40 protein-coding genes and 1 tRNA gene (2 of these 41 running past the window's edge) are annotated in these 57,671 nt (G+C 61.7%); 28 read left to right on the top strand and 13 right to left on the bottom strand.

The genetic code is table 11. From position 1 onward, the window contains the following. The 8 genes from HMPREF3055_RS07755 to HMPREF3055_RS07720 form a co-directional block, all read left to right on the top strand. A protein-coding gene (locus HMPREF3055_RS07755; RefSeq protein ID WP_070738787.1) for a plasmid partitioning protein crosses the window boundary here: on the top strand, positions 1-567 show its 3' portion. Its footprint begins 480 nt before the window's first position; 567 of the gene's 1,047 nt are visible here — the last part of the coding sequence; its start codon lies beyond the left edge, outside the window; its stop codon occupies positions 565-567. Positions 568-728: 161 nt separating this feature from the next. Then, positions 729-1,778 carry a FecCD family ABC transporter permease gene (locus tag HMPREF3055_RS07750; RefSeq protein WP_246826923.1) on the top strand — a complete coding sequence of 350 codons (1,050 nt, stop codon included), beginning with the start codon at positions 729-731 and terminating at the stop codon, positions 1,776-1,778. Beyond that, the gene (locus tag HMPREF3055_RS07745) at positions 1,778-2,884 is read left to right on the top strand and encodes a FecCD family ABC transporter permease (RefSeq protein WP_070738785.1); all 1,107 of its coding nucleotides are present in this window, start codon (positions 1,778-1,780) and stop codon (positions 2,882-2,884) included. The genes HMPREF3055_RS07750 and HMPREF3055_RS07745 overlap by 1 nt, the downstream gene beginning before the upstream one ends. Then, positions 2,884-3,726 carry an ABC transporter ATP-binding protein gene (locus HMPREF3055_RS07740; RefSeq protein WP_070738784.1) on the top strand — a complete coding sequence of 281 codons (843 nt, stop codon included), beginning with the start codon at positions 2,884-2,886 and terminating at the stop codon, positions 3,724-3,726. Before HMPREF3055_RS07745 ends, HMPREF3055_RS07740 begins: the two co-directional genes overlap by 1 nt. Before the next feature lie 549 nt (positions 3,727-4,275). Beyond that, a complete protein-coding gene (locus tag HMPREF3055_RS07735; protein WP_141758483.1) occupies positions 4,276-5,679 on the top strand; it encodes an enterochelin esterase domain-containing protein in 1,404 nt (467 codons plus the stop codon). Between the two features lie 267 nt (positions 5,680-5,946). Continuing rightward, on the top strand, positions 5,947-7,647 hold the full coding sequence (locus HMPREF3055_RS07730; protein ID WP_070738783.1) for a (2,3-dihydroxybenzoyl)adenylate synthase: 1,701 nt from the start codon (positions 5,947-5,949) through the stop codon (positions 7,645-7,647). Positions 7,648-7,713: 66 nt separating this feature from the next. After that, positions 7,714-7,941, top strand: a complete 228-nt coding sequence (locus HMPREF3055_RS07725; RefSeq protein ID WP_005507422.1) for a phosphopantetheine-binding protein — start codon at positions 7,714-7,716, stop codon at positions 7,939-7,941. Positions 7,942-8,197: 256 nt separating this feature from the next. Then, a complete protein-coding gene (locus tag HMPREF3055_RS07720) occupies positions 8,198-12,577 on the top strand; it encodes a non-ribosomal peptide synthetase (RefSeq protein WP_210399387.1) in 4,380 nt (1,459 codons plus the stop codon). A 74-nt stretch (positions 12,578-12,651) separates the two neighbouring features. Here the strand turns inward: HMPREF3055_RS07720 and HMPREF3055_RS07715 are convergent, their stop codons facing one another. Then, on the bottom strand, positions 12,652-13,521 hold the full coding sequence (locus HMPREF3055_RS07715) for a hypothetical protein (protein WP_070690513.1): 870 nt from the start codon (positions 13,519-13,521) through the stop codon (positions 12,652-12,654). Positions 13,522-14,136: 615 nt separating this feature from the next. Beyond that, positions 14,137-16,869, bottom strand: coding sequence for a pyruvate dehydrogenase (acetyl-transferring), homodimeric type (aceE, locus tag HMPREF3055_RS07710; protein WP_070690516.1), 2,733 nt, complete (start codon positions 16,867-16,869; stop codon positions 14,137-14,139). 479 nt (positions 16,870-17,348) lie between these two features. Here aceE and HMPREF3055_RS07705 point away from each other — a divergent pair. Together HMPREF3055_RS07705 and gndA are read left to right on the top strand one after the other, a co-directional pair. Next, positions 17,349-17,421, top strand: a tRNA-Val gene (locus HMPREF3055_RS07705). Between the two features lie 217 nt (positions 17,422-17,638). Further along, positions 17,639-19,111 (top strand): NADP-dependent phosphogluconate dehydrogenase, encoded by a 1,473-nt coding sequence (gene gndA / locus HMPREF3055_RS07700; RefSeq protein WP_005505596.1) that lies wholly within the window; start codon positions 17,639-17,641, stop codon positions 19,109-19,111. Between the two features lie 226 nt (positions 19,112-19,337). On the opposite strand, the gene epsC is transcribed toward gndA, so the two are convergent. From epsC to HMPREF3055_RS07665, 7 genes are all read right to left on the bottom strand, one after another. Next, positions 19,338-19,922, bottom strand: a complete 585-nt coding sequence (gene epsC, locus HMPREF3055_RS07695; protein WP_005505599.1) for a serine O-acetyltransferase EpsC — start codon at positions 19,920-19,922, stop codon at positions 19,338-19,340. A gap of 298 nt (positions 19,923-20,220) precedes the next feature. Beyond that, the gene (gene cysK / locus HMPREF3055_RS07690) at positions 20,221-21,156 is read right to left on the bottom strand and encodes a cysteine synthase A (RefSeq protein WP_005505601.1); all 936 of its coding nucleotides are present in this window, start codon (positions 21,154-21,156) and stop codon (positions 20,221-20,223) included. Positions 21,157-21,558: 402 nt separating this feature from the next. Then, positions 21,559-22,335: a DUF6318 family protein gene (locus HMPREF3055_RS07685; RefSeq protein WP_012903318.1), complete on the bottom strand. Its 777-nt coding sequence runs from the start codon at positions 22,333-22,335 to the stop codon at positions 21,559-21,561. A 117-nt stretch (positions 22,336-22,452) separates the two neighbouring features. Continuing rightward, on the bottom strand, positions 22,453-23,433 hold the full coding sequence (locus HMPREF3055_RS07680) for a DUF6318 family protein (RefSeq protein WP_070688460.1): 981 nt from the start codon (positions 23,431-23,433) through the stop codon (positions 22,453-22,455). Between the two features lie 107 nt (positions 23,434-23,540). Continuing rightward, on the bottom strand, positions 23,541-24,383 hold the full coding sequence (locus tag HMPREF3055_RS07675) for a DUF6318 family protein (protein WP_049360362.1): 843 nt from the start codon (positions 24,381-24,383) through the stop codon (positions 23,541-23,543). 271 nt (positions 24,384-24,654) lie between these two features. Then, entirely contained in the window at positions 24,655-25,866 is a 1,212-nt protein-coding gene (locus HMPREF3055_RS07670) for a DUF6318 family protein (protein ID WP_070738782.1), read from the bottom strand. A gap of 268 nt (positions 25,867-26,134) precedes the next feature. Continuing rightward, positions 26,135-26,956, bottom strand: coding sequence for a DUF6318 family protein (locus HMPREF3055_RS07665; RefSeq protein ID WP_246826922.1), 822 nt, complete (start codon positions 26,954-26,956; stop codon positions 26,135-26,137). A 646-nt stretch (positions 26,957-27,602) separates the two neighbouring features. Between HMPREF3055_RS07665 and HMPREF3055_RS07660 the strand changes: the two genes are divergently transcribed. Then, positions 27,603-29,576, top strand: a complete 1,974-nt coding sequence (locus HMPREF3055_RS07660) for a dynamin family protein (RefSeq protein ID WP_070738780.1) — start codon at positions 27,603-27,605, stop codon at positions 29,574-29,576. Between the two features lie 102 nt (positions 29,577-29,678). Further along, positions 29,679-31,547, top strand: a complete 1,869-nt coding sequence (locus HMPREF3055_RS07655; RefSeq protein WP_070738779.1) for a GTPase — start codon at positions 29,679-29,681, stop codon at positions 31,545-31,547. Between the two features lie 101 nt (positions 31,548-31,648). Here the strand turns inward: HMPREF3055_RS07655 and HMPREF3055_RS07650 are convergent, their stop codons facing one another. Then, entirely contained in the window at positions 31,649-32,545 is an 897-nt protein-coding gene (locus HMPREF3055_RS07650; protein ID WP_371326332.1) for an IclR family transcriptional regulator, read from the bottom strand. Between the two features lie 410 nt (positions 32,546-32,955). Between HMPREF3055_RS07650 and leuC the strand changes: the two genes are divergently transcribed. Together leuC and leuD are read left to right on the top strand one after the other, a co-directional pair. Further along, positions 32,956-34,398, top strand: a complete 1,443-nt coding sequence (gene leuC / locus HMPREF3055_RS07645) for a 3-isopropylmalate dehydratase large subunit (protein ID WP_049356655.1) — start codon at positions 32,956-32,958, stop codon at positions 34,396-34,398. Positions 34,399-34,424: 26 nt separating this feature from the next. Further along, a complete protein-coding gene (gene leuD, locus HMPREF3055_RS07640; protein ID WP_005505627.1) occupies positions 34,425-35,018 on the top strand; it encodes a 3-isopropylmalate dehydratase small subunit in 594 nt (197 codons plus the stop codon). A gap of 154 nt (positions 35,019-35,172) precedes the next feature. On the opposite strand, the gene HMPREF3055_RS07635 is transcribed toward leuD, so the two are convergent. Then, positions 35,173-36,621, bottom strand: coding sequence for a transcriptional initiation protein Tat (locus HMPREF3055_RS07635; protein WP_070738777.1), 1,449 nt, complete (start codon positions 36,619-36,621; stop codon positions 35,173-35,175). 692 nt (positions 36,622-37,313) lie between these two features. Between HMPREF3055_RS07635 and murA the strand changes: the two genes are divergently transcribed. The 14 genes from murA (at position 37,314) to mutM (ending at position 55,461) form a co-directional block, all read left to right on the top strand. Next, positions 37,314-38,747 carry a UDP-N-acetylglucosamine 1-carboxyvinyltransferase gene (gene murA / locus HMPREF3055_RS07630; protein ID WP_049347430.1) on the top strand — a complete coding sequence of 478 codons (1,434 nt, stop codon included), beginning with the start codon at positions 37,314-37,316 and terminating at the stop codon, positions 38,745-38,747. Continuing rightward, positions 38,747-39,604 carry a lysophospholipid acyltransferase family protein gene (locus HMPREF3055_RS07625; protein ID WP_049347432.1) on the top strand — a complete coding sequence of 286 codons (858 nt, stop codon included), beginning with the start codon at positions 38,747-38,749 and terminating at the stop codon, positions 39,602-39,604. Before murA ends, HMPREF3055_RS07625 begins: the two co-directional genes overlap by 1 nt. Positions 39,605-39,715: 111 nt before the next feature. Continuing rightward, a complete protein-coding gene (locus tag HMPREF3055_RS07620) occupies positions 39,716-40,834 on the top strand; it encodes an NAD(P)H-dependent glycerol-3-phosphate dehydrogenase (RefSeq protein ID WP_070738776.1) in 1,119 nt (372 codons plus the stop codon). A gap of 225 nt (positions 40,835-41,059) precedes the next feature. Beyond that, entirely contained in the window at positions 41,060-42,178 is a 1,119-nt protein-coding gene (locus tag HMPREF3055_RS07615; protein WP_070738775.1) for a D-alanine--D-alanine ligase family protein, read from the top strand. Between the two features lie 640 nt (positions 42,179-42,818). Beyond that, complete coding sequence (locus HMPREF3055_RS09515; RefSeq protein WP_305793675.1) at positions 42,819-44,480, top strand: hypothetical protein; 1,662 nt, start codon at positions 42,819-42,821, stop codon at positions 44,478-44,480. A gap of 78 nt (positions 44,481-44,558) precedes the next feature. Further along, on the top strand, positions 44,559-45,914 hold the full coding sequence (locus HMPREF3055_RS07605) for a thiamine-phosphate kinase (protein WP_070738773.1): 1,356 nt from the start codon (positions 44,559-44,561) through the stop codon (positions 45,912-45,914). Positions 45,915-46,197: 283 nt separating this feature from the next. Continuing rightward, complete coding sequence (locus tag HMPREF3055_RS07600; RefSeq protein ID WP_070738772.1) at positions 46,198-47,538, top strand: DAK2 domain-containing protein; 1,341 nt, start codon at positions 46,198-46,200, stop codon at positions 47,536-47,538. Continuing rightward, positions 47,535-51,185: an ATP-dependent DNA helicase RecG gene (locus tag HMPREF3055_RS09145; protein ID WP_083318024.1), complete on the top strand. Its 3,651-nt coding sequence runs from the start codon at positions 47,535-47,537 to the stop codon at positions 51,183-51,185. The genes HMPREF3055_RS07600 and HMPREF3055_RS09145 overlap by 4 nt, the downstream gene beginning before the upstream one ends. Positions 51,186-51,294: 109 nt before the next feature. Further along, complete coding sequence (gene rsmD / locus HMPREF3055_RS07590; protein ID WP_070738771.1) at positions 51,295-51,948, top strand: 16S rRNA (guanine(966)-N(2))-methyltransferase RsmD; 654 nt, start codon at positions 51,295-51,297, stop codon at positions 51,946-51,948. A gap of 107 nt (positions 51,949-52,055) precedes the next feature. Further along, on the top strand, positions 52,056-52,532 hold the full coding sequence (coaD, locus tag HMPREF3055_RS07585; RefSeq protein ID WP_049337936.1) for a pantetheine-phosphate adenylyltransferase: 477 nt from the start codon (positions 52,056-52,058) through the stop codon (positions 52,530-52,532). Positions 52,533-52,754: 222 nt separating this feature from the next. Beyond that, positions 52,755-53,363 carry a YceD family protein gene (locus tag HMPREF3055_RS07580; protein ID WP_012903341.1) on the top strand — a complete coding sequence of 203 codons (609 nt, stop codon included), beginning with the start codon at positions 52,755-52,757 and terminating at the stop codon, positions 53,361-53,363. A gap of 30 nt (positions 53,364-53,393) precedes the next feature. After that, a complete protein-coding gene (gene rpmF / locus HMPREF3055_RS07575) occupies positions 53,394-53,597 on the top strand; it encodes a 50S ribosomal protein L32 (protein ID WP_005505656.1) in 204 nt (67 codons plus the stop codon). A 16-nt stretch (positions 53,598-53,613) separates the two neighbouring features. Further along, positions 53,614-54,303 carry a ribonuclease III gene (gene rnc / locus HMPREF3055_RS07570; protein WP_070677266.1) on the top strand — a complete coding sequence of 230 codons (690 nt, stop codon included), beginning with the start codon at positions 53,614-53,616 and terminating at the stop codon, positions 54,301-54,303. A 75-nt stretch (positions 54,304-54,378) separates the two neighbouring features. After that, on the top strand, positions 54,379-55,461 hold the full coding sequence (mutM, locus tag HMPREF3055_RS07565; RefSeq protein ID WP_070738770.1) for a bifunctional DNA-formamidopyrimidine glycosylase/DNA-(apurinic or apyrimidinic site) lyase: 1,083 nt from the start codon (positions 54,379-54,381) through the stop codon (positions 55,459-55,461). 159 nt (positions 55,462-55,620) lie between these two features. On the opposite strand, the gene HMPREF3055_RS07560 is transcribed toward mutM, so the two are convergent. After that, the gene (locus tag HMPREF3055_RS07560; RefSeq protein ID WP_070738769.1) at positions 55,621-56,877 is read right to left on the bottom strand and encodes an NAD-dependent epimerase/dehydratase family protein; all 1,257 of its coding nucleotides are present in this window, start codon (positions 56,875-56,877) and stop codon (positions 55,621-55,623) included. A 33-nt stretch (positions 56,878-56,910) separates the two neighbouring features. After that, a protein-coding gene (locus tag HMPREF3055_RS07555) for an alpha/beta fold hydrolase (protein ID WP_070738768.1) crosses the window boundary here: on the bottom strand, positions 56,911-57,671 show its 3' portion. It continues 2,260 nt past the right edge of the window; the window shows 761 of its 3,021 coding nt (coding positions 2,261-3,021); its start codon lies beyond the right edge, outside the window; the stop codon is at positions 56,911-56,913.

The raw sequence follows: 57,671 nt of genomic DNA, 5'->3' as shown, positions 1-57,671 counted from the left end.
TCGGATAATTCCTCCTCGAACTCTTCGGGTTCTTCCTCGAACCGCGGCTCTTCCAGCTCGAAGAGCAACGGTGGTTCCTCGAACGGCGGCTCGAACTCTAACAACTCCGACTCTGCAGACGACGCTCAGGGCTCTAACGACTCCAACGAGTCCTCGTCCAATGGCGGCTCGAACGGCTCTTCCAACGGTTCTGCAAACGGTGCGGCTGACGCTGAGACCGTCTACACCGATGCTGATGGCAACACCATCACCAAGGAAGAGTACGATCGCCTGAACTCGGAGGCTGATTCTTCCGGTACTACCTCTGGTTCTTCTAATGCTTCCTCTGCGCCTTCTGCTTCGGCAGATGCTCAGAAGAAGAAGGCGACCGCTTCGGCGAGCGCATCTTCTTCGGCTGTTGCGCGCGGTACTGCGTCGAGCCCGAGCGCTTCGGCTTCGGGCGCGGCTAACACCGCATCCACCGTTCAGACCGTGACTTACGGTGCTGCGTTCCCGTGGATTGGCGTGGTGGTTCTGGGCGTAAGCATTGTGGGTGCCGCTGCGCTGCTGCTGACCCGTAAGCGCTAAGACTTAACGTCGGATGCGGGTGGGGGAGTGACCCGCCCGCTCCGGCGTTTCTCTCATTATCTACCGGTGTGCCGGGTGCCCCCTCTTGCGGCGGGGTGCCGGGTGCGCCTCCCCGTTTTCTTGTATCGAGCATAAGGAGCATAGTGGCCCGCACGAGCTCATTGTCCCGAGGTGTTCAGCAGGAGAGTACGTCCCGTCAGGGGTCTGTGATTCAGGGGCAGAAGTTGGGTAAGCGCCTGGCTTTTCTGTTCTTGTTTGCGGTGCTTTTGGCGGGTGCTGTGGCTGCTTCTTTGCTGTTCGGATCGAATAATCTTCCGCCGGATGAGGTTCTGGCTGTTTTTAATGGCACTGCTTCTGAGCAGGCGCAGACGATTGTGATGGAGCAGCGTATTCCGCGTACCCTGGTGGGTCTTGCGGCGGGTGCGGCGTTGGCTGTTGCCGGTTCGCTGATGCAGTCGCTGACCCGTAACCCGTTGGCTGAGCCCGGCCTGATGGGTGTGAATGCCGGTGCTGCGGTGGCTGTGATTGCTTCCGTGGTGGTTTTTGGTGTGATGGGTATTTGGCAGTACATGATTGCTGCGACGATTGGTGGCGCGTTGGCTGCGGTGCTGGTGTACACGCTGGGTCGTGGTCGTGACGGGTCGATTGTGAAGCTCGCTCTGGCGGGTGTGGCGATTTCTGCGGCGCTGTCGGCGATTGCGCAGGGCCTGATTTTGGCTGATCAGGATGCGTATAACGAGTTCCGTGTGTGGGTTGCCGGTTCGCTGGAGGGCCGCGGTATGGATATTGCGTCGACGGTGGGTCCGGTGATTGTGCTGGGTATGCTGGTGGCGTTCTTTGTGGCTCCTGCGATTAATGCTCTGAGTATGGGCGAGGAGGCGGCGACCAGCCTCGGCGTGAGCGTGCGTACGACCCAGAACTTGACGTTGCTGGCGGTGACGGTGCTTGCCGGTGCGGCGACTGCTGCGGTGGGTCCGATTGGTTTTGTGGGTTTGGCGGTGCCGTTTGTGGTGCGTGCCCTACTCGGTAATGATGTGCGCTGGGTGAATTATGGTTCGGCGTTGTTGGGTCCGGTGTGGCTGCTGTGTGCTGACGTGTTGGCGCGTGTGCTGGTGGCTCCGCAGGAGACTCAGGTGGGTATTGTGGCGACTCTTGCCGGTGCCCCGGTGTTCTTGTTCTTGATGACTCGTCGTAAGGTGGAGGCTCTCTAATGTCGAATTCTTCCGCTGTTTCGACGGCGACTGCCACCAGCTCCGCTAATCGTTCTGCGCGTCGTCGCGGCCGCGATTTGGGTGGCCGCCCGGTGTTGACTGTGCGCGGTCCGCTGAGTGCTCAGGTGCCGTGGCGTGTGCTGATTTTGAATGTGGCGTTGGTGGTGCTGATTGCGGCGCTGGCGTTTTGGGGCATGTTGCAGGGTGATTATAAGATCGCCCCGGAGAAGCTGATCCCGGCGCTGCTGGGTGAGGGCAAGCAGATTACGGTGACTTTCGCTCAGCAGCGTGCGGCGCGTATTGTGGCGGCGCTTCTGGTGGGTGCGGCGCTTGGTCTCTCGGGTGCGATTTTCCAGGTGATTTCGGGTAATGCCCTGGGTTCGCCGGATATTATCGGCTTCACGAATGGTGCTGCGACCGGTGCGCTGTTGCAGATTATTGTCTTCAATTCTGGCCCCGTTGAGGTTGCTCTGGGTGCTGTGGTTGGTGGCTTGGCGACTTCGGTGCTGGTGTGGCTGTTGACGCGCCGTACGGGTTTGCATGGCTTCCGCCTGGTGCTGGTCGGTATTGGTGTGGGTTCGACCCTGGCGGCGTTCAATGCGCTGCTGGTGGTGCGTGCTTCGCTGACTCAGGCGCAGACCGCGGCGTCCTGGCTTGCCGGTTCGCTCAATGACATCACGTGGGAGCGCACCTACGCGCTGATGGGTCTGCTGCTCGTGGTGACTCCGCTGCTGCTGATGCTGGTCCGACCTCTGGGCGCGATTCGTTTTGGTGACCAGGTGGCATCCGGTTTGGGTGTGAGCGTGAACGCGTACCGTGTGGCGGCTCTGTTTATCGGTGTGCTTCTGGTTTCGCTGGCGACCGCGACGACCGGCCCGATTGCCTTTGTCGCCTTGGCGGCACCGCACATCGCGAAGACCCTGTCTCGTAGTGGCGGGGTGGGTTTCACCTCCGCGGCACTTATGGGTGCGCTCATGGTGCTTGGCTCTGACCTGATTGGCCGATTCGCTGTTCCCGGACGCATCATTCAGGTGGGTGTGGTGACCGGCGCGATTGGCGGCCTGTACCTGATTTACCTGATTTACCTCGAAAGGAAGAAGAGCTAGTGAACGCTAGTGTGACGACCCGCCTTGAAGGCGAGAACATGGTGGTTGCCTACGGTGAGCATACGGTGCTCAACGGGGTAGATTTTCAGGTGCCGGAGGGGGAGCTGACCGTTATCCTAGGCCCGAACGCCTGCGGTAAGTCGACCACCCTGAAGGCTCTTGCCCGCGTGAACCCGCTCAAGAAGGGTGAGGTTCGCCTGGACGGCACCCCACTGCCGCAGATGAAGTCCCGCGCTATCGCCAAGATCCTGGCGATGCTGCCGCAGACCCCGGAGGCGCCTAGCGGCGTGACCGTGGCGGATGTGGTGGCGCGCGGCCGCTACCCGCACCAGTCGCTGCTGCGTTCCTGGTCTGATGAGGACGAGCGCGCCTGTGTTGAGGCGATGCATGCGGCGAACGTGCTGGAGCTTGCTGAGCGTCCCATTGAGGCGCTTTCGGGCGGTCAGCGTCAGCGTGTGTGGATTGCCATGACCCTGGCACAGCAGACCCCGCTGATTCTGCTCGATGAGCCGACCACCTACCTGGACATCACGCACCAGATTGAGGTGCTGAACCTGACGAAGAAATTGCATTCCGAAGGGCGAACGGTAGCCGTGGTGTTGCATGACCTGAACCTTGCTTTCAGGTATGCTACTCATGTTGTGTTAATGAAGCAGGGCCGGATTATCGCTCAGGGCGATCCGCGTGCGATAATTACACCGGAACTTATCCAGGAAGTTTTTGACCTGCAATCGGTCATTATTCCTGATCCATGCACTGGCACCCCTTTGGTTATTCCGAAGGAGAACCAAACAATTCATATTGCCGCTGACGCTATTTCGGCGGCCCGCGAAAGCGAATAGTTTTCGCCCCTAAGCCGCGTGGGAGTTAGCACCAACCGTCTCAGTACGGGTGGAAAAGCTCGGCATTGCGCCGAGTAGCGAACGCTAGGATCTGAGGGACCCAGGATCCCCTGCGCGTAGGGCGCCTACCCGGTGCTCGCCCGTCTTTGACGCATGAACGGCTCCGAGCACTGGGTAGGTTCCATTTTGGGAACCCGTAGATGAGGCACCGAGACTGCCGCATGAGACCTTCACAGTTTGAAGGTTTGATGCACGGTCTCGGTGCCTCATCTCTTTTAACTTCTGGGCGGGGCCTGTGCGGGGGTGGGCTTAGGTGGGGCTGAGCTGGGCTGGGTTGGGCTTAGGTGGGGTTGTGGCGGCTTTGCGCTTGGGTTTTAGGAGCCCGCGCTCGCTGTCATGAATGTCATGTTGTGGTTCTTTCGCTTTTCCCTTTGGCTGGAGTTTGGGTAAGGGATACCATAGAGTGAGGTAGTAGAGGCTAACTAACGATAATGCGCCTCCTCACCGATTCTCACCGATTGAGTGTTTCCACAGACCAAGGAGGAACCGTTGGGCGAGCACGAACCCACCGCGACCGTTCCCGCGCAGAGTATTTCTGCACAGAATACTTCTGCCCAGAACACTTCTGAACAGGCTACTTCGGCGCAGCCGCGTACCGTTGCGCCGACCGTGCGCCCGGCCCCTCCCAAGATCCCGCGCCCCGTACCGGCACCGCGCGTGGACAGTCCCCTCATCAGCGCCCTCATCGCCGAGGCGGTCAGCCCCGAAGAGCTGAACGCCCGCATCGTTGAGATCGTCTCCGAAGGCACCCCCATTATTGAGCCGGTGCACCGTGAAGACGGCAGCATCAGTGAGAACGAGCGCATCGTCACCTTCCTGTACCACAACGAGCAGGCGGAGCAGGTGCTCATGTTCATTAACCGCCTGACCGATGAGAAGAACCTTGACCGTTCCCTCATGGCCCGCATCGAGGGCACTGGCTGGTGGCAGCTGAGCATACAGATGGAAACCACCTGGCGTGCCTCCTACAACTTCTTGCCGGCGCTGCCCGGCGAGCGCCCCGCCTGGCTGGGTGATGACGACCAGGTGCGCCTGCGCGCCGCTCTGGACTCCGGTGAGGGCGACCCGCTGAACCCCGAGACCGCGTGCAACCGTATCGGTCGTTGCATGGGTGTGGTGCAGCTTGAGCACGCGCCGGTGCAGGAGTTCCTCCTGACTCAGGAAGAGATTGACGCGCTGCCCGCCCCCGAGTGGATGCAGACCTCTGATGGTCACCAGTATGTGCTCGGCCGCGTGGGTGACCCCGCCCCGGATGCGCCGCTGTTCATCCAGTTCGACGGTGAGATGTGGTTCAGCCAGGGTATGGAGCACACCCTCAATCGTGCCCACGAGGCAGGTCGTATTCCGGCGATGCACGTGTTCTTCCTGCACTCTGGCGGTCGTGAGAACCGCTGGAAGGAGCTGAACGGCGACAACCCGATTGCCGACTACCTGGTAGAGATCGCGTTCCCGCACCTGGAGGCAGTGCACGGCATTAAGACCGCGCCGCAGAACATTGTGATTAACGGTCAGTCGCTGGGCGGTCTGTCCTCCCTGCTGGCGGTGCTGAGCCGCCCGGAGGCGTTTGGCGGCGCAATCGCGCAGTCTTCGTCGCTGTGGCAGCCGCAGGTCATGGACCGTCTGGACGAGCTGGAGGCGGCGGGTGAGATCGACCGCCTGCGCCACCTGTACCTTGAGATTGAGGTGGGGGAGCAGGAGTGGGTTCTGGTGCCTCCTCACCGCGAGCTGAAGGAGCGCCTGGAAAAGCTGGGCCTGAAGAATGCGCACTGCACGACCTTCAACGGCGGTCACGATTATGCGTGCTGGCGCGGTGCGATTGTGCCGGCGTTGGAACGTATTATTGCTGCCCACCGGGAGGCTGAGCGCGCTGAGCGGAGCTTAGCTGAGGAGTAGCGAGAGGTCGCCTATGAATCCTGCACGGGTAGAGCACACCCCGCATGGTGGGCGTGCGGGGGTCCCGTTAGGGTAAACACCGCCGCGCCCGTATCCTAGAGAAGTACAGCCTAAGAGAAGTGCAACACTACCGCGCCGCGAGGGGTGCCGAAGGGTACCCGGCGCAGGTTGCGCACCCGCCCTCATTGACGAGATGGCATCACGCTGCGAACGCACGCAGCACGTGAGCGCTATAGAAACCGCAAACGACACAGAAATCGAGAGAAGATGACCGTAGAACGTAGCCCCCTGGTCCCCACGCCGCTCATCCCCGAGTCTTTTGCCGCGAAGTACCGCGAAGCCGGCTACTGGATTGACCAGACCATCCCCGAGTTCCTGCTGGATGCATGCCGCGCTAAGCCGCACTTCCCGGCGCTGGTGGCGCTCTCGCACGCGCAGCTCGATGAGGACGGCAAGCCCCAGCAGATTCGCCTCTCCTACGGTGAGCTGGAGGCGGCAGGTCGTGCCGCTGCGGCGCGCCTCGTTCAGGCTGGCGTGCAGCCCGGTGACCGTGTGCTGCTGCAGCTGGGTAACACCGCCGAGTACCTGGTGTACCTGCTGGGTATTTTCTGGGCGGCGGCGTTGCCGGTGTTCTGCTTGCCGCAGCACCGCACCACCGAGCTCGTGCACTTTGCGACCCGCACCGACGCTGCGGCGCACGTGTTCTCTTCGCTGACCCCGGGCGCAGATTTCACCGCCCTGCACGAGGACGTTGCCGCCGAGCTGCGCAAGAACTCCCTGGAGCCGCCGGTCGCTATTGACGTTGCGGAGCCGCTGACCCCGCTGACCGAAGAGGAGCTCGCTGAAGAGTTCGTGCCCGGTGTCATTCAGAACACCGAGAACCTGCGCGCGAGCGAGCAGGTGGCGTTCCTGCAGCTCTCCGGCGGTACGACCGGCATTTCGAAGCTGATTCCTCGCACCCACGCCGCCTACCTGTACTCGGTGCGCGGCTCGGTCGACATCTGCAAGCTGAACAACAACACGACCATGCTCGTGGTGCTGCCCGCCGCGCACAACTTCACGATGAGCTCGCCCGGTATTCTGGGCGTCATGTGCGCCTCCGGCAAGCTGGTGTTTGCGGCGGATCCGTCCCCGCAGACTGCGTTCCACCTCATTGAGATGGAGGGTGTGACCACCTCCGCGCTGGTGCCGCCGTTGGCTCAGGCGTGGGTCGCCTCCGCGGAGAAGCGCGGCGTGTCCCTGCCCTCCCTGCAGACCCTGCAGGTGGGCGGTTCGAAGCTGGCTCCGGCGGTTGCGGGCAAGATTGAGTCGGTGCTCGGCTGCACCGTTCAGCAGGTGTTCGGCATGGCTGAGGGTCTGGTGAACTACACCCGCTCGACCGACCCGATTGAGCTGCGCCTGAGGACTCAGGGTTACCCGATTAGCCCCGACGACGAAATCCTGATTGTTGATGATCGGGACCAGCCGGTTAAGCGCGGCGAGAGCGGCCACCTGCTCACCCGCGGCCCGTACACGATTCGCGGCTACTACCTGGAGGAGAACGCGAACCGCTACGGATTCACCGAGGACGGCTTCTACCGCACCGGCGACATTGTGCGACTGGTCGCAGGCAAGTACCTTGAGGTGACCGGCCGCGCGAAGGACCAGATTAACCGCAACGGCGAGAAGATTGCCGTGGACGAAATCGAAGAGCTGGCGCTGACCCACCCCGACGTTTTTGACGCCGTGGTCCTGGGCATCCCGGATGAGACCGTGGGCGAGCGCGTGGGCCTGGTCATTGTGCCGCAGGAAGGTGCCGACCTGGGCGAAAACCCGCGCCGCACGATGCACGAGTTCTTCACCTCGAAGAAGCTCGCCGACTTCAAGATTCCGGAGCGCGTGCAGGTTCTGCAGGAGCTGCCCACCACGAACGTGGGTAAGATTTCTCGCCGCGAGCTGCGCGCCAAGCTTGCCGAAATTTTCGGCTAAACCCTTTGAGCTGACCATTTTCGGCTAAACCGTACGCCCTTATTCCTACCCCTATTGAGGAGAAAAATGTCCGCATTTGAGACCCTGCGCCCCATCATGGAGAAGTACATCGTCGAGCCCGACTCCCTGCAGACCGCTTTTGACGAGCCGACCACCGACCTGTTCTCCCTAGGCATGGACTCTATGGGCGCATTCGCCCTGCTCGACGACCTTGCCGCTGAGGGCGCCGTGATTGAGTTTACCGAGCTGGTGGAGAACCCGACCGTGGAGTTCATCGCCTCCCGCCTGGGCTAAGCGTTACCGCACCCCGAGTGCCCGCCTGCCGCGAATGCAGGCGGGTGCCCGGGGTGTTTGCTACTCGCCTCGTTTTTCTGTGCGCCGGTTTTACGCCGTGTTGTGTAGCTGCGTTTACCCTTGTCAGTGCACTTCTGCCAGCGCACTTCTGTCAGCGTGAAGCGGCGGGGCAGTAGCCTACCTTTCACACCTACCTTTAACACACCGCATATCATCCCTAATCCAGACCCCTAATCCAGACCTTTGAGAGGCCATCATGGGCGTAGCTGATACTACCGCACCCGCTAGCTTCGGGACTGCTTCCGACCTTCGCACCGCCGCGAACCCCTCCGCACAGCACAGCGCTGACAGCCCCTGGCTGCCGCTGACCACTAACGCACGCGGTATCTACTTTGCCGCCGCGATTGACCCGACGAACCCCTGCTACAACACCGCGGAGGTTCTGCAATGCCCCGCAGACACCGACCTCGCTCTGCTGCGTGAGGCTTTTGAGCAGCTCTACCGCGAGAACGAGGGCTTCCGCGTGCGCACCCGCATTGCCGATGGTGCCGCCTCCCAACAGATTCTGCCGCTTGAGGCGTTCCTCGCGGGCATTGACCTGCTCGTAGATGAAGGGGATCTGAGCGACACTGCGGAGGCGGGGGAGGAGAACGCCTCTGACCTGCCTGAATCAGCCCTGCCTGACTCTGATCTGCCCGCGCCGGTACGCGCCTGGGCACAGCGCCTGCTCGCCCAGCCCCTTACCACCGATGAGGGCGTGACCGTGCGCAGCGCAGTGGCGCGTTATGGCGGGTTCCTCTGGGTGTACCATTCCTTCTCCCACGTGGTTGCCGACGGATTCGCCGCGTTCAACGGCCTCTCCCGCGTGGCGGCGATATACCGCGCCCTGTCCGCCGGTCAGTCGGTTCCGGCAACCCGCCGCATGAGCCTGCAGCAGCTGCTCGACGCCGACGATGCCGCCTCCACCGCCCGTGACGAAGACGTCGCCTTCTGGGAGGCGAGCGGCGCCCTGGAACAGGAAGACACCTCCCTGGCGGGTCGTACCGCCTCCCCGTCGGCGCAGTCTGTGCGCCTGGCGTTCAGCATTGACGTACCCACCCAGCAGGCCCTGCTGGATGCGGCAAAGCAGCACGCCGTCTCCTGGCCCGTACTGGCGACCGCCGCCGTCGGCTCGTACCTGGCGCGTGTGGGCGGCTACCCGCAGGCTTCGTTCGGCGTGCCGCAGATGAACCGCATGTTCGCCCGCACCCTGCCGGAGGCGACCCGCGCCCTGGGCACGGCGAGCGCGCAGACCGGCTGTACCGCCGTGAATGTGCTGCCGGTGCAGGTTGCGGCGACCGGCCCCATCGCGGAGTCCCTGCACTCGGTGAAGGAACAGTACGCCCGCAACGCGGAGCATCCGCTGGCTCGTCAGGAAGACCTCGAGCGTACCGCGCGTAATGCCCAGTCCAGGCTGTTTGGTGCGCAGATTAACGTGGTGCCCTTTGACGCGGTGCTGCCGCTGGCGGCACCCTCCAAGGACGAGTCCGGATCCGCGGTACCGACCGCGCGCATTCACAATATCTCTGCCGGTCCGGTTGCCGATGCGACCTTCACCCTGCGCGGCATGCCCGGCCGCGGCAACAGCATCTCCTGCGAGATTGACATGAACCCGGCGCTCTACACCACTGAGGAGCTGGAACGTCACGCCGCCCGCCTGTGCGAGTGGCTGCCCGCCTACGCGGCGGAGGCGCAGCGCGAGGACGCCTCCCTGAACAATCTCGGCTTGGCGACCGAGGCGGAGCTTGCGACCCTGCGCGAGCTGACCGCCCCGGCGCTTACCGACCACCCGCTGGAGTACAAGACCCTGCTGGGTCGCTTCCGTGATGCGGTGGCGGCGCATCCGCAGGCGCTCGCCGTGCTGGATTCTGCCCCCGCGCCCGGTGAGGTGCTCACCCCCGAGTCGGAGCGCGCCTACGCTTTTGACCGCGCCCTCACCTACGCCGAGCTGGACGAGCGCGCCCGTGCGCTTGCCGCGCAGCTGCTGGACTGGGGCGTTCGCCCTTCCGACGCGGTGGGTCTGCGTGTGCACCGCGGTGCCGAGCAGTACGTGGCGCTGTACGCCCTGCTGTACGCTGGCGCCACCTACGTGCCGGTGCTTCCTGACCTGCCCGCCGAGCGTGTGGGCGTGATGATGGAGGACGCCGAATGTTCCCTGCTGTTGCACGGCCCCGGTCTGCAGCCGCTGAGCGCGGAAGAGCTGAACCCGCAGGAACCGCAGCGTCACGCAAATCTGCCCCAGTACGTACTGTCTGAGCAGACCCTGCCGCTGCTGAGCGCAGAGGAGCCCACCCGGGCTCCCTCCTCAGCACCCGCCGCTGAGGAGCTTCCGGGCGCGAAAACCGGCCTGGACGAGGATGCTTACGTGCTCTTCACCTCCGGCTCTACGGGCAGGCCTAAGGGCGTTGCCATCAGCCACCGCGCGATTGATAACCGCCTGCGCTGGCAGCAGCACCAGATTCCGGTGGGGGAGGGCGACCGCGTTCTGCACAAGACCCCCATCTCCTTTGACGTGCACGTGTGGGAGCTGTACTGGCCTCTCGCCGAGGGTGCCGCCGTGGTCATTGCCGCCCCGGAGGGGCACCGCGACCCCGCCTACCTGGCGCGCGTGATTGCCGAGCAGTCCGTCACGGCGGTGCACTTTGTGCCGACCATGCTGTCGGCGCTGACCTCTTCGCCGGCGGCGCGCCGCATCCTGGCTGATGCTGGCTTCGGTCAGGATCGAGAGCAGCCCCTGCGCTATGTGGTTTGCTCGGGTGAGGCGCTGCAGAAGGACCAGGTGCAGGCTGCAGGCGAGGTTCTGGGCGTGTACCCGCTGAACCTGTACGGCCCGACCGAGGCGGCGGTGGACGTGACCTTCTGGGAGACCTCCACCGACCCGCAGCGCGAGAGCGTGCCCATTGGCGAGCCTGTCTGGAACACCGGCACCCTGATTCTTGACCCGACCGGCCACCCCGTGCCGGTGGGTGTGACGGGTGAACTGCACCTGTCGGGCGTGCAGCTGGCGCGCGGCTACAAGAACAACCCGCAGGCGACCGCGGCGGCTTTCGTGGAGCAGGCTCCCGCCGGTGCGCTCGCGCTGCTGAACGGTGAGAGTCAGCGCCTGTACCGTACGGGCGATTTGGCGTGCTGGGAGATTCTTCCCGATGGTCGCGCCGTCATTGGCTACCGCGGCCGCACGGACTACCAGATTAAGGTGCGCGGTCAGCGCCTGGAGCTGGGCGATATTGAGATGGCTCTTGCCGCGGTTGAGGGCGTGAGCGCTTCGGTGGCTCTGCTGTACCGCGGCCTGCGTGAGCCTGCCCTGGCGGCGGTGCTGGAGGTCGGCGACGTGCCCGCTGAGCGTGCCGAGCAGCTGGTGGAGGCGGCGCGTGAGCATTGTGCGCAGGTTCTGCCGGACTACATGGTTCCGACCCTGTGGCATACCCTGCCTGCTCTGCCGGTGAGCCCCTCCGGTAAGGCGGATCGCAAGCTGTTGGCGTCCCTGGACCTGACCCCTCAGACTTCCGATGCTGAGGGTCCGCACGGTCTGCTGGAGCAGCAGCTGTGCTCGATTATTGCCGGTGTGCTGGGTCGTGAGCGTTTCGGCGTGGATGAGGATTTCTTCGCCTCGGGTGGTCATTCGCTGGCGGCTCTTGAGGTGATTGCCGCGGTTGAGGAGCAGCTGGGTCTGAGCGTGAGCATTGGTGCGCTGTTTGCGCATCCGACAGTGCAGGCTTTGGCGGCGTCCATTGCGGGCGAGCGTGGCGAGGGTGCGGAGTTCGCGCCGGTTCTGCCGCTGCGTGAGCACATTTTGACTCAGCGCGAACACGTTGTGACTCAGCGTGAGCAGCCCGTTGTCCCCGATACTACCGGTGCCCCCGCGCCGCTGTTTATTCTGCCGCCTGCTGGTGGTTTGGGCTGGTGCTATGCGGGGTACCTTTCGCATCTTCCGGCTCAGCAGGGTGTGTATGCTGTGCAGGCTGAGGCGTTCTCTGACCCGAATGCCGGGTTTGCGTCGAGTTTGCAGGAGCTGGCTGAGGGCTACCTGAAGCTGATCGAGAAGACCCTGGCGGAGCGTTCGTTGCCGCGTCGTTTTGCGTTGATGGGCTGGTCTGTGGGCGGTACTGCCGCGGTGCAGGTGGCGGCTCTGGCGCAGGCTGCGGGTGCGCTGGTTGAACGTGTCATCCTGTTGGATGCGTATCCTTCGGAGCAGTGGCAGGGCGTGCCTGCGCCGGATGAGCAGGAGAGCTTCCGCGCGCTGTTGCGTATGGGCGGTTTGCCGGAGCCTGCCGCCGATGAGCGGCTTGATTTGCCGGGTACGTTGGAGCGTCTGCAGCGGGCGGGTTCGGCGATGGGGTACCTACCGGAGGAGAAGCTGGGCGTGTGCTTGGGTAGTATGCGTGCTTCAGCGGCACTGATGCGTGGTGCTGAGCAGGCGTTCTTTGATGGTGATGTGTTGCTGGTGGGTGTGCCGCATGAGGATCAGCCGTATTTGGACGCGGCGGGTTGGGCGGCGCATGCGTCGTCGTTCCGTGCGGTGCTGCTGGAGGGTACGCACCCTGATTTGGTGAATCCGGCGCGTCTGGCGGAGGTGACCGGCCACTTCGCCAATTAGCCCGCTCTATCTGTAGAGTAATTAATAAATATAAATGTCCCCGATTGATGATTTATCAACCGGGGGCATTATATTTATTGGTTTTTGAGAACCCACTCTTTATATCGGAGATAAACTTCTGATAGCTGCTTTCGCTGTTCTTCTAGTTTTGTTTCATTATCTCGAATGAGCGGTTTTTGATATGAGGCTACGAGGTTGGCAAGACCTTGAGCCATTCCTGTATCTTTACTGCATTGTGCTTCAATGACACTGATTCGAATTTCTTCTTCTGAGGCCGGGGCATTATTATCACCACTAGCGCGGGTTGCATCTGATAGCTCTTGTGTTTCCCATTCTTCATCGCCCTTTCGTGGCGTTAGACCTTTATCCGATAGGCATTTCCACCATGCTTCACGGTATTTTTTCCATTCGGGATGATTCATGGCAGCTGCATAGGATTCACCGTGGATTCGACGATAGGCTTCTGTGAGGCCACTTTGCTCTTCGAGGCTGATGCCGGCAATCTCTTTCAACGTGGCTAAGATTTCAGGCATGCACTGTTCCATGATTTTTGTGTCATATCCCCCGTATGATGGTGCATTCCCGGATCGCTTGTAGTTTCCATATTTGGCGGAGTATTCGGGGTTCCAGAGGCCAAACTCGCGACTGGACGAAAAGAATTTCCTATCTTCTATATCCGGGATATATATTTCGTAGGATTGGCCGTGTTTTGCGAAACAGCGTTGCCTGAGAATTTCCAAGGCTTGAGTGTAATACTGGGAATTTTCATCTAAATGGTCATTGTATTCTTCGAGTGGAGTAATGATTCGGTTGTTTTTATAGTCTAGAGTTGCTTGGGCTGTTTCATCACGTTCTAGTTGCGGGCCTGTAGAACAGGATGTGCATGCTAGCGTGAATGCAAATGTTAAAGCCATTGCGGGCTGAAAGAATTTCTTGAGGTTCATAATTCTCCCTCCTTAATTGGATAAAGAATATGCGGCCGTAAAGAAAGCGGGGCTGCATTTTGCTGATTGTTGCAAAGCATATGCCTCGGTGAATATGGGTGTCGAGAGAATCTGGAATCTATGTGAATCCCAGAGCGATAAGCAGAATCTCGGGGGGAGTGCTTGCTAGCTTGGGAGTGCACCCATAGCGAAAGGCTAAGACGCTATGGCAGACCACGCACAAGGGTGTTTCTGCAGCGTCGTTACTGCTGGGAGAGTATTCTAGAGCTTCATCATGAACCCCTATGAGTTATGGAGGGTAAATACTCGTAGATGAGTGAGTCGTGCCCCCCCCCGCTGGTCGGGCACCCTGAATATCCACCAATACTATGGCGAATATCATAGTTGAAGGGTGGTTAAAGCCTACCACCGGCTAGACGCACCAGGCAATCAAAACTCCGGTCACGTCTGATTTATTACATGAGAAACGCATAGTCAACGAGAATATCAACAGGAAAAAGCCCGGGCGCCCTGCACCTCGTCACAGTTAAAACACGAATGCCCCCGGTTGATGATTCATCAACCGGGGGCATCGTTTAGCTTCTAACGCAGAACCGGGGTTCTACAGCTAAATGCTTAGTGCTGCTCCAGCTCGGAGTTAGCGTTCACGTTGAGCAGGTCGTACTTAGCGAATGCCTTCGCGGGAACGTCTGCTGCAACCTCGCCGCGCTTTGCCAGCATCTGCAGGGTACGGACAACAACCGACTCTGCATCGATGTGGAAGAAGCGACGTGCACCCGGGCGGGTGTCTGCGAAGCCGAAGCCGTCAGCACCCAGGGTTGCGAAGTCGTTCGGAACGAACTGGCGGATCTGGTCGGGAACATCCGAAGCGAAGTCGGTGGTCGCGACGATCGGGCCAGCAGCGCCAGCCAGCTTCTGGGTCACGTAAGGAACGCGAGCGGGCTGGTTCGGGTTCAGCAGAGCCTCTTCCTCAGCGGCAATGCCGTCGCGGCGCAGCTCGGTCCACGAGGTGACAGACCAGAGGTCTGCGGAGACGCCCCAGTCCTCAGCCAGCAGCTGCTGAGCCTTCTCAGCCCACGGAACAGCAACGCCGGATGCCAGCAGCTGTGCCTTGGGGCCGGAGGTCAGCGGGGACTCGCTGATCTTGTGGATACCCTTGATGATGCCCTCAACGTCAACGTTTGCCGGCTCAGCAGGCTGGTGAATCGGCTCGTTGTACACGGTCAGGTAGTACATGACGTTGTGGTCTTCGTCCTTGGTACCGTACATCTGCTCGATACCGCGCTCCACGATGTGAGCGATCTCGTAGCCGTAAGCCGGGTCGTAGATCTTGAACGCCGGGTTGGTGGACGCCAGAATCGGGGAATGACCGTCGTTGTGCTGCAGACCCTCACCGGACAGGGTGGTACGACCTGCGGTTGCACCGATGACGAAGCCGCGGCACAGCTGGTCGGCAGCAGCCCAGAAGCCGTCGCCGGTGCGCTGGAAGCCGAACATCGAGTAGAAGATGTAAATCGGGATCATCGGCTCGCCGTGGGTGTCGTAGGAGGAGCCCAGTGCGATGAACGCAGCGGTTGCGCCTGCCTCGTTAATACCCACGTGAACAATCTGGCCCTCGGGGGACTCGGTGTAGGTGAGCATGAGCTGGTGGTCAACGGGCACGTAGTTCTGACCGTTGGGGTTGTACAGCTTAGCCGAGGGGAAGAAGGAGTCCATACCGAAGGTACGTGCCTCATCGGGGGTGATGGGAGCGATACGGTGACCGAAGCCCTTCACGCGCATGAGGTCCTTCATCAGGCGGACGAACGCCATGGTGGTAGCAGCGGTCTGCTTGCCGGAGCCCTTCTTGGTCTGTGCGTAGACCTTGGACTCGGGCAGGATAATCTCAGGCTGGGTGTTTGCACGGCCGGGGATGTAACCGCCGAGTTCCTTGCGGCGTGCCTGCATGTACTGCAGTGCCGGGTGGTTTGCCTCGGGCAGGTAGTACGGCGGGTTGTACAGATCCTTCTCCAGCTCCTCGTCGGAGATGGGGATGTTCAGGTGGTCACGGAAGCCCTTCAGTGCTTCCATGGTGAACTTCTTGATCTGGTGGGTGGAGTTACGTGCCTCGAAGTAGGGGCCGAGCTCCGCACCCTTAATGGACTGTGCCAGGATGACGGTGGGCTTGCCCTTGGTCTCCATAGCTTCCTTGTAGGCTGCGTAGAGCTTCTTGTCGTCGTGGCCACCCAGGCGCAGGTTGAAAATCTGCTCGTCGGTCAGGTCTGCAACGAGTTCCTTGGTTTCGGGGTACTTGCCGAAGAAGTGCTCGCGGATGTAGCCACCGTCTTCGCCACGGAAGGTCTGGTAGTCACCGTCGAGGGTCTCGTTCATCAGCTGGATGAGCTTGCCGCTCTTGTCCTTCTGGAGCAGTGCGTCGTAGTCGGAGCCCCACAGGACCTTGATGACGTGCCAGCCTGCGCCGCGGAAGAATGCCTCGAGCTCCTGAACAATCTTGCCGTTACCGCGAACGGGGCCGTCCAGACGCTGCAGGTTGCAGTTGACGACGAAGGTCAGGTTGTCCAGGTGCTCGTTTGCAGCCAGCTGCAGTGCACCACGCGACTCGGGCTCGTCCATCTCGCCGTCGCCCAGGAATGCCCAGACGTGCTGCTCGGAGGTGTCCTTGATCTTGTGGTTGTGCAGGTACTTGTTGAAGGATGCCTGGTGGATTGCGTTCAGGGGGCCCAGACCCATGGAAACGGTCGGGAACTGCCAGAACTCGGGCATGCAGCGGGGGTGCGGGTACGAAGGAATACCGTCTGCGCCCTTGGTCTTCTCCTGACGGAAGCCGTCCATCTGGTCTTCGCTCAGGACGCCCTCAACGAATGCGCGGGAGTAGACACCGGGGGAGGAGTGACCCTGGAAGAAGACCTGGTCACCGCCACCGGGGTGGTTACGGCCGCGGAAGAAGTGGTTCTGGCCCATTTCGTAGAGGTCAGCCACACCTGCGAAGGTGGAGATGTGACCGCCAACGCCGATGCCCTTCTTCTGGGCACGCTGAACCATAATTGCTGCGTTCCAACGAATCCATGCGCGGTACTGGCGCTCGAGTTCCTCATCACCGGGGTACTCGGGCTGCTGGTCGACGGGGATGGTGTTGATGTAGTCGGTCTTGACCAGAGTCGGGACCTTAACGCCCTTCTCGCCAGCCTCCTTGAGCAGCGCGCGAAGGATGTACTCTGCACGCTCGGTGCCGTGAGTCTTGATAAGGTCCTCGAGGGACTCAGCCCATTCCTGGGTCTCTTCTACGTCGATGTCCTTCAGGCCATCAAGAAGGGTGCTCAGGGAGTGCTCGTTCGGTACGTTAGCCAAACTAATCCAACCTCTCTTCTGTGCGGTTGTGAGATCGCCCGCCCGCGATGTTGCGTTGTCGAACAATCTTTGTGTTTAAGCGCCATAGATCCGTGGGGTCTACTTCGCTACTTATCTCTACTATCTTAGACCTAAATGTGGGCTTCTTGGCATCAAACGAAGGTTTTTGTGATGTGGGTTTCGCGGCTTAGCTCTCTAAGCGAAAAATATGCGCATCAAAAGTACTAGTTAGGGTCTTTTTGCACCTATATAGCGCGGAATGGTGGGGCGGGCGGAATGGCGCGGAATAAAAGGGTATGGTTTACCTAAAAGGTCAAGAATCGCCATGGCTTGATGTGGTTTGCTGTGGGGTGGGTTGCGAAAAGGAAAAAAATACTGAGACATAGAACACATGTTTTCGATTTGCATGCCACACCAGAAGCCCGTATAGTTTTCTCTTGTGTTCGCCACTGAAACGAAAACGAATCAGTGAGAACTACGGGTCTTTAGCTCAGCTGGTAGAGCGCCACGTTTACACCGTGGATGTCATCGGTTCGATCCCGGTAGGACCCACTGATTACCCCGGTACCGCAAGGTGCCGGGGTTTTTGTTTACCCTCGTACCGGCTCCCAGAATGTTTCGCTCAGGGTTTAGAAACGCTTCGCTCAAAGGTTTAGAAACGACTTACTCAAGGGTTCAGAAGAAAATCCGGCCAGAAGTGCCAGTCCCCGGGGCATAAAACTGCAGTCCACCTATATATAGCCTGCCCTCAGCGCGTATCCTTATATACATGACTGAAAACAAGAAGGCACAGATTGGTGTCACCGGCCTTGCTGTCATGGGCGCAAACCTCGCCCGCAACCTGGCACGTAACGGCTACACCGTGGCACTGCACAACCGTTCCGTAGAGAAGACCGACGCACTGCTGGCTGAGCACGGCGCAGACGGCGACTTCATCCGTACCGAGTCCCTGCAGGAACTCGTCGACTCCCTCGAGTCTCCCCGCCGCATCCTGATTATGGTCAAGGCGGGCGCACCCGTCGACGCAGTGATCGAGCAGCTCACCCCCATGCTCGACGAGGGTGACATCATCATCGACGGCGGTAACTCCCACTTCCCCGACACCATCCGTCGCGAGCACGCCCTGGCTGAAAAGGGCCTGCACTTCGTAGGCGTTGGCGTTTCCGGCGGCGAAGAGGGCGCTCTCTGGGGCCCCTCCATGATGCCCGGCGGCTCCGCAGAGTCCTACAAGCACCTGGGCCCGCTGCTCGAAAAGATCGCAGCGAAGGCACCCCAGGACGGGGCACCCTGTTGCGCATGGATTTCCACCGACGGTGCGGGCCACTTCGTGAAGATGGTCCACAACGGTATCGAGTACGCCGATATGCAGGTTATCGGCGAAGCTTACGACATTCTGCGCTCCATTGCAGGCATTGAGCCGGCACAGCAGGCAGAAATCTTCAAGACCTGGAACGAAGGCGACCTGAGCTCCTACCTAATCGAAATCACCGCAGAGGTGCTCGCACAGGTAGACGCAAAGACCGGCAAGCCCCTGGTCGACGTTATCGTTGACGCAGCTGGCCAGAAGGGTACCGGCCTGTGGACCGCTAAGGCTGGCCTGGACCTCGGTTCCCCCGTCTCCGCTATCGCTGAGTCCGTGTTCGCACGCGCCCTCTCCTCCTCTGAGCGTGAGCAGCGCGAGCAGGCACAGCGCGAACTGCCCGCAGGCCTGATTGCAACCACCGGCATCGGTGCAGGCGACCCCGAGTTCGTTGAGGATGTGCGCCGTGCACTCTTCGCATCCAAGCTCGTTGCGTACGCACAGGGCATGGACCTGCTCACCCGCGCAGGCAAGGAATATGGTTGGGACCTGAAGCTGGACACCATCGCATCGCTGTGGCGTGCAGGCTGCATCATCCGCGCCGAGCTGCTGGGCGACATCATGGCTGCCTACGCAGGCGAAGCACCCGCAAACATGCTGCTGGCACCCGCATTCAAGAACCTCATGGAGGAGCTCGTTCCTTCCTGGCGTCGCGTGGTGGCTAAGGCAACCGCACTGGGCATCCCCGTGCCGGTGTTCGCTTCCGCACTGTCCTACTACGACGGCCTGCGCCGCGACCGCCTGCCCGCATCCCTGATTCAGGGTCAGCGTGACTTCTTCGGTGCACACACCTACGGTCGTATTGACGAAGAGGGCGCCTTCCACACCATGTGGAGCGGTGACCGTTCCGAGGTGAACGCAGCGGACATTCACGTTCACTAAGCTCCCGTAGCTGAATACGTCAAAGCCCGCCTTCGGCTGGATGAGAATCCGGTCGAAGGCGGGCTTTCGTTATGTCTTGATGGGGCGCCCCCGAGATGCATCAGGGTATCTCAGGGGAGTCTCAGGGGCATCTTGAGGGGCATAGCGGGGGAGAAGGCCAGCAGAGCCTAGAGCCTAGTGAGGAGCCGTCAGGTGCGCCTCTACCGCCTCAAAACGCTAACAAGCACTAAATCCACATGGCGGGGTCAATGTACTCCACAGCGTCCACCAGCGGCTTCTTCTTCTCCGGGGTACGCGGGCGGTGCTTCGCCGGAATACCGGTAATAATCGAATCGGCGGGGTGATCGTTGACGACCACAGCGTTCGCACCAATAGCGCTATCGGCACCAATCTCCACCGGGCCCAGCACCTTCGCACCGGCACCAATGGTCACACGGTCACCAATAGTGGGGTGACGCTTCACCTTCTCCAGGGAACGACCGCCCAGGGTCACGCCGTGGTACAGCATCACGTCGTCACCAACCTCAGCGGTCTCACCAATCACAATGCCCATGCCGTGATCAATGAAGAAACGGCGGCCAATGGTCGCACCGGGGTGAATCTCCACACCGGTCAGAAAACGAGCAAACTGCGAGAGAGTACGAGCCAGAGCCTTCGTCTCATCCTTCTGCCAGAGCTTATGGGTCAGACGGTGAACCCAAATCGCGTGCATACCCGAATAGTTCAGCGCAATCTCGACAGCGCCGCGCGCAGCAGGATCGTGCTGGCGGACGTTCTCAATATCTTCACGCAGACGCGCAATAAAACTCATGGGTTCCCTTTCCCTCATCGGTCGCGCTCTGTGTATGCGACCTTTCCAAAGGTACCAACAACGGTGCTCATTCACCTATTCCCGAACTCTGTCGTCGTCATAGTGAGTGCTCTCTTTAACATCTCGGTCACAATTGCGTGCGGAACGTAATATTCGGGCTCGGGCGGGTCTCAGCGGGGGAGCATCGCGAGAAAACGCAAACGCTCCGCCCCGGCATGCAACCGGGACGGAGCGTCGAACACTGCGTACTGTTCTAGATGGCGGCCTCACGGGGAGGGGTGCCGAAGACCGGGGCCTATTAGCCGCGGATATCCTCGTACAGAGCGGTAGAGATGTAACGCTCACCGAAGTCGGGAACGATAGCCACAATCAGCTTGTCCTTGTTCTCAGACTTCTTAGCCTCCTCCAGAGCAGCCCACACAGCCGCACCGGAAGAAATACCGCCCAGAATACCTTCCTGGGTAGCCAGCAGGCGGGAGGTGCGCATAGCGTCCTCAGCGCTGACCGGAGTCACCGAATCGTAGATGCCGCGGTCCAGGGTGTCGGGAACGAAGTTAGCGCCCAGGCCCTGAATCTTGTGGGGACCAACGCGACCCTCGGAGAGCAGCGGGGAGTCCTTCGGCTCAACCGCAACAACCTTAACGTTCGGGTTCTGCTCCTTCAGGTACTTACCGGTACCGGAGATGGTGCCGCCGGTGCCAATACCCGCCACGAAAATGTCGACCTTACCGTCGGTTGCTTCCCAAATCTCGGGGCCGGTGGTGTTGTAGTGAATGGTGGGGTTCGCCTCGTTGGAGAACTGGGACGCCAGGATAGCGTTCTCGGTGGTCGCAACGATTTCCTTAGCCTTCTCCACAGCGCCGCGCATACCCTCGGTACCCGGGGTCAACACAATCTGAGCACCGTAAGCGCGCAGCAGCACGCGACGCTCAGCAGACATGGTCTCCGGCATGGTCAGGATGACGCGGTAACCGCGAGCAGCACCCACCATAGCCAGCGCAATACCGGTGTTACCGGAAGTGCCCTCAACAATGGTGCCGCCGGGCTTCAGCGCACCCGACTTCTCAGCAGCGTCAATGATGGCGCGACCGATACGGTCCTTAACCGAACCAGCGGGGTTGTAGAACTCAAGCTTGACCGCTACGTTACCGGGAAGACCCTCGTCCAGTCGGTTCAGCTTAACCAGGGGGGTCTGGCCGGTTGCTTCAACAATGCTGTTGAGAATCTTTGCCATGGGGTGCTCCTTCATGAGCTTGGGGGGAGGCCAGCCGCGATGGGGTCTCCGCAATGAATAATCGGTTACGTGGCAACTCTACTACTCACCGGCGGCAGGTTTAAACCTGCGGTCACAGTTCGTAATAATGCCAGAGAAAAACCTCAAGGAACGAGGTTCAGAAAGAGGGTACAGAAAAGCGCCGCACAAACCCTTTCTCGACAAAGGATGATGAATGTGCGGCGCTCTCTAGAAACATTATGTAGCCCAAAAGACAACCTCTGTATATAAGAGTAGTGGTGAACTCCGTTCACCGCAAGCTGGAGCCACAAATTTTATTGCCATCAATGGAAAAAACAGTAGAAAACCGCATCCTGAGACGGCACAACGCTAAAAGCGGGGGAGAAAACCAGCCTCAGAGGACTAGTTGATGTCCATGTGAAGATCCCACTTGTTGTTCAGGTAGCGGCCAACAGCCTCACCGAACATCTTCACGTGACGCTTATCAGCCGCCACGGTCTGCTCCTTGCCGTCCTTGAACAGCTTCTCACCCAGGTCCACGTTCAACGTCACGGTCCAGTTGTACGCGCCCTGAGCCAGAACCGGCTGCTTAGTACCAATAGTCAGGGTAGCGGTCGGGTTCACGTACCAGGTCTTCTTCTCATCAATACCGGCCTTGGTGGAGTCCGCGTACTTCTTCATCGCCGCCAGGGTCTCCTGGTCGGTGCTGACCTCGTTCATGTAGTGCATATCGCCGGTACGCAGCAGGTACTCAAACGCCGCACCGAAGTACGCCAGAGCCGCCGCGAAGCCAGCCACCGAATTCTGGTGCATAGCCTCCGGAACAATCGGGGACGGCACGTTCTGCGGCGGGTGCTCAGCATTACCCGGCTGGTACTCGCCGTGATCCTCCATCTTCTCCAGCTTCGCTACGCCACTGTAATCCTTATTGTCGTTAGGCAGCGGAGAGTTCGTTGCAGTAGCCGAAGCCGAAGCAGAAGCGGAAGGGGAAGCAGACGCCGATGCAGAAGCAGAGGGCGAAGCGGTAGCAGACTCAGAAGCAGCAGCAGAAGCGCTCTCAGAGCCAGAAGCGGAAGCAGACGCCTCAGAAGTAGCCTTAGAGCCACAAGCCGCCAGCAAAGCCATGGAGCTGACGCCCAGTACGCCCAGCGCCGCGCGGCGGGTCAGGTTCTCGGACATAGTGATACCTTTCAGTCAGTCGGTGATTGCAACCAGTTTAGCCGCAAACCCAACAGGATACAGAGTTGAGTGGACGAAGCGTGAGAAGCGCCTCGCAGATAAAAGCGTTATGACGAACTATGACGCCGCGGAAGTGGCGGACGCCTCAGTGGAAGCTTCAGCAGAAGCGGCGGCAGAAGCAGAAGCCGAACCGGATGCCGCGCCAGACGCCGCAGCACTCGCGGTGGATGCGCCTCCCTGGGCGGTACCTCCCTGAACAGTGGCACCGTACGCCACGCTCAGCTCCCACATCTTAGAATCAGCGTGGTAGCGGCCGCGGAAATCGCACTCCTGAACCGTCACCTGAGAAGCAGGACCCGCCGCAGTAGCAGAAGCAGAAGCCGAAGCAGTGGGGGACGCCGCATCAGACACCAGCGCATCCTCGGACGGCTCAGTAGGCTCAGCAGAAGCGCTCGCCGAGGCGACCACCGGCTGGATCTTACCCTCAGCCACCGCCTCCGTACCGAAGTCCAGAGTGTACCGGCCCTTAAACAGCAGGTTGCCATCACTCATAATGGACGGCTGCGCACTCGAAAGCGCATAGGAAGCCGACGGATTCACATACCAGGAACCCTTCTCCACACCCGCAAGAATAGAAGCCGACAGAGCATCCACCTCAGAGCGAGTCTTCGACGACAGCTGAATGCCGGTCGAGAACGCATCCGTGCTACCGGTCTTCACCAGATAATCCATAGCTGCCGCAAAATAAGCAATCGCCTCATGGAAACCCGTCACCGTATTTGCCGACAGAGCATCAGTCACCTTCGGCTTCGGAGCATTACGCGGCGGATGATCCACCGTACCCTGCTCATAATTCACCGCACCCTCATAGTGGGTGTACTCCACCAGACCCGAATAGTTCTTACCATCATCGCTGTACCCGTTCGGGTTAGCGCTCGACTTCGAACCGTTCAGGCTACCACCCTGAGAACCCGACTGCTGGCTAGAGCCGCCCGAACCGCACGCGCTCAACAGTGCCGCAGAACCCGCAACAGCGGATGCGCCCAAGCCCAAACGCAGCAGAGAACGGCGAGAGAAAGACTGAGAAAAAGAAGACATAAGAGAAAAAACCTTGAATCCAGGAAAGCTCGTTACTACCAGAGTAAAACAGATCATGCCCTAACCCGAGTGCGAGTTAGGGCATGATGCCTCATCCATCTGAGGGCTTAAAGGTTGTCACCATTAGAATTGCCGCCATTACCGGAGTTACCGGAATTGCCAGCATTACCGCCGTTAGCGGCACCACCATTAGCGCCACCATTCTTAGGCTGAGCCGACGCCTGAGCCTCGTACTCATCCTGAATAGTCAAAGTCCAGTCATTATCGTGGCGCACACCGGTAATCACCAAGCCGCGCTCAGTACGGCGCACCTTCTCAGACATCTCCGCGGGAGCACCGTCAATCACCACGGTCGGACCCAAATCAATCACCAGATCAAAGGTCCACTGCACGCTCTTCTTCACCAGCGCAGGAACCGCAGTGAATGCAGACATGGTCACCTTCGGCGACACAAACCAATCACGATTCTGCGAGCTCTCATTCGACTCATCCATAAACGACGAGAACGAAGCAACGAACTTCTCATCAGCCTTCGACTCACGCAGCGGAGCCGCATCACCGGTCAGCACCAGGTAGTTAATCGCCGCATACACGAACGCAATCGAATCGTATAGACCCTGCACCGAGTTCTCCGAAGCGCTCGCCGGACGCTTGGGGAACGGCACGTTCTGCGCGGGAGCAGACTCGGTCGCCGGAATGAAATCACCCTTCTTCTCGTAGTTATCGAAGGTGACCTCGCCGCTAAAATCAGTACGCGAAGAAGCCGAAGGGGAAATCTGAGGGGTATCCGCATCAGCGTTTTCACTAGTGGAAGAAGAACCACCGCACGCAACCAGTAGGGCGCTCAAAGACACGCCCGCAACGCCCGCACCCGCGTAACGCAGAGCAGTACGGCGGCTGATGCCGGTAGTGGAACTGGGAAGCCCGGAGGTCATGGGGAAAAGCGCCACGGAGTACCTTTCGAGTGAGAATCTCAGGTGAGAGACGAGTGAGAGAACGCCTCGACGAGTGGATATCACACGCGGACATCCCTCTAGAGACAGTCCTAAGTATAACGCGCCCCCGCCTTCACACCCGTGCGTACCAGCGCTCAAATGAGCGTGATATGCCGCCCATCAGCGAACTTACCGTAGCCAGTGAACTCAGTGGAACCAGCGGGAGCATCGCACCAGATGAGGGTAGCGAAGGAGGGGATGCGTTCATCGTCTGTTAGAGGAGGGGCTACTGTGCGCCTTCACCAGGAATACCGCCGGGCGCCTCAGCGCCGGGAGCAGCATCTCCACCAGCGGCACCGGGCTGAGCGGCACCGGGATCAGGAGCACCGGGCGCTGCGCTCGGCTGAACCGTCGCAGCGGCAGGCTGAGTTGCCACAGGCTGCGCGGTAGCCACAGGCGCCTGGGTCGCGGCAGGCTGAGGAGCCTGAGCCGCGCCACCCTGACCGGTGCCGGCCTGTGCGCCACCGTTCTGCGCACCACCGTTCTGGGAGCCAGTGTACTGACGGGAACCGTTCTGGGCGGAAGGAGCCTGCGCACCACCGTTCTGCGCGGCACCATTCTGAGCAGTGCCCTGAGCCGCGCCGTTACCCGAAGTATTCGCGCCGGTGTGTGCGCCAGCATTAGCCGCCACGGTGCTGTCATCAGTCACCGTCGGGGTATAGGTCGAAGAAGGGTGAGCACGCGGAGTCTGAGTCGGCTTCGGAGTCAACGCGGGATCGTACTGCTGAGGCGAAATCACCAACCAGCGCTTCGCCTCCTCATCGTACTCAGCGTAGAGAGCCTTAATCTCCTGTGCCTCAGTGTCTTCCAGAGGCTTGGTCGTATTGGTCGCCTTCTCAACCTGCATACCGTGCGCCTGAGTTACGGTGCACGCCCACGCATACTTAGTGCCGCGGGTCGTCGGCTGCTTATCGGTCAGGCGGAAAGTCCACTCGCCGCCCACCAGCCAGTTCGTGCCGGGCGCATAGAAGGCGCGCAGCTTCTCCAGCGCCGCACGGTTGGTAGAGTTCTGAGCCTGAACCACCTGCAGAGCCGGACCGGGATCACCGGTCATGCGGGCGTAGTTCACCGCCGCCGCAAAATACGCGAAGGTGGCGCGCAGGCTGCGGGCGTTCTTCTCGTACATGGTCTCATCCTCAACCGGGATGGGCACGGCGCTCGCCTTAGAATCAACGCTCGCGGGGCCGGCGGTCGGCTCAATCGTGTAGACCTGACCGGTCTCCGGGTCGGTGCTACTCATCGGAGCAGCACCGGTACCGGCAACGTACTTGGTCCATTTCAGCTCGCCCGACAGGTTATCGTAGGCACCCGCAATCGAAGCGGAAGGAGTGGGGGAGGCGGTCGCCTCCGCAGTCTTTTTGGAACCGCAAGCGGCAAGCATCGCACCCAGGGCGGCAGTGCCCGTGAGCGCAATAAAGTGGCGGCGGCTGTGAATCATAGTGATCCCCTTGAATGTGCTGTGATGCGGAAGTATCGGTGATAAGTGAAGAGCTCACGCTCCAATTCTCAGCCTAACATCACGCCCCTACAGGAGGGCGCGAAGCAGTCACCCGCAGGGCGAGTAGACGCGTATTGAGGCAAAAATGGGCGGACCTCATCTAGCCCTAGCCTATAGATTTCACGCGTGGCACACAAATAAAAGCCCTCATCCGTGCCTCATATCACCCAATATGACGGGTTCTTTGAGGCACGGATGTAAAGAAGCTTTAGGTTGAGCCTCGAATATAACGAGCCGCCTTAGAAGGGGGGCCCTCATTCGGGGTCGGGTGCGCACTCGGAATATTCGCGGACGGTTCAGCGGTAGCCGCAGGGGTGGCGGTAGCACTCGGGGAAGACTTCGGATCCTCCAGCATCTGCCAGCCCTCTTCACCAAAGTAGACGTAAGCATCCGCCTTCTGATTGCTGCCGTAGATACCGGTGAGCTGCTCACGCTGACGGGTCTCATGGTTGAACAAGAACGCGTTCTCGTCCACCTTCAGGGTCGCCTTCCAGCAGTAGACGTCCTGCTCGGTAGCGGGCACCGGCTGCGGGGAGCTCAGGTTAATGCACATGGGGTGGTTGTTCTTAGAGACCAGCCAGCCAATGTTGTAGCGGTAGATATCGCGGTACATCTGCGCCATGTTGCTAAAGTGCTCCTGGCCGGGCAGACCCATGAAAGGGTCGGTATCGCCGGTGAGGAGCATGTAGTTCTGCGCCGCACCCCAGTACTGCAGAAAGGCGTGCAGGCCCTCGACGGTGCGCTCTTTAGCCTCCGGGGGCATGGTGGGGCGGGGGACATTGACGGCTCGATGGCTCAGGGTGCCGTTTGAGAAATTTCCGGAACGCTCAAAGAACTGATCCGGCAGAAGAGCCGGTCCGCGACCGTCCAGGGCGGATGCGGGCAGGGGCTCGGCGTACGTAATGCTGCGCGTGGTGGTCGCAGATTTGGTCTGGGAGCTCTGAGGAGCAGCCTTAGTAGGGGAAGGGTTAGCGAGTGGTTGAGGGCGAGAAACTGCGCTGGGGCTGCAAGCGCTTGCGAGTGCGCTCAATGCTGCTCCGGAAGAAAGAGCAAGAAGATGGCGCCGTGACAGCGAACCGAACATACGCAACCTTTCGCAAGAGTAAAGATGGGCAGACAGTATGCGGGTAGCTCGGATGCAGTGAACCTCAACGGCAGTAAATTGTGAATGTAGTTGCGTGAGGGTTCGGTGAGCATTCCCGGTGGGTATCGCATACCGCGGTGAGTACGGATGCGATACGAAGGGCAGGTCAGAAACCTCCTGGGGATTCGGTGTGGATTATGACCTGCCTGTATGTCGTGCTCAACGATTCTAAGCGTACTTTCAGGTTCAAAATGACCATATCTGCGCTTGAGCGTAAAAAGTTATCAAATCTTAATATTTGCCCGTTTTATGCGGGTTATAAAACGTACCAATGTGTTCCGGGTAACCGCATTAAAATGTGCTTTTTTCCCGCGGAAACTCAAGGATTTTCCCACCTGCTCTTCTTATGAATAAATCATAAATTGGAGTTGTTGCACGCGGTGTGCAAGTAGTATCTCAACCTCTTCAGGTTGTCCAAACACCTATCAAAAACACCTCAATATGAGCCCCCAAACAACCCGCAACCGCAACGCGCCCACCGCAACGCCTACACATGGCATGAAGCAGGTGCACCCTATGGGACAATAGCGCTGTGACTACCACCGACTATGCGCAGCTCAAAGCAGCTCGCGAACTGCTCACTCGAATCCCCCTCCCGCTCGACGTAGAAGCCGGCGAAACCCCCGGCACCCCCTACACCGTCACCCACGACGGTACCGCCGAGCACGGCACCGCCACCGCGCGCACCCTGCTCGCCGCCATGGCACGCCAACTCGACGACTACATCCTGCCGCGCAGCGCCAGCGTCGATAACCCCCTCACCATCGTGGTCGGAGGCTCCACTGGCGCCGGCAAATCCACCCTCGTCAACACCCTGCTCGGCGAACCGCTCACCCAGTCCGGCGCGATTCGACCCACCACCCGCCACCCCGTACTCCTGCACCGCGCAGAAGACGAAGCGGCGCTATCACCCGAACGCTTCCTGCCCACCCTGCCGCGCACCCGCACCTCCGGCATGAACGCCGGATCGCAGGCACTACCCGGCCTCGACCCGAAGATCGCGCGCGCCCTCATTCCTATTACTACCTCGGCGCTACCGCAGGGCATCGCGCTCATCGACGCACCCGATATCGACTCCGTCTCCGAGGAAAACCGCACCCTCGCCAAGGAACTGCTCTCCGCCGCTGACCTGTGGCTCTTTGTCACCACCGCCAACCGCTACGCCGACGCCGTGCCCTGGGAACTGCTCCACGAAGCAGCCGCACGCTCCATCGCCATCGCCGTGGTGCTCAACCGCGTGCCCGAAGGCGACGAAGAAGCCATCGAAAACGACCTGCGACGCATGCTCGACGAGGCGGGAATCCACGCCGTACTGATTCACACCGTCACCGAACAGCCCCGCGACGCAAGCGGCATGCTCGCCCCCGTCAGCCTCGCCCCGCTGACCCTGTGGATCCGCGAACTTGGCGCCGACGCACCCGCCCGCGCCGCCATCGCCCGGCAGACCCTCGCCGGTGCCGTCGAAACCCTCGCCGGAAACCTGCAGGTGCTCGCCGCCGAACAGGCACGCCAGCAGGCGGCGCACCAGTCGCTTGCCACCATCGTCGCCGAAGAATACGAGGACGCGCTGACCACCATCGACGGCGCCCTCTCCGACGGCTCCCTGCTACGCGGCGAAGTGCTCTCGCGCTGGCACGACTTCGTGGGAACCGGCGACTTCTTCCGCTCCCTCGACAGCACCATCGGTCGCCTGCGCGACCGCGTCGGCTCCGCCCTGCGAGGCCAGCCCGCCGCCGCCCAGAAGGTAGAAGACGCCCTCGAAAGCGGCATCCACGCCGTCGTGCTGGATGCGGCCGCCCGCGCCTCCGAAAATACCCGCACCCGCTGGCGTGCCAGCCGCGCCGGACGCTCCCTGCTGGCGCGCCTTGATGCGCCGCAGGCTGTTTCTGTTGCGCCGCAGACGGCCTCCGCCGCGCCCGAACAGAACGCAGGCGCAAACGGTGAGGCGAAGGGCAACGAAGCGAAGGGCGAAGTGCAATCCGCCGAGGACATCTTCTCCGCAGCCGTTGCCGAACAGATTCGCCTCTGGCAGGGCTCCGTCCTCGAAATGATCCGTGAAGAAGGCGCCGACAAGCGCAAACGCGCCCGCTTCCTCTCCCTGGGCGTGAACGCCACCGCCGTGATGCTCATGGTCGCCGCGTTCAGCCTCACCGGCGGCATTACCGGTATTGAAGCAGGTATTGCCGGCGGTAGCGGCGTGGTCGGCACCAAACTGCTCGAGTCCATCTTCGGTGAAGACGCGGTGCGCCGCATGGCAACCCGCGCCCGCACCGACCTGCTCGAACGCATGGCGGATCTGCTCACCGAGCACGCCCAGCCCTTCACCGCCGTGCTGGAAGAAACCGACCCGCAGGCTGATGCTGAGGACATTCACCGCGCCGCCGAACAGGTACAGGCAATCGCCGCAGAAATGAGCGCGCAGAGCCAAGCTGCCCAGGCAAAGGGCACGCAGACAAAGGGTGCGCAGGCAAAGGGCACGCAGACCCCCTGGTCGGCTACAGCATAGTCGGAGCAGCGCGCTCAACCGCCTGTCACCAAATCATCTCCACAGCGCACAACCACACTGCGCACCACCTCACCGCGCACCACAGACGAAGAAAAACGCACTATGACTACCCCCGAGAACAAACTCGAGAACGCCAGCGCAGAGCGCAACGCCGAGCGAGGCGCCACCCCCGCCGTGGCGACCTCGCCCTTCGCTCGCTCCGTCGCATCCCTGAAAGACGCCATCAGCTACGGTGAAGGGCGAGTCCCCGAAACCGTCCTGCTTGACGCCGCCGAAACCCTCGAACGCCTCAGTCAGCGCCGCGAACTCTCCACCGAACACACCGTCATCGGCTTCTTCGGCGCGACCGGCAGCGGCAAATCCACGCTCTTCAACGCCATCGCCGGGCAGAACATTGCCCTCTCCGCGCCCACACGCCCGACCACCTCCACCGTGCAGGCGGCAATCTGGGAGGCAGAAGGCAGCGAAGAGCTACTTGACTGGCTCGGTATCGACAAGCGCGTTTACCCGCAAACTCAGGCGCTCGCCGCAGAAGGAGAAGCAACCGAGGGTAACGGGGCTGGCGGGGGAGTAGCGGCACCCAATGCCGTCACCGAACCGGCTCCCGGACTCTTCAACCGCATCCGCCGTGCAGTAGGCGGACGCGGCGAAATGCGCACCCGCACCGGCGGCCTCATCCTGCTGGACATGCCCGACTTCGACTCGGTCACCACCACCAACCGCGACCTCGCCGCCCGCATGATGCGCTACGTAGACGTACTCGTCTGGGTTGTCGACCCCCAAAAATACGCCGACGCCGTCATCCACCGCGACTTCATGGTGCCGCTTGCCGCCTCCGGCGCGCAGGCGCTCTGCGTGCTCAACCAGGCGGACAAGCTTGCACCCGCCGAGGTGCCCGCCGTGCTCGCATCCCTCACCCGCCTGCTCCAGGCCGAGGGCACCGAAGCGCACCTGCTCGCCGCACCCATCGCCGTCTCCGCGCGAACCGGTGAGGGCGTCGACGTGCTGCGTGACCTGCTCGCCCAGGTAGCCGCCGCCAAGAGCCTATCCCTGCAGCGAACCGACGCGCAGCTGCACGCCACCGCCTCCCAGCTGCGCACCTATGCCGGGGGAGAGGGAACCGTGCTCGCCGGAGCCTACGCCCTCGAAGCGGAACAGAAGCTCGTGAAGGCGTGCTACACCTCCAGCCAGGCTGAGCAGGTTTTGCAGGCGGCAACCGCCTCCTACCGCCGCGCCGCGGGACAGCACACCGGCTGGATCCTCACCCGCTGGATGAGCCGCCTGAAGGCCGACCCCCTGCGCCGCCTGCACCTGGGACAGCAGGACGAAACGAAGAGCACCTCTAAGGCTGAGAAGTCCGCGGGCATGCTCGGCTCCGAGAGCGAGAATGCACCCGAGCTGGTGGCATCCTCGCTACCTCCGCTGAGCGCCGCCCAGAAGGCGGGCATGGCAAACGCCGTGCGCCAGTACAGCAAGCAGATGGCGAACCGCATCGACGAACCGTGGAAGCGCAGCATGAAGGAAGCCGCGCTCTCCCGCGAGGCGGAGCTACCCGAACTGCTCGAACGTGACATGGTGCGCATCGACTACGGTCTGGGCCGCACCCGCGCCCCCTGGGTTATCTTCAACGCCCTGCAGTGGATTGCGCTGCTCAGCGCCCTGGTGGGTGTTGCTTGGCTGACCTTGATTTCCGGCATGGCGTACCTGCAGATTCAGTTGCCGCCCGCCCCGACCCCCGAGGGTTCCCCGGTGCCCCTGCCGACCCTGCTTCTGCTGCTGGGCATACTCCTCGGTATCGCCTCGGCGGGCGTGGGCAGGTTGCTCACAGCCATGGGTTCACGCTACTACGCGCGCAAACTGCGGGGCCGCCTGCAGACCGGCGTGGAGAAGGCAGTGCAGTCCTGCGTGGTCGCACCGGTACAGCAGGAGGCAAAGCGCCTGAACGCCTACCGCAAGGCGCTGGACATTTAGCGGACCAGCTTCCGAGAAGCAAGAGCACACAAAAGAATCCCTCACCACCTCAAACGAGGCAGGGAGGGATTCTTTTCGTTAGATCTACACGCTACTGAAGCTTAGTCTCCTTCAGTACTCTCAGCGCAGGGAGCCTGCTGAGACGCCGCAAGCTCACGCAGACCGTCCGTAATCGCCTGAGCAGCCTTAACGACCAGCTCGGGGTAGTTGCGGTTCGGCTGGCGGGTCATACGGTCAATCGGGCCTGAGATAGACACCGCAGCAATCACCTTGCCGCCGGGCGCACGCACCGGAGCAGAGACCGAGGCAGTACCGCGCTCGCGCTCACCCACGGACTGCGCCCAACCGATGCGGCGCACAGCCGCGAGCATGGCGGCGCTGAAGTGCGCATCGCGCAGGCCTTCAACAATGCGGTTCTGGTCTTCCCAGGCCAGCAGAACCTGGGCGGCGGAACCAGCCTGCATGGACAGCTGGGTACCGACCGGGATGGATTCGTGCATGCCGGAGGGGCGTGCCGCGGTTGCCGCGCATACGCGCCAGTCGCCCTGGCGGCGGTACAGCTGGGTGGACTCGTCAGCTTCGAGGCTGAGCTTCTGCAGAATCGGGTCTGCCACCGTGATGAGCTCATCGGAAATGGTGGCGGATGCGAGTTCGGTCAGGCGGGGGCCGAGCATGAAGCGTCCCTGCACATCGCGGGCCACGAGGCGGTGGTGAGCCAGCGCCACGGCGAGGCGGTGCGCGGTGGGGCGTGCCAAACCGGTTGCCTTGACGAGGTCGCCCAGGGATACGGGGCCTGCCTCGAGGCAGTCAAGAATGAGGGTCGCCTTGTCGAGCACGCCAACGCCGGAGGAGCCGTGGGAGTGTACCTCTACCATCTGCTCGTCGGCTGCCATGTGTTCGGGCGGCTTGACGGGGTCAACAATCGGTGCGTTGTGGTGTGTGGATGCGTTGGGGTGACGCATTCCGTGTGCGTTAAAACGTGAGGCGGAAGGAGTCATTCTTATATTCTATCTCAGAATATGAAAGATACCCCGGACTTCATGGACTCTTTGGGGTGCAGAGCTGAAGATGGAATCACCCCCTACGGGATAAATTATGAGCTTTTCATAATAAGTGTTTATGTGGGTTTGTGGGTGAAAATATGCGAAAAGACGCAGAAAAATGCGAATAATCTCGCAAAATTACCCTGGAGTCATAGAGTAAACCCACATAAAAACACTCGCTAGTTCGGGGTGTTTCTAGGCCGTCTCACAGGCTAAGAATTCGTGAAAAAATACGCGACACGCCGCAGAGAAATACCGGTTTGAGGATCCCATCGGGTACATAATCCGCCCCTCAACTCCGCAAACTTGCGGCACGCACCACACCGAACGCATCCACCGTAGGAACGCATCAAGCAGGAGAAAGCATGACTAGCGAACAGAACGCAACCACCGCGGGCACCCGTCCGCGCACCCTGGCAGAAAAAGTCTGGGACGCACACGTCGTCGTCCCCGGTGAAAACGGCAAGCCCGACCTGCTCTACATCGACCTGCAGCTACTGCACGAAGTGACCTCCCCCCAGGCATTCGAAGGCCTGCGCATCGAGAACCGCCCCCTGCGCCGCCTCGACCTGACCATCGCCACCGAGGACCACAACACCCCCACCGACAACATCTTCGGCACCATTGCCGACCTGACCAGCCGCACCCAGATCGAGACCCTGCGCCGCAACGCCAAGGAATTCGGCGTGCGCATCCACTCCCTCGGTGACGAGGAACAGGGCATCGTGCACGTGGTCGGCCCGCAGCTGGGTCTGACCATGCCCGGTATGACCATCGTCTGCGGCGACTCCCACACCTCCACCCACGGTGCGTTCGGCGCTCTCGCGTTCGGTATCGGTACCTCCGAGGTGGAACACGTCATGGCGACCCAGACCCTGCCCCTGGCACGCTTCAAGACCATGGCAATCAACGTTGAAGGCACCCTCAAGCCCGGCGTGACCGCAAAGGACATCATCCTCGCCGTCATCGCGCAGATCGGTACCGGCGGCGGTCAGGGCTACGTGCTCGAATACCGCGGCTCCGCGATCCGCTCCCTCTCCATGGAGGGCCGCATGACCATGTGCAACATGTCCATCGAGGCGGGCGCACGCGCCGGCATGGTCGCCCCCGACGAGATCACCTTCGAGTACATCAAGGGTCGCCAGCACGCGCCCAAGGGTGAAGAGTGGGACAAGGCAGTCGAGTACTGGAAGAGCCTGCCCACCGACGAAGGCGCCGTCTTCGACAAGGAAATCTTCATCAACGCTGACGAGCTCGAACCCTTCGTCACCTGGGGTACCAACCCCGGTCAGGGCATTCCGCTGAGCCACGCCGTTCCCTCCCCGGACGACTTCGAGGACGAGAACGACAAGGTCGCAGCAGAACGCGCCCTCGAATACATGGGCCTGGAGGCGGGCACCCCCATGAAGGAAATCCCCGTGGATGTTGTCTTCCTGGGTTCCTGCACCAACTCCCGCATTGAGGACCTGCGCGCCGCAGCGGACATCGTTCGTGGCCGCACCATCGCCGAGAACGTGCGCATGATGGTCGTGCCTGGCTCCCAGAAGGTCCGCGCGCAGGCAGAAGCAGAAGGCCTGGACAAGGTCTTCAAGGACTTCGGTGCCGACTGGCGCTTCGCCGGCTGCTCCATGTGCCTGGGCATGAACCCCGACCAGCTGGCACCCGGTGAGCGTTGCGCCTCCACCTCGAACCGTAACTTTGAGGGCCGCCAGGGCAAGGGTGGCCGCACCCACCTGGTCTCCCCGGTGGTCGCCGCCGCAACCGCTGTGCGCGGTACCCTGTCCGCCCCGTCCGACGTCGTGGCCTAGCACGCCGCTATAGCTAAGGAGCCATTATGGAACCCATTATTAAGCACACCGGCATTGGCGTGCCGCTGCGTTCTTCGAATGTTGACACCGACCAGATCATCCCCGCCGTCTACCTCAAGCGAGTGACCAAGACTGGCTTTGATGATGCCCTCTTCGCTAACTGGCGTAAGGACCCCGAGTTCATCCTGAACCAGGAGCCCTACAAGCACGGTAGCGTGCTGGTTGCGGGCCCGGACTTCGGTACCGGTTCCTCGCGTGAGCACGCCGTGTGGGCGCTGCGCGACTACGGTTTCAAGGTCGTTATCTCTGCTCGTTTTGCCGATATTTTCCGCGGCAACTCCGGTAAGCAGGGCCTGGTCACCGCACAGGTTGCACAGGACGATATCGAGCTGATTTGGAAGGCGCTGGAGCACGAGCCCGGCACCGAAATCACCGTTGACCTGGAGTCCAAGACCGTAACCGTGGGCGCGCTGGTTGTTCCCTTCGAGATTGACGACTACGTGCGCTGGCGCCTCATGGAGGGCCTGGACGATATCGGTCTGACCCTGCAGAACCTCGAAGCTATTGAAGCGTACGAGGCGAAGCGCCCCTCCTGGATGCCCCGCACTCAGGAGCTCTAAGTAGGGGAACTCTAAGCCGTAGATATATAAAGCTCGAAGGCGGCGACTGATTCAGTCGCCGCCTTCGAGCTTTTCTGTACCCAAAAACCTGGCACACATATGAATGTGCCTCCCCGGAACTTCCGGGGAGGCGTATTTATTCAATACCTAGAGCTTAGGCACCCTCAGTGATGGGGGTGTTCAAGGTTGCGTTCTCGGTACAGCTGTACAGCGCCGCCGAACCGGGGGAGCGCACACCCGCGGTCGGGTTCGCGTTCTGTGCGGTGGCAAGAGCGAAGTCAGAAACCACCTCGTGGTTAATGTAGCTGCCGCCTGCGCCGCCGCCGCTGCTCAGGGCGCTGAGCGAGTAGATGTTGCCTTCGCCCTCGAACTGCACCTGACGGCCGAAAACGCCCTCGTAGTATGAGCCAACGGTCCAGATGTTCAGGCCTGCGCCTCCGCCGCCGTAGCCGGCGCCACCACCGGATGCTACGGAGGTGAGGGAGAGCTTGCCGTGGGTTCGGGAAAGCAGCGCGCCGGAGCCGCCCTTACCGCGGTAAGAGCCGGTTGCGTTCGCACCGCCGGTGCCCTTCTCTCCCTCATGCACGGAGTCGCCCTGGTAAAGGTAGTAGCGCGGGAAGCTGTACGATTCGAACCAGGAGGTAGACATGGGCTGGAGCTTCAGCTCGTTATTCTCGTCGAGAATGCCGACCAGCGCCTCACCGAGGGTACCCGCCACTCCGGAGCGGCCAGCGGTACCGCCGGTGACCATGAAGCGCATGTCCAGGGTCTTGTCGTCCTCCTCAAGGGGCTTGAACTCCTGGTAGGGGCTTGCCATGAGCATGCCGCCCTGACCGGTGTTGTCGGTGCCCAGGTCGCCGCCTGCGCTACCGCCTGCGGTGGTGGATGCGTCACGGCCGTCCAGTGCCACGCGCAGTGCCGGGTTCAGCTGGTCCTTGGGCTGCGCGTCAAAGATGCGCTGGTGGGTAGTGAGGGTGCCCAGCTGTGCGCCACCGCCGCCAGCGCCGGCAACGGCTACGACGGTGACTGCGCCGTCGCGGACGAGCTCGACCGCGGAGGAGCCGCCGCCGGACGCGCCGTACACGTAGCCGCTATCGGTGTCCACTACCTGCGCTGCGCCGGTTGCGGTGCTGGAGCCGGTGGAGTCGCCGCCGGCTGCGTAGCCTTCGCCACCGAGTGCGGGCTCCGCGCCGGCTGCGGAGCCGACGCCGCCGTTACCCGCCCAGACGCGCAGGATGTCGCCGGACTTGACCGCAAGAACACCGCTGAGCTGTGCACCGGCACCGCCGCCAGCCAGGGCCGCGTTCGTGACGTCGGTCAGGTATCGGGGAGTAAAGGAAGATGCGGCACCGCCAGCACCTCCCACGAGGTCGAATCGTACTCGTCCAACGCCTTCAGGGACGAGCCATTCGGTGTATGCGCCAGCCTTGTCGTCGAAGCCGGTTGCGGTCGGCTTGAGGGTCAGAGCGGGGGAGCAGGTGGGCTCGCCGCTTGCCGCCCATGCAGGGACGGTTGCGCTGGCGAGGATAACGGGGGCACTCCATGCCGTACCCTGTACGAGGCGACGGCGCGAAATGCGTGATGCAGTGTTGTGATGTGTCATATTTGGGGTCCTCCGGTAGTTCGCGGATGCAGCCGCGAAGCGACCTGTGGTTGGTTGCGATGGGCCCTGGTTTTTAGTTGACTTTCGAATATTTACGGTGATGTTGAAGTGAATTTTTGAAGTTGAAGTGAATCAGGAAGCCGAACCGTTTTGGTTGGGTACCATCGCAAAGGTTTATGCAGTGAATGCACGCCACGCACCCTCCTGTGAGGCTCTGTACTGCGCGGGTGCAAGGTCGGTGCCGGCGCCTATGCCGCAGTGTAGAGCTGATTGGCTCCTCCGTGAGAGCGGAGGCGCCGTTCAGTGGGCACGAGTGTGCACGTTATTGTAGGGGTGAGGTTGCTCTCAAGTTCAAATTCGGACGTTAAAAAGACGAAACTAACGTCAAATTTCGGCGAAGAAACAGAAAATGTTTGCATTAGTGTGAATATTTGTGTATCTTTTTGTTTTTTCTGGCTCTGAATCTGAGGGGGTCAGAGCGGTTTTTCACATACACAACAGAGCAAAATCTCAGTCACAAGTTCCAAAGGCTCTTCAGTGTTTGGAGCACCTTTACGCAGGGCTTAGAATAATGATGAATATATGCGCCCGTTTCGCCCTGCTACCGGCAGGGGCGCGGCACGACAGAACGCGGCGCATCGGCACACTGTTAAAGTTCGGCCTAAACCAGCCGACTCCACAAAGGATTTTTAATGACTGAGAACATCAGCAAGCTTCGCATTGAAGGTGGCACTCCGCTCGTTGGTGAGGTTCACGTTCGAGGCGCCAAGAACCTGGTGCCCAAGGCGATGGTCGCAGCACTGCACGGTTCGACCCCCTCGACCCTGCGTAACGTCCCTGACCTGAGCGATGTCGAAATCGTTACCACCCTCGTGGAGCTGCACGGTGCAAAGGTCGACTACGACCGCGAAGCTGGTGTTCTGACCCTCAACCCCGCACAGGATGCAACCACCGCCGCAAAGAACGCAGAGGAGATTCAGCTCTTCGGTGGTAACTCCCGCATCCCGATTCTGATGGTGGGCCCGCTGCTACACACCCTCGGTACCGCACGCATCCCCAACCTGGGCGGCTGCAAGATCGGTGACCGCCCCATCGACTACCACATGTCTGCGCTGCGCAAGTTCGGCGCAGTCGTTGAGAAGGACGACGAAACCGGCACCACCTTGATTGTTCCCGAAGAGGGTCTGAAGGGTGCAGAGATTGTGCTGAACTACCCCTCCGTGGGCGCTACCGAGCAGGTCCTGCTCACCGGTGTGCGCGCTAAGGGTAAGACCATCCTGCGCAACGCAGCGATTGAGCCCGAAATTATTGACCTGATTGCTGTTCTGCAGAAGATGGGCGCGATTATCTTCATTAACGAGGACCGCACCATCGTCATTGAGGGCGTGGACGAGCTGACCGGCTACGATCACGCGTCCCTGCCCGACCGTAACGAGTCTGCTTCTTGGGCTTCTGCGGCGCTGGCTACCGGCGGCGACATTTTCGTGCGCGGTGCAGCCCAGAAGGACATGACCGCGTTCCTGAACCAGTTCCGCAAGATGGGCGGCCTGTACGAGGTGACCGCCGAGGGCATCCGCTTTACCCACCCGGCTCAGCGCACCCCCGGAGCTCAGCTGAAGCCCATCGTCTTTGAGACCAACGTGCACCCCGGCTTCATGACCGACTGGCAGCAGCCCCTCGTCGTGGCGCTGACTCAGGCTAAGGGCGCGTCCATCGTGCACGAGACCGTGTACGAGGAGCGTTTCGGCTTCACCAACGCGCTGAAGCAGATGGGCGCAGATATTGTCGTCATGCGTGACTGCGTGGGCGGCACGCCCTGCCGTTTCGAGGGTAAGGGCTACGGTCACTCCGCTATTATTTCTGGCCCCACCCCGCTGACCGGTGCCGACATTGAGGTTCCGGACCTGCGCGGCGGCTTCTCCCACATTATTGCTGCTCTGACTGCTAAGGGCACCTCTCACGTGAGCGGTGTTGAGCTGATTGCTCGCGGCTACGAGAACTTCGAGGAGAAGCTCAAGGGCCTGGGTGCCAACTTTGAGGTGCTGGCACGCAAGGCGTCGAAGGCTCCCAAGCCCGATGCAGCAATCGTCGTTGTTGAGCCCGAGGAAGTTGAGGTTCAGGACTAGTGAGCGGACAGCAGGGAAAGCAGGCTCTGCCTGAGATTGAGCCCACCGCCTCCGGTGATGCTCTGTACAAGGTGCTCGGTAACGCTGCGCGCGGGCTGTACAAGCTCATCGCGCGCGTTGAGATTACCGGCCGTGAGAACCTGCCTAAGAGCGGCGGGTACATTATCGTGGCTAACCACACCACCGAGCTTGACCCGGTGACTGTGGCTTTCCCTGCTTTCGTTGAGGGCGCCCTGCCGCGCTTCTTGGCGAAGGATTCGCTGTTCCGCGCCCCCGTGCTCGGCTACATTATGCGCAAGCTCGCGCATATTCCTGTGGTTCGCGGTTCGGTGGATGCGCGTAAGTCCCTGATTACTGCCCGCAAGATTGTTGAGGCTGGCGGTGCCGTCGTGATTTTCCCGGAGGGCACCACCACCCATGATCCGCAGCTGTGGCCCATGCAGGCGCGTACCGGCGCGGCTCGTCTGGCTCTTGCGACCGGTGCGCCCGTCTACCCGGTGGCGCACTGGGGTGATGAACAGATTCTCGGTTACGTGGATGAGGCTGGCGAGGACGGCCGCATCAAGGAGAAGCGTAAGATTTCGCTGTTCCCGCGCAAGACCGTTCGCGTAAAGGTTGGCAAGGCGCTGGATATCGCCTCCCTCGTTGAGGATACCAGCCCCGAGGCTAAGCACACCCGCACCGAACTGGGCGTGGTCACCGACGCCATGCTGGACGCTATTACCGCCGAGCTGGAGACGATCCGCGGTGAGAAGGCTCCTGAGGGTCGTTGGAACCCGCGCACGAAGCGTCGTGAAGCACCCGGTACCCCCTCGGGTCCGGTTGGTGGCGCGCTCGGCGAACCGGACGAAAAGTAGCATCCCAGATGGGAAAATCGTAGAGGCCCTGACAGAAGCCGCGGCTATTTGCTGAGGCGCCTGTCAGGGACTCGCACAATAACCTCACAAGGAAGAGAGGCAGGTGTTTTCGTGACCTTCTTTGGACGCACCCCCGCAGCAAGCCCTGAATTTACCCCTCCGGCAACCGTACAGTCTATTGCGGTGCTCGGTGCCGGTAGCTGGGGCACCGCTTTCGCTAAGATCGCGGCGGACGCTACCCGCGAGCGCGGCGATGACACCCGCGTGACCCTCATCGGTCGTGATGAGCAGGTGATGGCTGAGTGCGAACGCACCCGCGAGAACGCCCGCTATTTTCCGGGAATGAAGCTGCCGGATAACATGCACTTCACGGCGGATGCCCCCGCGGCGCTGACCGGCGCCGATATCGTGGTTCTTGCCTTGCCCGCGCAGGTTCTGCGTTCGCAGTTGCAGAGCTTCGCCCGCTATATTGAGCCGAACGCCATGCTGGTGTCTTTGGCGAAGGGCTTGGAGACCGGTACGGGTCTGCGCATGTCGCAGGTCATTACCGAGGAGCTGGAAGAATCCATGGCTCTGCGCGGTGCTGATCTGCGCGCGATCGGCCATATTCCGCACCGCGTGTGCGTGCTTTCGGGCCCGAACCTGGCGAAGGAAATCATGGGGGAGGAGCCTACCGCCTCCGTGGTTGCGGCTCGTACCCTGCCGGTGGCTGAGTCTGTTGCTCACGCGATTGCGTGCTCGTACTTCCGCCCGTACACCAACACGGATGTGGTTGGTACTGAAATTGGTGGCCTGGTGAAGAACGTGATTGCCCTTTGCGTGGGTATTTGCGAAGGTCGCAATTACGGCGATAACTCGAAGGCGTCCATTATGACGCGCGGTCTGGCGGAGATTACCCGCCTGGCGGTGGCGTTGGGCGGCGAGGCTGCGACGATGAGCGGTCTTGCCGGTATGGGCGACTTGATTGCGACCTGCTCTTCGCCGCTGTCTCGTAACCACACGGCGGGCCGCCTGCTGGCTCAGGGTGTTACCCCTGACCGCCTGCACGAGCACATGAGCCAGACGGCTGAGTCGATTAAGTCGGCACCGGTGGTGGCTGAGTTGGCTCATCGTCACGGCGTGGAGATGCCCATTGTTGAGGCTGTGGTGGCTGTGCTTTCGGGCCGTATTGGCATTGAGGAGTTGGCGCCTCAGCTGCTGGGTCGCCGCCTCAAGCATGAGGGCCACTAAGGTTAAAGCTTTCTGGTGTGCTGGCACCCCTTGATTCGGGTTGTGTGCCAGGACATACTAGAAGAAGATTGAATGTAAACATCCAAGGACGGATACCGTTGCGGAAAACCGGCGCGTGAGAAACGCATCAGTGACCGCGACGGTATTCGTGCGTTAGGATTATTGACGCATTGCCGTTCCACCTTCCGGACCTAAGGGTAGGGGAACATTGACTAGGAGAAATATATGACCGAGAAGAAGACCGTCGCCCTGCTGTGCGGTGGCCGCTCCTCCGAGCACCCGATTTCGCTCATTACCGCTGCCGGCGTTCTGGGCGCTATTGACCGCACCGCCTACGACGTCATCACTATCGGTATTACCCGTGACGGCCGCTGGTACCTGACCGACGAGCAGCAGCTTGCCGAGCTGACTGCTGGCACACGCGGTACCGCAGAGTTCCCCGAGGGTACCCAGCAGGTGTTCCTGCCGATGGGTGCCGGCGATTCCCGCCTGACCCTGGTGGATGCTGAGGGTAACGTTACCCGCACCGCACCGGTGGACGTTGTGTTCCCGCTGCTGCACGGCCCCTTCGGTGAGGATGGCACCGTGCAGGGTCTGCTGGAAATGGCTGACCTGCACTATGTGGGTTGCGGTGTGACCGCATCTGCTGTGGGTATGGATAAGCACTTCATGAAGGTTGCTTTCGAGTCCGCTGGCCTGGAGGTCGGCCCCTACGAGGTTGTCACCAACCGCCAGTGGGAGCACGAGGACCGCGAGCAGATCCTGGAGCGCTTGCTGAAGCTGGGCTTCCCCATGTTCGTGAAGCCGACCCGCGCAGGTTCTTCCTTCGGTATTACCAAGGTGGATTCGGTGGAGGAGCTCGTGCCCGCGATTGAAGAGGCACGCCGCCACGACCCGAAGATCATTATTGAGGCGGGTATTGTGGGCCGCGAAATCGAGTGCGCTGTGCTCGATGGCCACCACGGCGAGATGCCGCGCGCATCCTACCCTGGCGAGATTGAGGTTGTGGATCAGGACCATGGCTTCTACGACTTTGAGGCAAAGTACGTTTCTGAGTCTTCCGCTGTGACCGTGTGCCCGGCGAACCTGCCGCAGGACGTGCAGGATCGCCTGCGTGAGCTGGCTGTGAAGGCGTTCCTGGCACTGGATGGTGAGGGTCTGTCTCGTGCGGACTTCTTCTACACAGAGGATGGCCGCCTGGTCATCAACGAGGTGAACACCATGCCCGGCTTCACCCCGATTTCGATGTACAAGACCATGTGGGAGAACACCGGCATCTCTTACACTGACCTGATTAGCGAGCTGCTGACCCTGGCGATGGAACGCCCCCTGGGCCTGCGCTAGTTCTTGAGGTAGCGCTAGTTCTGAGACTGCGTTAGTTCTTGGGCGTGCTGTCGTTTTGACTGCGCTCAGTTATTGAATACGTAGTGGCGGGGGGAGTATCCCCTGTTGTAAGGCGCCTCGGTGCGGATTCTTGAGGGATTCGCGCCGGGGCGCTTTTTGCGCGGTGGGCAAGTTCAGTCTGTGCGGGAGGGGTAATTGGTACGTATTAGCCTCTAAATCTTTATGAGAATCGCTCGAATTTAACCCGTGGGAAAAATCACTCATACTCGCCTCGGGGCTGCTTGGATGATGGAGTGCAAGTTTTAAAGTGCTATTGATAAGGCAAAACGTAATTCTGCTCATAAGTGCATGAAATGATGCTTCTAGGTAATGAAAAGATGCTGTTGGTGGTCGTTGCACATCTTGAAGCTCAAAGATTGGTATGAAAGCGCTAAAATGAGTAATGAAGAAAAAGCCGATTCGGTAGAATAGATGAAGGTATATCCAATCTGCCCTAGCGATTGGGTATCTATTCACTCACAACGTATCAGAAAGTCAAGGACAACCTTTGGGAAAACGAAACCGTAAGGTGGTCTCTGCGAGTCTGGCGACAGCACTGGTTGCTTCCGGAAGTCCATACGTAGCCTCATTTGCTCAAGATGTGCAGGAGGCAGCGTCTCAGGTTCCGCCCAACCCTGTCGGCACCGCAAGCCAAACCCTGGACCCCACCGCAAACGCGGCATCTTCCTCTCAGACGGCAGTACCCACGCTCGCAACCGTGAGCGCATGGCCCACCGCTCAGGGGGACAATAAGACTGACAAAGCGCAGGCAGAGCCCACCGCTCAGCCTAGCGCTTCTTCGAGTGCTCAGCCCACTGTTAGTGCTGAGCCTTCCGCAAGTGCTACGCCCAGCCCGGATGCGAACGCTACCGCGCAGCCTACTGCCGAGCCCACCGCTTCTGCTAGTGCGACTGCAAGCCCGAGTGCTACGGCGAGTCCTAGCGTAGAGCCCTCTAAGGATGCAACCGCTGAACCTACCGCTACGCCGACCGTAGCTCCTAGCGCAAGTGCCGAACCGAGTGTTGCTCCTACCGCAACTCCGACGGCTGAGCCGACTGTAGCTCCGACTGCAGAGCCTACGGTCCAGCCGACGGCAGAACCTACTGTTGCTCCCACTCCGGAGCCGACCGTTGCGCCTACTGTGGAGCCCACCAAGGATGCAACTCCTGAGCCTACGGTAGAGCCCACCCCTGAACCTACTCCCGAGCCGACGAAGGACGTAACTCCCGAGCCGACCCCGGAGCCCACTCAGGATCCGACTCCGGAACCTACCCCTGAACCTACTCCCGAGCCTACTCAGGACCCCACACCGGAACCGAATCCGGAGCCCGCTCCTGAACCGACCAAGGACGTAACTCCCGAACCGACCCCGGAGCCGACTGAGGACCCCACTCCGGAACCGAACCCGGAGCCGACCCAGGATCCCGTCCCGGTTCCCGAGCCGACTAAGGACGTAACTCCCGAGCCGACCCAGGAGCCCTCTCAGGTTCCGGTCGTCCCGGCCCCGGTTCAGGATCCGACTCAGGAGCCCTCCAAGGAAGCTAAGCAGGAGCCGACTAACGAGCCGACCAAGGACGCGGTCATCCCCGTGATTCCGGTAGCTCCCGTAGCTCCGGTAGAGGATAACAAGGACAGCTCGGACTCCAAATCGGTTACCCCGATCGAGACCGAACCTGTTGCTCCGATTCCTCCGGCGAACAACCCGGTGACCGTCCCCGGCAATCGTCAGGAAGTCTCTGGGGAAGATGTCGTCATCTCCATTGAGCTTCCGCGACCGGGCAACTCCTCTGAATCCTCAAGTTCCTCTTCAGGATCTTCAAGCTCTTCACCGAGCACCAAGGCACCGAATGACAGGCTTGATGGCGACGATGACGATCCGTTGCGTTCCGGCGGTACCACCCTTGGACGAATTGCAGCCAATAACGGCTCGAATGACTCCATCCCGGGTGCGGCAGACTGGGTTGCTGGATACCTCTCGCGCAATAAGACCGACGAGGACCACTCCCACGAGGTAAGCCCCTCGAGCTCCTCAAGCTCGGTATCGGCTTCGAAGTCGCCTAGCTCCTCCACCTCGGCTAGCGCCAGCCGATCCGCAAAGAGCGTGGCAAAGGCTGACGGCGCGAACGCCGCCCAGGAGCAGGCCGTGAAGAATGCGGACGCGGACGATTCCGGACTTTCCGGCATTGCACCGCTGATCCTCTTCTCACTCATCGGTCTGGTGCTGATTGCTCTGGCAATCCGCTACTTCAGCCGCGGAGCATAAGGCAAACATAACGCGTAAGAATACGCGATAATAGAGGATGTGAATCCTCAGACTTTTAGCGAAACGCGGGACAACCCCATGCGAGAGACACCTCTCTCAAAGCTGGGGGAGTCCCGCGTTCTGCGCGCTTTCATGCCGATTATCAACGCCCACAACGAGCAGGTTGCCGCTGCAGCACGCCAGGCGGGGCGCATCGAACCCCTCGAGGTGGGCCCCGGCGACGACTGTGCCGTTCTCGCCGAGCCCGCGCCCGGTCAGCGTACCGTGGTCACCACCGACACTCTCGTTGAGGACCAAGACTTTATGAACCTCTGGCCCGGCGGTATCGCACGGGCGGGCGAAGACGGTGAGTTCAATCTGGAACCCGCCCGCAGTAGCGGCTACGATGTGGGGCGCAAAGCCGCGACCCAGAACCTCGCCGACGTTGCCGCTATGGGTGCGCGCCCGGCGAGCCTCTTCATCTCCTTGAGCCTGCCCGGTAGCACTCCTTACGGCTGGATTGACGGCTTCGCCCACGGCATTGTGGACGGAATCAACGCCTGCGGAGCCACCGAATGCGTGATTGGCGGCGGCGATATTGGCGACTCCACCGAAATGTCGGTGACCGTTACCGCCCTCGGCTACACGGACCGCGCCGTGCTACGCTCCGGCGCGCGCCCCGGCGACACTATCGCCCTGGCGGGGCGTACCGCCTGGTCCGATGCCGGTCTGCGCCTGCTACTCAACCCGCTCTCTCTGCCCGCCACGGCACTGTTGCGTGCCATCGCCGCAGGCCAGGAAGTCGAAGCGGCGCTGGATGCGGTGGGACAGGCGTGGGCTCAGAAGCAGATTGAAAAGCAGGGCGAGGGATCGGCTGTTGCTCTTCCCGAGGGGCTCATCGAGCTTGCCCGCACCCTCACCCCCGAAGACGCCGCGCACATGATTGCGGTCTGCGAGCGCGCCGTCGCATCGCAGCACCACCCGGTCAGCCCCATCCCCGCCGGTGAGGTGGCGCGCCAGCATCAGGCAAGCTCCATGCTGGATCTTTCTGACGGACTCGTAAAGGACGCCGGGCGAGTTGCCGCCGCCTCCGGGGTGCAGATGCGCCTCGACCGTGCCGCCGTGGATGCGTTCGCCGAGCCGCTGCTACCGTTGGCGCGCCTGCTGTTGGCGATTGGTGAGCGCAACGAGGCGGGGGAGAGCCCCGCATCCCTGGCGCGCACCTTCGTGCTGGTCGGTGGAGAAGACCACGGCCTGCTGGCGACCTTCCCCGGTGAGGTGCCCGAAGAGTTCGTGCCCCTGGGCACCTGCGTTGCGGACGCCCCGGAGCGCGGTCTGAGCGCCGAGCTCTACGGTGCCGAACGCCGCCACAATGCGGTGACCGGCGCGGCGGTCGTCATGGACGGCCGCTCCCTGGACGGCATGGGCTGGGAACACTACGGGGCTTCTGCGTAGGAGCTTCTGCGTAGGAGCTCCACCGAGTGTCGCGAGGTGCGTGCGGCTTGTAAGTTTAGTCCGTGCTTTCATCCTCCGTGCTTTCATCCCGCAGGATAGACGACGGGCAATACCGTACATTTAACCGAAATTGCCTAGAATAGAAGTACGAAATAGGCTGGATCCCGCCCGTGCCGCGGGCGCTGAGAAATCAGTCGGGAACTAACCGGGAAATCAGTCGGGAACTAGCCACAAACTCAGCCGAGAACCACGCGAAACTGACGAAACCGACGAGGAGGGTAGCGTGAACGCAGAACAGAACCAGCGCACCGAAGAACGCGAGATTTACCGCCGCGCCTGCGTGCGCGCCTACCGCTTCGGCGTAGCGTGGTCCACCGCCGCCCGCACCACCATCGAACGCTACCGCGAGGCGCTCAACGAGCTCAACGGGTTCCCTGTGCCCGATAAGGACACCGGCTCCAATATCGCCCACACCCTGCTGACCCTGACCGAAGAGTTTGAGCGGGGCATGGAACAGGTTCTGCCCAGTGAGGCTCTGCCCCGTAAGGTTCTGCCCAGCGAGGTTCTTCCCGCCGGCAAAAATCCTGGCGGGGAGGGCGCGTGCGTGCCCGAGGCGGCGGGCACCTCCGAAGAGGAAACCCTCGCCCACCTGTGGGTTCAGCTCGGTGATATTTACGAGCACGCGATTATGCGCGCATCCCGCGTGGCGCGCGGCAACTCCGGTACTCTGCTCTGCGCTTGGGCGCTGGAGGCGGTGCGTAGCTACTGGTTCCTGCCCGGAAACCTCGCTCGGGAGCTCGGCGACGCAGGCGATGAGCTGCCGCTCGTGCGCACCCTGGAAACAGACTACGAGCGTGTGCTGGCTGGCGGTTCCCTGCCGAAGCACCGCGAAGTGAAGCTGGAGTACGCCCACGCGGAGGCGCGCGCGATGGCGTTCGCGGCTGAGCGTATTCGCGCCAGTGTGGGGGAGCAGATGGTGCCCTCCACGATGCTGTCGGTTATGGTGGAGCTCGCCCGCCTGGACGCACACTATGAAGCATCGCAGGACGCAGAAGCTGCTGACGAGGTGCTGAAAGAGCGTCGACGTGCGCTGATGCGTGCCGCTCTGGAACGTACCGCGCAGTTCCCGCCCTCGCCCGAGCTTGCCGGTTTCGTGGACGCCGGCGCGCTCGGCTTCTACCTTGCCGTGGTGCACTCCAACCCGCGTTGGGAAGGCGCGACCCTGAACGAGGCGCAGGTGGAGTCCATGCTGCGTGCGCCCTCTGCCGGTGTGACTTCTGTAGCTGGTTCTGCGGCACGAGTGGGTTCTGAACAGGCGGACGCTGAACCTGCCGAGCACGCAGAAAGTGAGGGGCAGAGCGGCTGGGAGCTTATGGGTACGCTGACCTGTGAGCCCCTCGCCCTGGCGCAGTTGCGCCCGGAGCTTGAAGCCATGGGCGACAGCCTGCTCATTACGCCCCTGGACATGGCGGCTGGACTCTGGGCGCTGCACGTGCACGTGCCCGACATCGACCCCGCCCGCGAGCTGATTATGGGCTACGGTCAGTGGTCGGATGAGCGTATTTCCTCCCTGGCGGATGGTCGTCACGCCGACCACGCGTGCGGCGCGGAGGGCGGCGCATGAGCCCCGCCCGACGTTCCGTAAATCCACAACAGGAAGCCCTGGACTTGGGGCTTCCTGAGCCTGCTCCCGCCAAAACTAAGCCGACAAATACTAAACCCGCGAAGGTTGAGGTAGCGCAGGGTGAGCCCGTAGATTCTGAGCCCGTAGATTCTGAGCCCGTAGATTCAACGGTTGTGGAGCCTGCCCGTGCCGGTTCTGCGACCCGTGCTGATTCTACGACCCGAGCCCAGCCGCGGAAAAAGGATGCGCCGCTACTGAGCGATGAACAGCTCCGCACCACCGCCGAGCTGACCGTGCGCGATCTTGCCGCCTACGCCCGAGGTGAGGTAAGCCGTGCCGAGCTGAGCGAACGCGCGGCACAGCGCGCCAGCGCCCCCTACCGTAAGGCGCTCAAAACGCTCAAGCATTCGCTGGGTCCCGCCGCGCACACCATGACCGACGACGCTATCTACGAGCTGGTCGATATCGCGTTGGCGGCGCGGCAGGCAACGCAACCGGATTTAAAACAGCCGGAAGTACATCAGCCGGGGGAACCTGCCCGGAAAGCACCCGCTCAGAAGAAGCCGGTTCAGAAGAAGCCAGCTCAGAAGGAACTAACTCAGAACGAACCGAGCCCGCAGGAGAGCGAAATTGCCGCGCGGGCTACTTCGGTGCGCCCGCAAAAGGTAACGAAGGCAAGCGAAGAGGGCAAGCAGAAGAGCGCGCCGAAGAAGATCGAGCCCGAGGCAGAAGCTGAAAAGCCTGCACCCAAAAAGCCTGTACTCAAAAAGTCTGCACCTAAAAAGGTTGTAGCGAAGAAGGCAACTCCTGCAAAGAAAATCCCAGCCCAGAAAGCTTCCGCAAAGAAGGTAACTACTGCGAAGGTCGCGGCTGAGAAGCCCGCATCAGCCGCCGCGGAGGCTAAGAGCCGTGCCCTGGCGCGCTACGCCTCCGAAGACCGCATCGAAAACGCGCCGCTCAAAAAGTACCTGCCCGCGCCCAGCGCCAAGGCAATCTCCACGCACCTGGGCCTGCACACCGTCGGGGAGATGCTCGAATACTTCCCGCGCAAGTACCTGCCGCGCGGTGAGCTCAGCTCCTTCGCCGAACTCGTTGAGGGCCAGGACGTCACCATCATTGCCCGCGTGGTGCACGTGAGCACCCGAACCATGGCGGCACGCCGCGGCAAAATCACGGAAGTGACCATCACCGACCGGCTTTCCGACGCCACCGGGCAGGACGCACCCGCAGGTTTTGGTGCCACTGGTTTTGGGGCTGGCGGCCCTGTATCCGTCGTACCCGGACGCGCTAACCGCCCCGGCGCATCCAGCGTATCCGGTGCATCCAGAGTATCCGGCGTGCCCGCGCAGAACTGGCAGGCGACCGGGATGCACAACCCGCGCATTAACGCGCTCGCTAACTCCAGGCAGAGCCCAGTTGCCCAGATTCCCGCAGCTCAGAACCCAGCTGCCCAGAATCCCAGTGCACAGGGCAGGGGAGCACAGCCCGCCTCCTACAGCGGCTACGCAGATAGCTACGGCCAGGATGATTTCGCGCAGGGAGGCCTCTTTGGCGTGCCCGCGCCCAGCATGACGAACCCCGGCGCGGGCGTGTTCATTGGCTCGCAGATGAAGCTTTCCTTCTTCAACGCCTGGACCGCCGCCCGCGAAATCCGCGAGGGCGAAACCATGATGTTCTCCGGCAGGGTCGGCATCTACCGCGGCGAATACACCCTCACCAACCCGCACTACGCCCTGCTCTCGAAGGACGCCTCCGGCGCGGACGTTACCGACGCCGCCACCGCCCCCGTGCCCGTCTACCGTGCCCCCGTGAAGCTGCCCACCGACCGCATTAGCGGCTACATGGCGCAGCTGCTCGAAAAGGTGCCGCTCAAAGAACTTGAAGACCCGGTACCCTACACGATTCGTTGCGCCCGCAAGGTGCCGTCCCTAGAGTGGACGTACCGCGCCCTGCACACCCCCGACTCGGAGGACACCTGGCGTGCCGCGCAGGCGCAGATGCGTTACCGTGAGGCGTTCGTGCTGCAGAGCGCGCTCGCCCGCCTGCATTCGGCGCGTGCCGCGCACCTGACCCAGCCGCGCCCCGCCGTGGAGGGTGGACTCGCCGATCAGCTGCTTCAGGTTCTGCCCTACGAGCTAACCGAGGGGCAGCAGAAGGTGGGCGCTGAGATTGCCGCCGATCTGTCGAGTGAATCGCCCATGAACCGCCTGCTACAGGGTGATGTGGGTTCCGGTAAGACCGTGGTGGCTCTGCGCGCCATGCTGCAGGTGGCCGATGCGGGCGGCCAGTCCGCGATGCTCGCCCCGACCGAGGTGCTTGCCGAGCAGCATTTGCGTTCGGTGCTGGACATCCTGGGGGATATGGCGGCGCCCGAAGACTCTGACGATTCAGCCGCCGGTTCTGCCGAGGAAACTCCCTCGAGGAGCGGGGATGAACCCCGCCGTGTGCGCGTGCGCCTGCTGACCGCCTCCATGGGTACCCGCGCCAAGCGCAAGGTTCTGCAGGAGCTCGCCGACGGCACCGCCCAGATTGTGATTGGCACCCACGCCCTGCTCTCCGATGAGGTGAGCTTCCACGATTTGGGTCTGGTCGTCGTGGACGAGCAGCACCGCTTCGGCGTGGAACAGCGCGACGGCCTGCGCGGCACCGACGGCGTTCTGCCGCACCGCCTGGTCATGACCGCAACGCCCATTCCGCGTACCGTCGCCATGACCGTGTTCGGTGACCTGGACGTGTCCGTGCTCGACACCCTGCCCGCCGGTCGCCAGAAAATCTCAACGCACGTGGTACCCCTTGCCGAGAAGCCCGCCTGGGCGTCCCGGCTGTGGAGGCGCGCCCGCGAAGAAATCGATGCGGGCCACCAGGTGTATGTTGTCGTACCCAAAATCGGGGAGGATGGCGACGGCATGGAGGAGGGCGCCGCGTTTTTTGGCGCATCCAGCCTGAACGGTGCTGGAACTGGCGCGGGCGCGGGCAACTCTGCCCAGGGCTATTTCGGTCAGGGCGGTAGCACGAGTAGCGATGGCAAGGTTCAGCTGACCTCGGTCGCCTCAATGTACTCTTACCTGAGTGCTGAGGACGCCCTCGTCGGCGTGCGTATCGGCACCCTGCACGGCCGCATGGACCCGGCGGAGAAGACCGCCGTCATGACCGCTTTCGAGCGCGGAGAAATTGACCTGCTCATCAGCACCACCGTCATTGAGGTGGGCGTGAACGTCCCGAACGCCACGCTCATGATCATCATGGATGCCGACCGCTTCGGCATCTCGGGCCTGCACCAGCTGCGCGGTCGTGTGGGCCGCGGCGGCTACGCGGGCACCTGCCTGCTGGTTACCCGCCAGGAGGAGGGCGGCGTGTCCCGCGAGCGCCTGGATGCGGTTGCCTCCACCACGGACGGCTTTGAGCTTTCCCGCATCGACCTGGCTCAGCGCCGTGAGGGTGATATTCTGGGTGCTGCACAATCGGGCTCGAAGAGCACCCTGCGGTTCTTGCGGGCGCTCGCCGATGCCGACATTATTGAGCGTGCCCGCGAGGATGCCCGCTCGGTGGTGGAGAAGGACCCGACGCTGGCTAAGCATCCGTCTTTGGCGCGTACGATTGACCGTGCTCTGGACGCTGACCGTGAGGCGTTCCTCGGCAGGGGATAAGCGCCCAACGGGGCAGAACGCTCTGCCCGCTCCGCCCATCAACCAGCCTTGCCCACCACTCGCTGAAACCGTGACGTCAACACACCGCACTAGTTAAGAGGAGAGACCTATGAGCCGTATTATTTCCGGTGCCGCCGGAGGCGTTCGCCTTGCCTCGGTTCCGGGGGATAATACTCGCCCCACCACCGACCGGGTGAAGGAATCCCTCTTCTCCAAGCTGGAGAGCTACGACATTATTCGTGGCGCCCGCGTGCTGGACGCCTTTGGCGGCTCGGGCGCGCTGGGCTGCGAGGCGCTCTCTCGCGGTGCAGCCTCCGTGACGCTGCTGGATACCTACCCGAAGGCTGTTGCGGTGATCCGCAAGAACGTTGCCGCGGTGGAGAAGGCAATGAGCCGCACCGGTTCTTCTGGCGCTACCGGTTCTGCGGCGCGCGTGCAGCAGTCTCAGGCGCTGACCTACGTGAAGTCCGCCTCCGGTCCGTGGGATCTGGTGTTTGTTGACCCGCCCTACGCCATGCCGAACGAGCAGGTCAGCGAGCTGCTGGAGGCGCTCACCCCCAAGCTTGCCGAGGGTGCCGTGGTCGTGGTGGAGCGTTCTTCGCGCGATGCGGAGCCGGTGTGGGGCGAGGGCCTGTACTGTTTTTCGACCCGTCAGCACGGCGAGACGGTTCTCTACTATGTGGAGCCTGACGAGGTTGAGGAACAGGCGGGCGACGAGTTCGGCAACGAATCTGGCGAGGACGCAGAAGAGCTCGCTGCCTAAGATTGCTACCTCAGCCTGCGCTCGCCCGCATGCCACTAATCCGCATCCTAAATTCGCCCGCATCTACTCATTCCAACGTCTGATATTTATTTCGTGAAGGGACCGCCATGATTGCCCTCTGCCCCGGATCTTTTGACCCCGTGCACCACGGCCACCTGGAAATCATTGCCCGCGCCGCTCAGCTCTTTGACGAGGTGATCGTGGGCGTGGCGCACAATAGCTCCAAGAAGTACCGTTTCTCCCTGGAGGAGCGTGTGCAGCTGGTGCGTGAGTCTCTGCAGGAGCTCGGCATTGAGGGTGTGAGCGTGGAACCGATTCCGCCGGGCGTGCTGCTTGCCGAGTACGCGGCGGAGCGTGGTGCGAAGGTGCTGGTGAAGGGTCTGCGTTCGGCGACGGACTACAGTTATGAGGCTCCGATGGCGAGCATGAACCGCCACCTGGCGCAGGTTGAGACGGTGTTCTTGGCGGGTGAGGATCGCTACGGTGCGGTGTCGTCCACGATTATTCGTGAGGTGGCGTCGCTGGGTGGTGACGTGACTCCCTTCGTGCCGGAGGCGGTCGCCCGCGCCCTGAAGAGTGCCTAGGAAAACGCCTCATCAACCCAGGCGCACACCACCTTGTGCGCACCCATCCGACACGCCCGACATGCCCACGGCACAGCAAGCTGTGCCGCCGACCGGGCACTTAAGTCCCCCAGTAGTAGCCCCGACCGTCCGATTAAAAGCCGCGCGGCGCCTCCTTAAGGGGATATTTAAGAGGTGAGCGCCACTTAAAGAGATTTAAAAGGCGCTTAATCTTGATTAACGGTGCGAATGACCCCTAAAATGGGACTTTGGTTTATACATTTCGTAAGGAGAAACGCCATTTCACGTGCAGACGCATCGCCGCTGGTGGTATCGGTTACTAACCTGATTCACCGCCCCGGCACCATGGAAACTCTCACTGAGGTTCTGCCCGCACCGGCAGACCTGGGTAACACGCTCATCGGCGTGGAAGAGGGTTCGGATATTGACCTCGATATTCGTATGGAGTCTGTTGTTGATGGTATCCTAGTTACCGGCTCCGTCGTTGTGGATGTACACGGCGAGTGTAGCCTCTGCTTGGATCCGATTGATTACGAGATGTCGGCCAATATTCAAGAGCTTTTCGTCTTTGAGAAGGCCCCGGCTGGCGGCCCCGAAGACGAAGTAGATGAGCAGTACGCCGTTGAGGATGATTCCATCGACCTTGAACCGGCTCTGCGGGACGCAGTAATCCTTCAACTGCCGTTCCAGCCTGTTTGTAGGGACACCTGCCAGGGTCTGTGCGCCGATTGCGGTGCGCGCCTGGAGGATGACCCCGGGCATCATCACGAGGTGTTGGATCCGCGCTGGTCGGCCCTACAGGGCCTGCTCGGTGCAGATACCGAAAACTAAATTGTTGTTACTAGAGATTGTGAGATAGCTGTGGCTGTTCCCAAGCGCAAGATGTCCCGCGCTAACACCCGCGCACGCCGTTCCCAGTGGAAGGCATCCGTGCCCCAGCTGGTTAAGACCGTTGAAAACGGTCGCGTGACCTACAGCCTGCCCCACCAGGCAAAGGTTGTAACCGACGCTGCAGGCAACGCCCTGTTCCTGGAGTACAAGGGCCGTAAGGTTGCAGACGCCTAAGAAGCGGTGAATCCTTATGACTGAATTTCCTAGTGTTGATACTAGGGAGTTGCGTAAACGTCTCGGAGTCGATATCGACGCCGAGACGTTTTTGCTATCCCTAACCCACCGCTCCTACGCCTTCGAGAACCCCGGAGTGGAGCATAATGAGCGCCTGGAGTTCCTGGGCGATTCGGTGCTTTCCCTGGCGATCGCTGAAGAAGTGTACCGACGCTACCCCGACCTGCCCGAGGGTGAGCTCGTGAAGCTGCACCACGTGGTGGTGTCGACGGTGGCGTTGGCGAAGGTGGCACGCGACCTGGACCTGGGCAAGTACATCCTGCTCGGTAAGGGCGAGATTCACACCGGCGGCGCCGATAAGGACTCAATCCTTGCCGACACCATGGAAGCGATTTTTGGCCTGACCTACCTGGAGTGCGGTCGCGAGGCGGCTCGCGACCTGGTGCTGCGCCTGATTGCGCCGCTGCTCGACGATGAGAAGGTCCTGAACTCTGGACGCGACTGGAAGACTGAGCTACTGAACCTTGCCACCGCCCGCGGCTGGGGAGATGTGCGCTACGAGGTCACCGGCGAGGGCCCCGACCACGCGCGCGTGTACACTGCGGTCGCTATTGTGGCGAACCAGCAGGCCGGTACCGGTGTGGGTCCGAGCAAGAAGGAGGCGGAGCGTCTTGCCGCTGAGCAGGCGTACCGCGTTCTGGTTTAGGCTCATTCAAGCATCCTGCAGGTTTGTTAGCTCTGCGGTCTCTTGATTCTGCAGCCCCGCTGATTGGAGGGAACCATGCCCGAACTGCCCGAGGTGGAAACCGTTCGCGCAGGTCTAGCCGACCATTCGTTGGGTCGGCCCGTGCAGGCGGTGCGCGTGGTCGATGCCCGTTCGCTACGTAGACACCTGCCCGGTCCCGCCCACTTTGAGGCGGCACTCACCGGAAGGGCGCTGCGCGGCGCCTACCGCCGCGGCAAGTATCTGTGGCTGACCCTGAGCGAGGCGGACGGCACGCTTGCCGACGAGGCGCTCGTGGTGCATCTGGGCATGAGCGGTCAGCTGCTCGTCCGCGATGAGCCGGGCAGCGAATCTGGCAATGAATTGGATGGTGACTCGGGTAATGATGCGGAGGCTCGCGCGGCCTTTGATGAGCAGCCGCGGCACCTGCGCGTGGCGCTCGAGCTAGGACCGGTGGGAGCTACCAGCGTTGCGGGAGCCACCGGTGGCGCGGCGAGCGCCAACCGGGCAAACACCGGGCAGCGGTTGCTCTTCGTGGATCAGCGCATCTTCGGCGGCATGTTCCTCAGCCCGCTGGTATCGGACGCACCCGCAGCGGTTGCAGCGAATAAAGCAGCGCCCGATGAAATGGGGCAGAGCGAAGTACCCGAACGTTTTCTGGTCCCCGAGGCGGTCAAGCACATTGCCCGCGACCCGCTGGACGAATTCTTCGACCCCGCGGCGGTGCGCCGAAAGTTCCTGCGCACCTCCAGCGGCATTAAGAAGGTGCTGCTGGACCAGTCGGTCATCTCCGGCGTGGGCAATATCTACGCCGACGAGGCGCTGTGGCGTGCGCGGCTGCACTACGCGAAGCCCGCACGCACCCTCAGCGCCGCCCAAACCCGCGAACTGCTGGAGGCGGTCACGCAGGTGCTGCGCGAGTCCCTGGCGGCGGGCGGCACAAGCTTCGACGCCCTGTACGTGAACGTGCTGGGCGAGTCGGGCTACTTTGAGCGCTCGCTGAACGCCTACGGTCGGGCCGGGGAGCCTTGCCACCGTTGCGCGGAGGCGGGCCGCACAACCCTGATGGTGCGCGAACCGTTCCAGAACCGTTCGTCCTACCGTTGCCCGCACTGCCAGCGGGCGCCGCGTTCTCGCTAGGTAAAGGCTTACGACAGGCACAAGCTCACGCTAGATATGCGAATGACGGCGTAGCTACGTTCCTCCCATACGGGGGATGTAGCTACGCCGTCATTCGTTTAAACCTTGTTTAGGAAAGGGCGGGGGAGCCAACCCGAAAGCCACCCCGAAAAGAAGCACCTAGCGGCTGTACCTGTCCCCGTAGAACAAGCCCAGACGCTCGTAGCCTTCCTCAATCGACACGGCGGGCTCCCACTGCAGAAGCTCACGGGTGCGGCGCTGATCAAACCAGTGCGCGGTCGACAGCTGCTCGGCGAGGAACTCCGTCATCGGCGGCTCATCACCGGCAGTCACGTTCTTTGGCAGACGCTCCCAGACGCGCTCAATGACCTTACCCGCCAGAGCCGCAACCTTCGCCGGAACCGAGAAACGCGGGGCGGGAACGCCCACCGCCTCACAGAAACCACCGAGTAGCTCAGCGATAGTGCGCGGCTGACCGTTCGTCACCACCAGCGCCCGGCCCGCAAAAGCGTCGAGGCGCTGATAGCCGCGTACCACGGCATCCGCGGCGTTATCAATGTAGAGCGTGTCAATCAGGCCCGTACCGCCAGAGAGCAGCGGCAGACGGCCCGCGGCGGAACGCTCCAGAATACGCTCGACCAGCTGAGTATCGCCCGGACCCCACATCAGGTGAGGACGCAACGCACCCACGCGCAAAACCCCGCCACCGGGCAGGGCAGTGCCGTTCGCCTCCAGGGCAAGAAGCTCAGCGGCAGCCTTCGAACGCGCATAGTTACCGCGCGCATGCTCCGGGGACGCCACGCCGGCACCGTCACCCACAATCGCCGCACCGGCATGAGCCACCGACGGCGAGGAAATGTACAGGAACGAACCCACCGAATGGTTCAGTGCCGCCTGCAGCAGGGTGCGGGTGCCCTCAATGTTGATGCGCTTATAATCAGCCCACTCGCCGCTGACCGAAACCTTCGCCGCGGCATGCACCACGCCGTTCACGCCGGTCATCGCCAGAGCCACCGCCTGCGCGTTCGTAATATCGCCGCGCACCTGCTCAAAACGCGGGCGAATCGAATCGGGCAGAAGCGCCGCAATACCCGAATCGCCACGCTGAAAAACGCGCACATCGTAGCCGGCACGCAGCAACGCCAGCACGCTCTCACGACCCAGCAAGCCGCTCGCACCGGTAAAGAGGATGCGCTCGCCAATACGCGGCGCGAAATCGGGCTCCTCAACCGGGCGCAACGAACGCGGGGCGGGGTCGGCGTAGCGTGCCGCCAACGGCTGCGCCGGCTTGCGGAACCGAGCCGTCGGGGAAGTCACCGCATGCGAAGTCGACAGGCGGTGACCAGACGGGCGGGGCGCAGACAGGCGGGATGCGGGCTCGTGGGAAGAGGACTCACGCGAAGAATGAGGGGACATCATACTCCTTAGACTTAGAGATCCGGCAGGCGCTTACGCCCCCGCAAGGACCTTCGACGCCCACTCACCCAGGGCGGGGCGGTCAATCTTCGAATTATGGCGAATATCGGTCGGATGCTCGTGCACCACCAGCACCGCGGCAAGTTCCACGCCGGTATCCTCGGCAACCTTCTGACGCACCAGCTGCGACAGCTCGAAGGGAGCCACGCCCTCCGCAATGGGGAAGCGGCGAGCGCCGGGCACGCGATCGAGCAGGGCACGCTTGAGACCCGATGCTGACTGGCGCGCCTCCAGAGCGGCAGTATTTGCGGACGCCTCAATGACCAGCACCGGGGCGGCAGTACCTGCAGGACCCACAGCGACCAGGGCGGCGCGGCGCACCTCGGGCAGGGACTCTGCGGATTGCTCAGCCGCAACCGGGGTCAGTACACCCTGCGAAGTCAGCAGCACGTGCGCGAGGCGACCCTCAACCCACAGGCGACCCGAAGCGTCCAGATGACCGACATCACCGGTGTGATGCCAACCCGGAGTGCTAATGGACTGCTCCTCGGTCACCCACAGGGTGTCGTAGCGGTCCTTCACATGCGGCGCCGACACCAGAATCTCACCGGTCACACCCGGCTCATGGGTCAGCTCATCCGCCACTGAACCGTCCTGCAGCAGCGGCGCAATGGCAACCGCCGCACCGTACACCGCAAAACCAACGCACACGCCGTCACGGGCGAACGGGTCGAGCACCTCACCGGCGGCGTTCGGGGTGCCCTCAGCAATCGCCTGGCGAATCATCTCGAAAG

Source organism: Rothia sp. HMSC061C12, assembly GCF_001815755.1.
GTDB classification, from domain to species: domain Bacteria; phylum Actinomycetota; class Actinomycetes; order Actinomycetales; family Micrococcaceae; genus Rothia; species Rothia mucilaginosa.
This window is presented reverse-complemented; position numbering and strand designations above follow the sequence as displayed.

Excerpts from the sequence above, each read along its gene's own strand:
- HMPREF3055_RS07655 (WP_070738779.1), top strand. The coding sequence starts at position 29,679 with ATGACTACCCCCGAGAACAAACTCGAGAACGCCAGCGCAGAGCGCAAC.
- HMPREF3055_RS07685 (WP_012903318.1), bottom strand. The coding sequence starts at position 22,335 with ATGTCCGAGAACCTGACCCGCCGCGCGGCGCTGGGCGTACTGGGCGTC.
- mutM (WP_070738770.1), top strand. The coding sequence starts at position 54,379 with ATGCCCGAACTGCCCGAGGTGGAAACCGTTCGCGCAGGTCTAGCCGAC.
- HMPREF3055_RS07730 (WP_070738783.1), top strand. The coding sequence starts at position 5,947 with ATGACCGTAGAACGTAGCCCCCTGGTCCCCACGCCGCTCATCCCCGAG.
- HMPREF3055_RS09145 (WP_083318024.1), top strand. The coding sequence starts at position 47,535 with ATGAGCCCCGCCCGACGTTCCGTAAATCCACAACAGGAAGCCCTGGAC.
- HMPREF3055_RS07670 (WP_070738782.1), bottom strand. The coding sequence starts at position 25,866 with ATGATTCACAGCCGCCGCCACTTTATTGCGCTCACGGGCACTGCCGCC.
- HMPREF3055_RS07605 (WP_070738773.1), top strand. The coding sequence starts at position 44,559 with ATGCGAGAGACACCTCTCTCAAAGCTGGGGGAGTCCCGCGTTCTGCGC.
- HMPREF3055_RS07650 (WP_371326332.1), bottom strand. The coding sequence starts at position 32,545 with ATGACTCCTTCCGCCTCACGTTTTAACGCACACGGAATGCGTCACCCC.
- HMPREF3055_RS07560 (WP_070738769.1), bottom strand. The coding sequence starts at position 56,877 with ATGTCCCCTCATTCTTCGCGTGAGTCCTCTTCCCACGAGCCCGCATCC.
- HMPREF3055_RS07745 (WP_070738785.1), top strand. The coding sequence starts at position 1,778 with ATGTCGAATTCTTCCGCTGTTTCGACGGCGACTGCCACCAGCTCCGCT.
- HMPREF3055_RS07615 (WP_070738775.1), top strand. The coding sequence starts at position 41,060 with ATGACCGAGAAGAAGACCGTCGCCCTGCTGTGCGGTGGCCGCTCCTCC.
- gndA (WP_005505596.1), top strand. The coding sequence starts at position 17,639 with ATGACTGAAAACAAGAAGGCACAGATTGGTGTCACCGGCCTTGCTGTC.
- rnc (WP_070677266.1), top strand. The coding sequence starts at position 53,614 with ATGACTGAATTTCCTAGTGTTGATACTAGGGAGTTGCGTAAACGTCTC.
- cysK (WP_005505601.1), bottom strand. The coding sequence starts at position 21,156 with ATGGCAAAGATTCTCAACAGCATTGTTGAAGCAACCGGCCAGACCCCC.
- HMPREF3055_RS07725 (WP_005507422.1), top strand. The coding sequence starts at position 7,714 with ATGTCCGCATTTGAGACCCTGCGCCCCATCATGGAGAAGTACATCGTC.
- leuD (WP_005505627.1), top strand. The coding sequence starts at position 34,425 with ATGGAACCCATTATTAAGCACACCGGCATTGGCGTGCCGCTGCGTTCT.
- HMPREF3055_RS07715 (WP_070690513.1), bottom strand. The coding sequence starts at position 13,521 with ATGAACCTCAAGAAATTCTTTCAGCCCGCAATGGCTTTAACATTTGCA.
- leuC (WP_049356655.1), top strand. The coding sequence starts at position 32,956 with ATGACTAGCGAACAGAACGCAACCACCGCGGGCACCCGTCCGCGCACC.
- HMPREF3055_RS07680 (WP_070688460.1), bottom strand. The coding sequence starts at position 23,433 with ATGTCTTCTTTTTCTCAGTCTTTCTCTCGCCGTTCTCTGCTGCGTTTG.
- coaD (WP_049337936.1), top strand. The coding sequence starts at position 52,056 with ATGATTGCCCTCTGCCCCGGATCTTTTGACCCCGTGCACCACGGCCAC.
- epsC (WP_005505599.1), bottom strand. The coding sequence starts at position 19,922 with ATGAGTTTTATTGCGCGTCTGCGTGAAGATATTGAGAACGTCCGCCAG.
- murA (WP_049347430.1), top strand. The coding sequence starts at position 37,314 with ATGACTGAGAACATCAGCAAGCTTCGCATTGAAGGTGGCACTCCGCTC.
- HMPREF3055_RS07720 (WP_210399387.1), top strand. The coding sequence starts at position 8,198 with ATGGGCGTAGCTGATACTACCGCACCCGCTAGCTTCGGGACTGCTTCC.
- rsmD (WP_070738771.1), top strand. The coding sequence starts at position 51,295 with ATGAGCCGTATTATTTCCGGTGCCGCCGGAGGCGTTCGCCTTGCCTCG.
- HMPREF3055_RS07635 (WP_070738777.1), bottom strand. The coding sequence starts at position 36,621 with ATGACACATCACAACACTGCATCACGCATTTCGCGCCGTCGCCTCGTA.